The organism is Flavobacterium sp. UBA7663, assembly GCF_002483315.1.
Lineage (GTDB): Bacteria > Bacteroidota > Bacteroidia > Flavobacteriales > Flavobacteriaceae > Flavobacterium.
Map to the genome: position 1 here is coordinate 56,635 of NZ_DLHR01000010.1, position 57,671 is coordinate 114,305.

The window sequence follows — 57,671 nt, forward strand, 5'->3', positions numbered from 1 at the left end:
TTTAATTCTTGTAAAAATTCTTTGCCTTCATCCGTTAAACCGTAATATTTTCTTGGTGGTCCGGATGTTGATTCTTCCCAACGATAATTTAATAAGTTATCGTTTTTTAGCCTTGTTAGTAGTGGGTAAACGGTGCCTTCCACAACTAGTAATTTAGCATTTTTTAGCGTATCCAATATTTCAGAAGTATATGCATCTTTTTCTTTTAAGACCGATAAGATACAGAATTCCAAAACACCTTTTCGCATTTGTGCTTTAGTGTTTTCAATGTTCATAATTCCACTTGTTTTTTTAAATTAGACTGTTCATTTTTTGATTTGTTTTGCTTGCGCAATTGATTGATTTGATGATTGAAATTAAATTACCTATTAATTTCTTATACAAAGATAAGTCTAAAAGAAGGTATCTTGTTACGCATAGTACTAATATTTAACATAAAATTAACATTTAAAAAAATAGTAGGAATGCATAGTATTTTTTGTATTTTTACAGAATAAATCAATGAATTATGGAGTTTACACCTGCAAAACTAAATCTATTTACCTTTTTTAAGCTGCCTTCTGCTTTTTGGAGTGGCGTGCGCGTTAAGTCAATTTCACCAGAAGTTTGTGAAGTAACTGTAAAACACCGTTGGTTTAATCAGAATCCGTTTAACTCCATGTATTTTGCTGTGCAAGCTATGGCAGCTGAGTTTACTACGGGAGCTTTGGTCATGTTTCAAATCAAACAAAGTGGTAAAAATATCTCTATGTTAGTGGCTCAAAATAAAAGTGTATTCACAAAAAAAGCTACTGGAAGAATTACATTTACTTGTAATCAAGGAAATGCTATTAAAGAAACCATTCAAAAAGCAGTGGATACTAAAGAAGGACAAACAATTTGGTTAACTTCAATTGGTAAAAACGAAAAAGGAGAACAAGTTTCGGAAATGCAATTTGAATGGACAATTAAAGTAAGAGCTTAGAAGTATTAATCCTAAACTTTCAACTTCTTGCTTCCAACTTAAAACTAATCCTAAACATAAGTTAATTTACTTTCATTCCTTATTTATTGATAGTAAATTTGAGAAAAAGGAAAAAGAAAATGACAGTATTAATAACAGGAGCTACGGGGTTGGTTGGACAAGAATTGGTGAATTTGTTGCTTCAAAACGGATATACAATTCATTATTTATCTACATCGAAATCTAAATTAGTTTCACAAAATAACTACAAAGGATTCTTTTGGAATCCAAAAAAATCAGAAATTGATACTAACGCTTTAACAGGTGTTGAGGTAATTATTCATTTGGCAGGTGCTTCGGTAGCTAAAAAATGGACAACCGCTTATAAGGAAGAAATTATTGAAAGTCGCGTACTTTCAACTCAATTATTGTATCAAACTTTGCAAAAGAATTCTCATCAAGTAAAACAAATCATTTCGGCTTCAGCTGTTGGAATTTATCCAGATAGTTTAACCGATATATATCATGAAACCGATTTAGATATTGATGTTTCCTTCCTTGGTAATGTTGTGAAACAATGGGAAAATGAAGTTAGTCAGTTTGAAAAATTAGAAATAATAGTTTCTAAAATTAGAATCGGAATTGTACTTGCTAAAAACGGTGGCGCTTTGCAAGAAATGGCAAAACCAATTCAATATGGAGTAGGGGCAGCATTTGGTTCAGGCGAACAATATCAATCTTGGATTCATGTTCAAGATTTAGTAGCCATTTTCCAATTTGTAATGGAAAACCAATTAGCAGGTGTTTATAATGGAGTGGCGCCTTATCCGGTTACCAATTCTGAATTAACAAAAGCAATTGCAAAAACACTTGGGAAACCTTTGTTTTTACCTAATATTCCAAAATTTGTAATGAAACTTATTCTTGGAGAAATGCATCAAATCTTATTTTCGAGTCAACATGTAAGTTGTCGTAAGCTTTTAGATGAGAATTTTCAATTCAAATTCGCATCCTTAGATAAAGCTTTGAATGATTTATTAAAGAGTAAACATATAGCTTAAACTTAATTATTTAAAATGGCAACGATATAAATTGTTGCTATTTTTGTTTTCAATCAACTTTTTTCACTGACAATTTGACATTTTTAAACATTTGGCAATACATTTGCAATCCCATTTACTAAAGTAAAAATGTTTAAAAAAATATTCAAAAATATGAGTCAAGAAAGTACTGAAAACATCGAAAAGGAGAACATTAATGAAGAAAATGTTTCAGAAACTCAAGGAATTCCAACACCAGAACTATCGGTAGAAGAGCAATTGCAAGAAGAATTAAGCAATGAAAAAGATAAATTTTTACGTCTTTTTGCTGAATTTGAAAATTATAAAAGAAGAACTGCCAAAGAGCGTATCGATTTGTTTAAAACAGCAAATCAAGAAGTTTTACAAGCCATGTTGCCAGTTTTAGACGATTTTGACAGAGCGTGGGCACAAGTTTCTAAGTCTGATGATGAAGCATTAGTAACTGGTGTACAATTGATTCATGATAAATTAAGAAGTACTTTAGTTTCAAAAGGTTTGGAAGAAGTAGAAGTGAGAGCAGGTGACGCTTTTAATGCTGATTTTGCAGAAGCTATTACTCAAATTCCAGCACCAAATGATAAATTAAAAGGTAAAATTGTTGACGTAATTGAAAAAGGGTACAAGTTAGGTGACAAAATTATTCGTTTCCCTAAAGTTGTAATCGGACAATAATTTTTACCGTAGAGACAAGTTATGACTTGTCTTTTTCTACATATTATAATACAAGATGTAATGAAAAAAGATTTTTACGAAATATTAGGCATTTCAAAAAATGCTACACCAGAAGAAATTAAGAAAGCATATCGCAAGAAAGCAATCGAATTTCACCCTGATAAAAATCCAGGCAATAAAGAAGCTGAAGAAAAATTCAAAGAAGCTGCTGAAGCTTATGAAGTTTTAAGCGATGCCAATAAAAAAGCTAAATACGATCAATATGGTCATCAAGCTTTTGATGGTGGTGGATTTGGCGGTGGTCAACACATGAACATGGACGATATTTTCAGTCAGTTTGGTGATATTTTTGGTGGCGCTTTTGGTGGTGGCGGATTTTCTGGATTTGGCGGTGGCGGAGGTCAACGTAGAGTAAAAGGAAGTAATCTTCGTATCAAAGTGAAATTAACTTTGGAAGAAATTGCTAATGGAGTTGAAAAGAAAGTCAAAGTAAAACGTAAAGTTCAAGCTAAAGGTGTAACTTATAGAACTTGTCCTACTTGTAATGGTTCAGGGCAAATCATGAAAATTGCTAACACTATTTTAGGTAGAATGCAAACTGCAACTACTTGTCATATTTGTAGTGGTTCGGGTCAAATTTTAGACCAAAAACCTGCTGGTGCAGATGCGCAAGGAATGTTGTTAGAGGAAGATACAGTTTCAATCAAAATTCCTGCTGGAGTAGTTGATGGAATGCAATTAAAAGTTGCCGGAAAAGGTAATGAAGCTCCAGGAACGAATAGTATTCCAGGTGATTTAATTGTTGCCATTGAAGAAGTTGAACACGAATTCTTAAAACGTGAAGGCGAAAACTTACACTACGATTTGTACATTAGTTTTGCCGAAGCCGCTCTTGGAGTTTCTAAAGAAATTGATACTGTTTCAGGAAAAGTACGTATTAAGTTAGAAGAAGGAATTCAATCGGGTAAAATATTGAGATTAAAAGGAAAAGGTGTTCCAAGTATAAACGCCTATGGAAACGGAGATTTACTAGTTCATGTAAACGTTTGGACACCAAAAACATTAAACAAAGAACAAAAGCAATTTTTTGAGAAAATGCTTACAGATGAAAACTTTATTCCGAAACCAGAAAAGTCAGACAAATCTTTTTTTGAAAAAGTTAAAGATATGTTTTCATAATTAAATAAATATTAATACATTTGAAACTCACTTTCTTAGGAGAGTGAGTTTTTCTTTTTCATAGCAATTTTTCCCATCCTTTAGCAATAAAGGGTGGGTTTTTTTTGTAACAATTTCCTCTTTTTGCTACTAATAAATAAACAAAATCAACTCAATTTATGAGCAATATTCTCGAAGTACAAAACGTAGTAAAGCAATATGGCGATTATACCGCTCTAAACAATGTTTCTCTACAAGTTCCTAAAGGAAGTATCTACGGACTTTTAGGTCCAAATGGCGCCGGAAAAACATCACTTATTCGTATCATTAACCAAATTACCATGCCAGATAGCGGTGTGGTGCTTTTAGATGGCGAAAAGTTAAAGCCAGAACACGTACAATATATTGGTTATATGCCCGAAGAACGAGGTTTGTACAAAACCATGAAAGTAGGCGAGCAGTGTTTGTATTTGGCTCAACTGAAAGGTATGCCAGAAGCTGAGGCTAAAAAACAACTGAAATATTGGTTTGAAAAATTAGAAATTCAAGGTTGGTGGGACAAAAAAATTCAGGAACTATCAAAAGGAATGGCGCAAAAAATTCAGTTTGTGGTTACCGTTTTGCATAATCCTAAATTGTTGATTTTAGACGAACCATTTTCTGGTTTCGACCCAGTTAATGCAAATTTAATCAAGGACGAAATCATCGAATTAAATAAAAAAGGAACTTCAGTAATTTTTTCTACACACCGAATGGAATCGGTAGAAGAAATGTGCGATTACATTGCGTTAATTCACAAATCGAATAAATTAATCGAGGGGAAATTAGAAGATGTAAAACGTCAACATCGTACCAATACTTTTCAAATAGGAATTCTTACTAATAACATTGAAGGTTTAATGTTGCAACTAACACATAAATTCACTTTAAATCAAACCAATTTCAAATCACTAAACGATGATTTAAAATTAGAAGTGCATTTAGGGCAGTACAATTCAAACGAATTACTTTCAATCCTAACTCAATTTGGTCAAGTGACACATTTTGTGGAAAAAATTCCAAGTGTAAACGATATATTCATTCAAACCGTTAGTCAATAATTATGAGCGTATTATCTTTAATTATCAAAAGAGAGTTTATTGCAAAAGTGCGCAATAAATCATTTATCGTAATGACTTTTTTAGGTCCGTTATTGATTGTGGGAATGACCTTTTTTATTGCATATTTATCTAGTGTAAATAAAGGCGATGTAAAAACTATTGGAGTTCATGATAGAGCCAGTGTGTTTGTTAACGATTTTAAAAATTCAGAAGATATTAAATATGTGAACCTTTCAAGTTTGTCTTATGACAAGGCAAAAGATTCCTCAAGTAATGCATTCGAAGGATTAATTTATGTTCCAGAAGTGCAAAATATTGAAGAATTAGCGACTAAAACCACTTACATTTCGGATGATAGTCCGAAAATGGATTTTTTAATGGCGCTACAAAGAACTATCGATGCCAAGTTAAATAAAGAAAATCTGAAGAAATTAGGTTTTGATGCTGATACAATTGAAAAAGCTAAAATAAAATCAGAAGTTCAATTTGCGAAATTTTCAGGTGAAGATGGGTTAAAATTCTTAAACGAAATTAAAATTGCTATTGGTTTCGCTTTCGGATATTTAATCATGATGTTCATCATTATTTACGGAAATATGGTAATGCGAAGTGTGATTGAAGAAAAAACCAATCGTATTATTGAAATTATCATTTCTTCGGTAAAACCCTTCAAATTAATGATGGGTAAAATCATCGGAACTTCATTAGCTGGAATTTTACAATTTTTGATTTGGATTGTACTTGGTAGCGCTATCATGATTGGAGCTTCTTTCTTTATGGGAGGCAATCAAGAAGCGGTGGCTACCTCTCAAATTACAGCTGAACAAGCTGAAGTAGCAACGAATTTCATGGATCAAATTCATTTATATATGAACGAAATCCCAGTGGCTTCAATTTTAATTTCATTTGTAGTTTTCTTCATTGGAGGTTACTTTTTGTACAGTTCGTTTTATGCCGCTATTGGTGCTGCAGTAGATTCAGAAACCGATTCACAACAGTTTTTAATGCCTATCATTATGCCTTTAATGTTAGCAGTATATGTTGGGTTTTTAACGGTTATGAATGATCCTCACGGAACGGTGGCTGTTATCTTCTCTTTAATTCCATTAACCTCGCCAATTGTGATGCTAATGCGTATTCCTTTTGGAGTGCCATTATGGCAATTAGCACTTTCTGTAGTTTTATTGTACGGAACGTTTATCTTTGTAGTCTGGTTTGCGGCAAAAATCTACCGAGTAGGTATTTTAATGTACGGAAAAAAACCAACTTGGAAAGAATTATATAAATGGTTGAAATATTAAAGCCAACACATAATAATGAGTAAAATCCTTATCATAGAAGACGAAGCAGCAATTCGAAGAGTATTGACTAAAATACTTTCCGAAGAAAATGATTCGTACAAAGTTGAAGAAGCGGAAGATGGTTTACAAGGAGTTGAAAAAGTCAAAAATGAAGATTATGACTTAATTCTTTGCGATATCAAAATGCCAAAAATGGACGGTGTTGAGGTGTTAGAAGCCGTAAAAAAAATAAAACCTGAAATTCCAATGGTCATGATTTCTGGTCATGGCGATTTGGAAACAGCAATAAATACCATGCGATTAGGTGCATTTGATTACATTTCAAAACCGCCCGATTTGAATCGTTTATTGAATACGGTTCGAAATGCATTAGACAAAAAACAATTAGTAGTAGAGAACAAAATCTTGAAAAAGAAAGTTTCTAAAAACTACGAAATGATAGGAAACAGCGAAGCCATCAATCATATCAAAACTATGATTGAAAAAGTCGCTCCAACAGATGCCCGAGTTTTAATAACAGGTCCAAATGGAACTGGAAAAGAATTAGTAGCGCATCAATTACATGAAAGAAGCGAGCGTTCATCAGCTCCTATAATCGAAGTAAACTGTGCTGCTATTCCATCTGAATTGATTGAAAGTGAATTGTTTGGCCACGTAAAAGGCGCTTTTACTTCGGCTGTAAAAGATAGAGCAGGTAAGTTTGAAGCGGCTGATGGCGGAACCATTTTCTTAGATGAGATTGGCGATATGAGTTTATCAGCTCAAGCTAAAGTTTTACGTGCGTTACAAGAAAATTTAATTCAAAGAGTAGGTGCTGACAAAGACATTAAAGTCAATGTGCGTGTGGTTGCTGCAACTAATAAAGATTTAAAAAAGGAAATCGAAGAAGGAAGATTCAGAGAAGATTTATATCATCGTTTAGCAGTAATTTTAATCAAAGTTCCGGCTTTAAATGATAGAAGAGATGATATTCCAGAGTTAATAGAGCATTTCGCTGCTAAAATTGCTTCTGAGCAAGGAAATGCTATGAAAAAATTCTCAAAAGAAGCTATCAAATTATTACAAGAATACGATTGGACTGGAAATATCCGTGAGTTACGAAATGTAGTAGAACGTTTAATTATTTTAGGAGGAAGCGAAATTTCGGAACAAGACGTGCAATTATTTGCGAGTAAATAATACCAAGTGAAAAGTGATTAGTAATTAGTGAATAGTTTGCTAATTACTTTCACTCTTCACTAATTACTAAATAAAAATGCAATTAAAAAAAATAAACCCCAACCTTCAGAAGGCGTTAATTGAAAATGACTTTATTGAAGCGAATGAGTTACAACAAGAAACATTTTCAACCATTAAAAGTGGTGTTGATGCTGTTATTCAATCACCAAATGGTTCTGGAAAAACCACGACTATTTTATTGAATGTAATTCAAAGAATGGAAAAACCAGTGGGCGAAAGTACACGTGCTTTGGTTTTGGTTCAGGACAAAGAAAAAGTTTTGGATGCAGTTGAGCAATTCAAAAAGCTAAACCATTACACCAATTTACGTGTTTTTGGAGTACACGAAAAAGGCGATATGGATTACGATAAAAATCAAATTTCATTAGGAATGGATGTTTTAATTGGAACGCCAGTTCGAATTAATGAAATGTTTTCTTCTGCAGGATTTAATATGAACACCATTAAAATGTTTGTGGTTGATGATGTAGAAGAAATGTTGCGTAAACGCGAGGATTCTATTATTCAACGACTTTCTATGAGTGCTGAAAAAACACAACGTTTATTTTTCTGTACTCAAATTACCGAAAGAGTAGAAGTTTTAGCGGATAGAATAATGATAGAACCACTTTTCTTCGAATCAGAAGATTAGAAAAAGCAAAAGATATGGGAATAATGAAAGTATTTTCGGGAAGTGAAATTCTTGCTGAAGCATTGAAACAAAAAATAGAAGCTGTTGGAGTTGAAGTAGTAAAAAAAGATAACTTACAATCAGCTCGTATGGCTGGATTTGGTTCTTCTGATTTGGCTGTTGAATTATTTGTCGACGAACGCTATTATGGTAAAATTAGTCCGGTTTTAGAAGAATTTAGGATGAGTTTGTAAACTTCTTCAATATATTTAAAAAACAAAGCTCCTGAATTTTCAGGAGCTTTTTAGTATTATTTTACTTGTTCTAAACCTCTTTTTCTTAATAGCGGTTCCACACTTGGTTCGGCACCTCTAAAGCTTTTGTATAATTCCATTGGATCTTCAGTTCCTCCTTTTTCCAAAACGTTTTTTCTAAACGATTTCGCATAATCTGAATTGAATAATCCATTAATTTTAAATGCTTCAAAAGCATCGGTATCCAATACTCCAGACCAAATATAACTGTAATATCCAGCTGAATAGCCACCAGCAAAAATGTGGTTGAAATACGTACTTCTGTATCTTGGAATAATTGTACTTGGTAAATTAATTTTGTTCATTGCTTTTTTCTCAAACGTTTCAGCATCTGTAGTAATGTTTCCTTTTTGAGTGTGATATTGCATATCTAAAAGTGAAGCCGCTAAATATTCTGTAGTAACAAACCCTTGATCAAATGTTCCAGACTTTTGCATTTTTTCAATCAACGCATTTGGAATCACTTCGCCTGTTTTATAATGTTTGGCATACATTTTCATTACTTCTGGTTCGGCAGCCCAGTTTTCCATAATTTGCGATGGTAATTCTACAAAATCTCTTGGAACACTTGTTCCTGCTAAACTTTCATAAGTAACATTTGATAATAATCCGTGTAAAGCGTGTCCAAATTCATGGAAAAATGTACTCACTTCATCGAAAGTTAATAAAGCTGGAGCATTTTCTGTTGGTTTTGTGAAATTACATACAATAGAAACTACAGGAGCTACACGTTTTTCGTTTTCCATTTTTTGAGTTCGGTATGAAGTCATCCAAGCGCCACCTCTTTTTGAAGTTCTTGGGTGAAAATCCATGTATAAAATTCCAACGTGGTTTCCGTTAGCTTCTGTTACTTCCCAAACGGTAACGTCTTCGTGGTATTTTGGAACATTATTTAACTGTTTGAATTGTAATCCGTATAAATTTTTACAAACGGTAAAAACGCCTTCTCTTGTTTTTTCTAAACTGAAATAAGGTTTCATTTCTTGTTCGTCTAAATCAAAACGTTCTTTTCTGATTTTTTCGGTATAATATCTCCAGTCATAAGGTTGAACTGGTTCATTAATACCTTCTTTTTGCATCATTTTTTGAATATCAGCTGCTTCTTTATTTGCCATATTTAAAGCTGGAACCCATAAATCATTCAATAATTTATTAGCCGTTTCTGGATTTTTAGCCATCGATTTTTCCAAAACATAGTCAGCATGAGTAGCATATCCTAAAAGACGTGCTTTTTCGCCTCTTAAATTTGCAATTTTGATTGCTAATGATTTGTTGTCTTTGTCGTTTCCATTGTTAGCTCTCATTTGGTAAGCATTCCAAATTTCCTGACGTAATTTTCTATTTGAACTGTATTGTAAAAATGGCATCACACTTGAGTTTGATAATGTAAATACCCATTTTCCAGTTTTACCTTTTGCTTTTGCATCAGTAGCTGCGGTTTCAATAAGTTCGTTTGGTAATCCCGCTAAATCGTTTTTATCAGAAATTACTAATTCGTATGAATTCGTTTCGGATAAGATATTTTGTCCGTATTTTAAAGTAGCAACCGCCATTTCAGAGTTGATTTCTCTCAATCGTTTTTTGTTTTCTTCTGAAAGGTTGGCACCACTTCGTACGAAGTTTTTATACAAATTTTCTAATATTTTAGCTTGTTCTTTGTTCAATTTGAAATTCTTTTGGTTGTCCCAAACGACTTTTACTCTTTTAAATAAAGCATCATTCAAATATATATTATCATTGTGTGCTGATAATTTTGGAGCTAATTCTTTTGCAATCGCCTGAATTTCTTCATTCGTATTTGCACTATTTAAATTATAGAAGACGGTACTAACTCTAGCCAACAACTTTCCAGAATTTTCCATTGCCAAAGCCGTGTTGTCAAACGTAGGTTTTTCTTTGTTCGAAATAATCGAATTGATTTCAGCTTCTTGTTTTTTAATTCCATCTAGAATGGCAGGTTTAAAATGTTCATTTTTAATTAAATCAAATGGAGGAACTTGATAAGGTGTAGTATACGTTTCAAAAAACGGATTCATAATAGTTTTGTTTTTATCTTGTGAATGCATGGAAACAGCACCTGTTAATGCTGAAAATAAAAGTAAAGTTTTGATTTTCATTTTAGTGAATTTTAAAACGTAAAAATAGTGGATTTCTATTGGTATGACTAAAACTTAACTATATTTTATGAAATTTGACATAAAAAAACTCCTGAATTTTCAGGAGTTTTATGTTTTATTGTTTGATAATTTTTTTATTTATTATTCTGGTGTCTGTTTCAATAAATATAATGTAAATTCCAGAACTAATAAACGATAAATCTAGTTGACCTTTATTATTTTTCATTTCTTTTGAAAGAACCATTTGACCTAATTGGTTATAAATACTAATATTCTTGATTTGATTATCATCTTCAATATTTAAAATATCGATAACAGGATTAGGACTTAATTTAAAATTATCAATTATAAAAGTTTCAGAATTTAGAGTAGATTGGATATTTACTCTAGCACTAAAAGTATTCCCAATTGCAGTATTGTTTATTGGTGTAATTGTATAATCTACATAACCATTTGCGTTTACATCTATTAAAGAAAGTTGTTGTGCAATAGTATTTCCAGATCCATTTGAAGCTCCGCTAATATTGTTTGATGTAAACGTCCAAGTAAAATTTGAATTTGATACATTACTACTTGATAATACAATATTAGAAAAATCATTATTATTAATAGTTTGATTAGTTGTATTTGCAATTCCAATAGGAACTATGTCAATATTTACTGTAGCAGTAGAAAAGCTATAGCAGCCTGTATTGTCACCTGTTAATTCATATTTAAATGAACTATTTGAGGCTCCAATTTCTGGAGTATATGTTCCTCCTATAGCATCAAAACTTCCTCCTGTTCCATCTGTTCTTGTCCATGTTCCACCAGCTTCTTCTCCAGAAATTATTGAAAATAAATCAATAGGTGTAGTTGAAGTTTCACTTGCCGAAATATCACCATCTAGTCCTGTATTAGGATTAGGATTTACAAATATTTCTACTACAATAATATTTCCCTGACATCCAGCTCTAAAAGGGGTTATTTCGTAAATAACAGAACCACTTACGATACTATTAACTAATGATAAAACGTTAAGAATGGTTTGTCCTGAGCCGGATGAAGCACCCGTAATATTAGTTGAATAAGAAGTCCATGTGTAATATGTTCCAGGTACTAATAAAAGAGAAAAAAGATCAATTTCTGCATATTCATTATTGCAAATTGTGGAATTTCCAGGAGTTGCATATGCTACGGGTATAGGATTAACAGTAATATTAACCATTATAGGACTGCCATTTTCACCATTTGCTCTTGGTGTTATCATAAACGTTATATTGCCTTCTAATCGATTGTTTTCAAGATCTATTATTTGATTAATGTTTGCTTCATCTCCAAAAGTGATAAAGGAACTGTTTATATTATTGGTGGTGGCAGACCAAGTATAAGTCGTATTAGGCGTATCACTATTTAAAACAATATCAGTTACCGACCCATCGCAAATAGAAGGAGTAAAAGATACTGTTACTGTAGGCGGAATAAAAGAATTATTATTTGAAAAAATAAAATTGCTTAATAAAATTACAGAAAGTAGAATAATGTTTTTTTTCATTTGTTTGTCATTGTTTGTCAAAAATATATAAAAAATTTGATTACTAAATTTAGTTCTAAAGTTTTAATATAAAATTATCCAATTAATCTATCTTTGCACCTTCAAAAATTTCAGTAAAAAGACTTTTATCTTTTTACTTATAACTTTTTACTTTAAAAAATGATTACAGTAAACGACATAGCCGTAGAATTTGGCGGAACCACTCTTTTTAGCGAAGTAACTTTTGCCATTAATGAAAATGATAAAATTGCCTTAATGGGTAAAAATGGTGCAGGAAAATCTACGCTTTTAAAAATTGTTGCCGGAGAAAACAAACCTACTCGTGGTGTAATTTCGGCGCCAAGTGATGCTGTAATTGCTTATTTGCCTCAGCATTTGTTAACTTCAGATGATTGTACCGTAATGGAAGAAACATCAAAAGCGTTTGCTGATGTGTTGAATATGAAGAAAGAAATCGACGAAATCAATGAGCAATTAACGATTCGTACTGATTATGAAAGTGACGAATACATGAAATTGATAGAGCGTGTTTCAGAATTATCTGAGAAATTCTATTCGATTGAAGAAGTAAATTACGAAGCCGAAGTTGAAAAAGTATTAAAAGGTTTAGGTTTTGAACGTGAAGATTTTAATAGAAATACTTCCGAATTTTCAGGTGGTTGGAGAATGCGAATTGAATTAGCTAAAATCCTATTGAAAAAACCTGATTTAATTTTGTTAGATGAGCCAACGAATCACATGGATATCGAAAGTATTCAATGGTTAGAGGATTTCTTGATTAATCAGGCGAAAGCGGTTATGGTAATTTCCCACGATAAAACCTTTGTTGACAATATTACCAATCGTACTATTGAAGTTACAATGGGACGCATTTACGATTACAAAGCCGTATATTCGGAATATTTAGAATTGCGAAAAGACAGAAGAATTCACCAACAAAAAGCTTACGACGAGCAACAAAAATTCATAGCAGAAAACCAAGCTTTTATTGATCGTTTTAGAGGAACTTTCTCAAAAACAGAATCGGTGCAATCGCGTGTAAAAATGTTGGAAAAAATTGTTCCAATTGAAGTAGACGAAATTGACACTTCGGCATTGAAACTGAAATTTCCACCTTCACCACGTTCAGGGCAATATCCAGTGGTTGTAGAAGGTTTATCAAAATCGTATGGCGATCATGTGGTATTTAAAGATGCCAATATGGTAATCGAGCGTGGTCAAAAAGTAGCTTTAGTTGGTAAAAACGGAGAAGGAAAATCAACCATGATTAAAGCGATTATGGGAGAAATTGATTTTGAAGGAAAGTTAGAAGTAGGGCACAATGCTCAAATTGGCTATTTCGCACAAAATCAAGCGTCTTTATTAGATGGAGAAATGACCATTTTTGAAACGATTGACCAAATTGCTGTTGGCGATGTGCGTACAAAAATTAAAGATTTATTAGGCGCTTTCATGTTCAAAGGTGACGATATTCAAAAGAAAGTAAAAGTACTTTCTGGAGGAGAAAAAACGCGTTTGGCTATGATTAAATTATTATTAGAACCAGTGAATGTTTTGATTCTGGATGAGCCAACGAATCACTTAGATATGAAAACCAAAGACATCATCAAAGATGCTTTACGTGATTTTGATGGCACCTTAATCTTAGTATCGCACGACCGTGATTTCTTAGATGGTTTAGCAGAAAAAGTATTTGAATTTGGTCACAAACGGGTAAAAGAGCATTTCGAAGACATTAAAGGGTTCTTAGCACATAAGAAAATGGATTCTTTGAAAGAAATTGAGAAATAAGATTTCTAAATTAAAACAAAAAAAGCTCCTTAATTGGAGCTTTTTTTGTTTTAAAACGGATTTGTTTTAGTTTATCTTTTTATTAATATTATGTCATATTTCTTGGTCAATTCAATTAAAATTTTAAATTTGTATAGTTGCCAAGTATTTATTTCATTTTTAGCCTAAAATTTAACAAATCCCCCTTGATTAAAAATGTTTAAAAAAGCTGTTGTATTTTTTTTGATACTATTTTCCTTCCAGCTGTCTTTTGGACAAGGAATAGGGAATAAAGATAATTATGCAAGAGGCTTATACGATAAGGCATTAAAAGGGTTAAACGATTTAAAATGTAGCGAATCTTTATTGTACTCCCAACAACTTTTGGAGTACGCTTTGAAGAGAAATAAATATGATATGGTTGCGGCTTCCTACAATATCATTGGACTGAATTTTGAGGAATTTGGCGATTTAAAAAAATCTATTCAATATTACAATTCTGGAGTTTCTTATGCTCAATTAGCCAAAAATGATACGATAGAAAATTATTTGTATAATAATATTGGTAATTTGTATTATTTTAGACTGAAAGATTCTAAAAAAGGACTTTACTATTATCAAAAATCATATGAGTTATCTAAAAAGATAGATAAACCAAGAGATATCGCTTTTGCAGAAATTAATTTAGCGGATGTATATTTAGAGTTAAATGAACTTAGCAAAGGGAAATATTATCTGCAATTAGTAGAAAAAAAAATGGCGCCAGATGATTACGAAATGGGAATGTCGTATTATTCGTTAATGGGCTATTATTATGAAATGCAAGGCGATTTTGTTAATGCAGAAAAGAATTATTTAAAATGTATATCCGATTTTAAACATCAGGAGTTTGAATATCATAAATCACATCAAATGGATATTTATGCCATGGTTTATGGATTTTATAAAAAGAATAAGAAAATAGAACAAGCGCTTTATTATTTAGAAAAACATGATGAATTACAAGACGAACTTTTTAGTAAGGAAAGAAATATAGAAATCAAAATGGCGGGTGGCGATATTGAAGCACTTGAATATAAATATAAAGTACAACAGATTGAAACTGAGAAAAGGATTCAGGAGCAAAAAATGAAAGCTTCAAATCGTTTTAATAAAGTGGTTTTGTTTTTCTTAGGTTTTGTAATCGTGTTTTTGATTTTTATTTTCAAAGGATTTGTAAATTATAGAAGTTTAAGTAAAAAATTAGCAGATTATAATTTTCAATTGCAAGTAGCTCGCGAAAAATCAGAAGAGGCAACCCGATTAAAGACACAGTTTTTGTCTAATGTGAGTCATGAATTGCGAACACCTTTGTATGGCGTAATAGGAATGGCCGAAATTTTAGAAAGCGAACACAAAGAAATTAAAAAGAGTCCGTATTTTAATGCGTTAAAATTTTCTTCTCACTATCTTTTAACTTTAATTAATGACGTATTAAACGTGTATAAAATTGAAGATAATGATATTGAATTCAATTACGAAAACATCAATGTTAGAGAAGAGATTGGCCATATAAAAGAGTCGATGAATGTGATTGCGAAGTCGAATAAAAACGAAATTATTATTTCCATTGCAGAAGAAGTTCCACAATACATCAAAACCGATTTAACCCGATTTTCTCAAATTTTAATCAATTTGGTTAGTAATTCATTAAAGTTCACTAAAAAAGGAAAAGTTACGCTTAGTTTGTCTTTAGAAAATAAAGACAATAATTCATTTTTGAAATTAGAAGTTTTGGATACTGGAATTGGAATTCCAGAAGAATATCTAGATAAAATTTTTGAAAAATTTGTTCAGGTTGATGTTAATCTTCAAGAACAATACAAAGGAACCGGACTTGGATTATCTATCGTAAAACGTTTGGTTGAACTATTCAAAGGTAGCATTTCAGTTGAAAGTAAAATTAATGAAGGAAGTAAGTTTACAGTTATGTTTCCACATATTCCAGCTGATGAAATTGTGGATTCTGACCAACTAAAAACTCATTCACATGCTAAGTTAAAACAGTTGAATATTTTGGTGGTAGAAGACAATAAAATCAACCAAATGGTGACTAAAAAACTATTAGAGAAAAATGGTCATAATTTCCAAATGGCAGAAAATGGCTTGGAAGCTCTTTTGTTAGTAGAAGAGAACAATTTTGATGTCATTTTAATGGATATTAATATGCCAGTCATGAACGGAATTGAGGCTTCTATTAAGATGAGAAACCTTGGAATTAAAACACCAATAATTGCTCTAACCGCTTCTGATAAAGAAAATATTCTAAAAGAAATTTTAGAAAAGAAAAATGGTCTTACCGATGTCTTGGTAAAACCATTTGAATATGCCGATTTAGAAAATGTGATTTCGAGGTATATTTAATTTATTTCTTTCTCCACTTTTCAAAACCTAAAACACTAGACTTGATTTCTTTTTGCCATTGCTTTCCATAAGTTTTGTTTAGATAATTGAAGACCAATTCATTTTTAGTTTCATATTCCTTAAAATTAGTAGGAGCAATGCAACCAAAATCGTGAAATTGAATATTATATTTTTTTGCAAAAGCTAAATCTTCTTTGGTGATTACAGAAGCAATTCCGCCTAAAACATAAATGGTTTTAGTCTTTGAATTAATTTCTATTTTAATAGTATCATTTTGTTTTTTCTCTTGCGCTTGAATTGCAAAGGAGAAAAATAATGCTATGATTGTTAACTTAAAGTTCATGTTTAAATTCTTTGTAGATTTTTCGTAGTTTTCTTTTAGATATATTTTTTGTTGTTATTTTAATAACTCCAAATTTTCCTTTTTCGCCATATAATTCCATAGCTTTTTTATCTTTCCAAACCTTTACAGATTCAATATCATCCGGATTCAAGTGTTCCATAACTTCATATTTTAAAATGGAATCATTTACTACAATTAAAGGTTTTTCAGCTTTGGATGCAGTTACAGATTTTCTTGGTTTTGTTATAATGGTTTCTTGACTGTAACATAAATTTGAAGTCACAAAAAATAGAAATAAATATGTTGTTAATTGTCTTTTCATAATTAGATTTTTTACTTCTTAATCGAAATAATCACAACACCTTTTTCTCCTTTTTTACCATAAATTTTTACAGCATCTGCAGGTTGGATGACTTCAATTTTTTCAATTTTTTGTTTGCTCAATGGCGCATACGGACTCGTAGGATTTTCTCCAAATAGCGATTCTTCTGAATATTCCACTCCGTTAATGAAATAAATAGGTTCTTTTAGTTCAACAATAGACTCAATCTCATCTGGATTAAGGTTGGAAAGGGATTCTTTTGTTAATTCGCCATCTACCAAAACTAAATCATCATTTGCTGTTTTTTTATCTTTTTCTTGAGTTGTTTCTACTGAATTCATTGAAATATCATAACGTTTTCCCTTTGCTAAAACGCCCGAATTATTTATAGATGCTGAATTAGACATACTATTATTGTAACTCGGAACTAAACTCGTTTTTGCCATTTTTTGAACTTCTTCCATAGCAACAGAAGTTGGTATCGTGACTTCTTTTTTCGATTTGTAATTAATAGTATCGTTGATTACAATGTTATTCTGAATTACGATTTGTTGTTGCAAAATTTGCTCCGCTTCTTTTTTAATTTCAGGAGTGGTGTTTACAAAACCATTCGCCGATTCTGGTGTTGGAATCATGTTTTTCGATGAATCAATCGTAGTAATTGTGTTTTCTGGAACGATTATATTTTCTTTTTCTTGCAGTAAGAAAAAAGTTAATGTTCCTACTAAAACAATTGATGCTGCAACTGCTAATTTTTTCCACAAATGTTTCTCTTTTTGAAGCGTTTGTGTTTCCAGTTTATCTTCTACACGAGCCCAAATCTTCTCCATACCTGGAAAGTCTTTTTGCTCTGCTTTTTCGGCAGCTTGTTGTATTTTTTTATATAATTTTTCTTCTGTTCCCATGACTATTTTGCTTTTTGATAATAAAAAGTTCTTACCAATTCTTTTAATTTACTTTTTGCCGCATTCAATTGCGATTTTGATGTTCCTTCACTAATACCTAATTGCTCTGCGATTTCTTTGTGTGAATAACCTTCAATCACAAACAAATTAAAAATCGTTTGGCATCCATCGGGAATATAATTTAGTAAATTGAGCAAATCTTCTTCTTCTAAATCGGTGACTTCATCTGCCAAGGGTTGCGAATTATAACTCACATCTTCCAAATACAAATTAAAGTTGATGTTCTTTTTAATTTGTAAAAGACAATTATTCACTGTTATTTTTCGTGCCCAAGCTTCAAAAGCCAAGTCTTCTTTTAATTGTTCTATTTTTGTGAATATCGTAAAAAAAGCATCGGCCAATACTTCTTCTATTTCTTCCTCCTTTTTTAAATACCGTTTACATAAACGATAGAGTTTTGGAGCCATAGTTTCATACACCATGCGTTGCGCTTCGCGGTGTTGTTTTCGGCAGCCTTGTATGTGTTTTACATCCATTGGTAAACTTGCTTTTTTATATAGAGTAGAAAAGTTGGGAAAAGGTTGGGATGACTTTAAATTATTTTCAAAAAAAATCGCAAGCGATGAAACTTGCGATTATAAAAGTATGAAATAATATAGTGTTACACGGCGAAAAACGCTTCTAATTCTTTCAATGTTTCTTCCGAAGTATTGATGTCTTTAACTACTTCGCCTTTATTTAAAGCTACAATTCGGTTACAAACTTCTACAGTGTGTATTAAATCGTGACTTGAAATTAAAACGGTAACATCTGGATTTTCGGCTAATTCTTTTACAATTTTCTTTAGTCGGTTTACCGTTGTTGGATCTAAATTTGCAAATGGTTCATCTAAAATTACTACTTCTGGATTTCCAATTAAAGTAGCAATAATGCCCACTTTCTTCATGTTTCCTTTAGATAAATCGCGAAGATATTTTTTAGTGTTTAGAATTTCGTTATTAAAAAATTCTTCATGTTTTTTTAGTAAAGCATCAACATCTGCTTTGTTTTGGCCACGTAATTCACCAATAAAATAAAAATATTCTTCGGCAGTTAAATAACCAATCAAGAAACTTTCATCTAAAAAAGCGCCTGTAAAGTTTTTCCAATTTTCACTTGTGTTTACTTCTATATTGTGATTGATAATTCCTCCAGTAGTTGGTTCGATTAAGTCTAATAATAAACTAAAAAAAGTTGTTTTACCGGCACCATTATTTCCTACTAAACCAAAACTTTGTCCTTTAGGAATTTCTAATTCTTGAATATTTAAAACTGTGGTAGCGTTATATTTTTTGGTAAGATTGTTTACTTGTATCATGATAATTTATTGGATTTAAATTAATTTTTTTGTTTGTAAGCCACAATGGCATTGTATTTTTCTTTCTGAAATATTTTCTCAATAAGCAAGAAGATTCTCGATTTGAAAAGCAATCCTAATATTCCGAAGCAAGCAATTAAAGCAATTCCTAGGTGAAAATTATCAACTAAAATTCCGATTCCAAATAGTAAAATTGGAATTATCATTTGTGGTAATGAAAATAATAAGGTTTTTACATTGAATGCTTTTTTATCTCCAAAAGCTCCTTTTGCTGATTCTAAATCTATTGCAGTTCTAGTGTAAGCGCCTGTGAACAATACTAAAAACGAATTAAATCCAATATTGTAAATTCCAACAGCCAATATCGTAATGTAAATATCCCAACCAAAATAAATGTAAAATGAAGCCAAAAGCATGCTGATTGCTGTTCCAATAACCATTAGCCACCATTTAGAATTCAAATATTCTTTGTACGAAATGCTTTGTGTCATCATTAATTGATAATAAGAACTATCCCAACTTGGTACAAACTGTCCGAAGTTAATTAGAAAACCACCCGTTACAAAAACCGCTGCAAAGGCTTGCATCACCGAATTTTTATAAATATCTTGAGTGAAGAATATCAAACCATAAAACAAGAAAAAGAAACTCATGTATAAAGTTGTCTTTGCTCGTTTATTTCGCATTAATAGTTTGATGTCGTTTTTTAAGAAAGTTCCTAAAGTTCCAAATTGATTCAACCAAGTTAAGTCGTTTGATGTAGCTAAGTTCTTTTTAATATGTAATCTTTCATCTAACGTTAAATCTTTTTTGAAGAAATTAAACGTTAAATAATAAATGACTATTAAGGCAAAAATTGGAAGTAAAACCATCCAAGCATGCTCATACAAGCCTTGAAAGAAAGGTTGTGTGTAAATAGTAATATCAAATAATTTATAATATTGAGAAGCAATTAATCCGATAACAATTGTAGCTACAATTCCGAAGATAACATCCTTATTATTGATTAAAATGTTTAAGAAATTGATGAATAATATTACAGTCAAAATTCCTAAATGCCACGTAATTACGCCCAATATGCTATAGCCGTTTATTAGTAAAATAATGCTAAATGGAATAAAAAAGAAAGCATGTGTAGTATTAAAATAGTTTAAAACAGTTTTGCCTAAAGAAAAATGTACAATTGTATTTTTCTTTATTGGTAAAACTAGTAACGGTCTAATCGTTAATGTTGGAATTTTTTGGAAAAAATAGCGCATCATCATATCTGCAAAAAGATAATAAATCATAAACTTATTTACCGTTTGTAAAGGTTCTAAACCAGCTTTTTTTATTCCGTAAAAGGCTCCAATTCCCATAAAAACAAACATCGCAGCAAAATATAAGAATATTAGTGCCATGAAAATTTTAAAAGCCAAATTGGTTTTAAACGATGCCGACCGAACAAAAGATTTCCATTCGAGAGTAAGAAAATGTTTAATCATAATTTTTTTGGTTTCTTATTTGTAGTATTTTCTTCTCAAACGTTACGAATTTATTTCTGAAAGTTCAATTTATAAATCGTAGCTTCTAAAACTTCATTATCATTGTCTTCGCAAAGTAAGAACTCCAATTCGGTTTCTGTTTCATTATAAAGTGTGATACCTTCAAATTTTTGATGTTCCGATAATAATTGAACATCTATAATTTCAAATGTTGGTGCGTGCATGATGCCTAAAATGGTTCCTAAAACTTCACCATCTTCATAAGTAGATGTTGTGTTTTCGGCGCAAGCCAAGAAATAAATTTTATCGCCAACCAATATTGCATCGGTAAAAGTGGTTTCTATATTATCTAGTGTTGGAAGCGAAATCGGTACAAATCGAATACCGTCTTCTTGATGATTTGGAATAATAAAAATTCCATTTTGACTATTTTTTGAATTTCCTCTTTGAAACAACAACATCGTTTGATGCGCATAAATAGAGCCTTCAATGTTTAATTGGTCATCAGTAAACGAGCCAACATCTTTTAATTTCTGGTATAGAGCTGATAAATCTTGTGATTGCAAAGCATCCGAACCTAAATCTAAAGTAAACATCGAATTTCTTTTTTCGGTAGAACCAGAACCCAACATAATTAGCTGATTTCCATATTGTGTGATGCTTTCTAAATCGGGTTTTTCAGCTTTTTCTATGTTTTCTTTGGCGTCCTTTACTAATGGAAATTTTAGTAAAAGTTTTTTTGCGATGTCATATTGGTATAAAAAATTACTCGAATCTGAAATAACAAATAAAACATTTTGTGAGTACAACAAGCCAGATGGCGCTGCAATACCTTTTATAGTAAATAGATTACTAAGTTCAAATTTTTCCATATTTTTACCGATAACTTTATGAAGTTTTTAAGTCAGAAATTGCCCATAAAAGTACTATTTTTACACTTATTAAAAAGCGATTGAAAATGAAAAACATAAATATTGAAGATTTTAAAGTAAAAACAACTATTAAATTAGCCGATTTTGCTACGAAATTAAACATAGATACCGATAAAGATCAAGAAGAATTAGCCTTAGATAAAATTCAGAAAAAGCTTTCTAAAAAACAAGATGCTATGTATGCGCACAACCGTCATGCTTTCTTGATTTGCCTACAAGGCGTGGACACCAGTGGAAAAGATAGCTTAATTCGTGAGGTTTTTAAAGAATTTAATCCACGTGGAGTCGTAGTGCATAGTTTTAAAACACCAAATTCAACCGAATTAGAACACGATTATTTATGGCGTCATTATTTAGCTTTGCCCGAAAAAGGAAAATTCGCCGTTTTCAATCGTACCCATTATGAAAATGTATTGGTAACGCGAGTGCATCCCGAATATATTTTGTTTGAAAACTTGCCAGGAATTGAAAAAGTGGGGGATATTACACCTCAATTTTGGGAAAACCGCATGGAACAAATGGTAAATTTTGAAAAGCATATTTCGCAAAACGGAACCAAAATTTTGAAGTTCTATTTTCACATGAGTAAAGAGGAGCAACGTGAACGATTACTAAAACGATTAGAAAATCCAGAAGATAATTGGAAATTCAGCACCGGCGATTTAAAAGAGCGCGCACTTTGGGATGAATATATGAAATATTACGAAGAAGCAATCAACAAAACATCAACTGATTTTGCACCTTGGTACATAGTTCCTGCTGATGACAAAGGTGTTGCAAGATACATTGTGGCAAAAATTATTTGGGAAGAATTGGAAAAGCTCACCGATATTGCCGAACCCGAATTGGATCCAAAAGTCAAAGCAAACATTGAAGAATATAGAACACAATTGAAGAAATAGTTTCAAAAAAAAAACTACTAATGAAAGTATATACCAAAACAGGCGACACTGGAACCACAGCATTATTTGGAGGAACACGTGTACCAAAACACCATATCCGTATCGAAAGTTATGGAACTGTTGATGAATTAAATTCACACATTGGATTAATTCGCGACCAAGACATGAGCGATTTATACAAAAAAGTATTAATCGAAGTACAAGATAGATTATTCACAGTCGGAGCTATTTTAGCAACTCCACCAGAAAAAGAAACTTTGAAAAACGGTCAACCACGTTTGCAAAATCTTGGAATTGTGGAATCGGATATTGAATTTTTGGAAAACGAAATTGACACAATGGAAGAATCTTTGCCACCTATGACGCATTTTGTTTTGCCAGGCGGACATACAACTGTGTCATATTGTCATATTGCACGCTGTGTATGCCGTAGAGCCGAGCGTTTAGCAGTACATTTAAATGACATAGAACCGACAGATGAACGTGTAATTAAGTACCTAAACCGACTTTCTGACTATCTTTTTGTGTTGGCACGAAAGTTGTCTCATGATTTGAACGCTGATGAAGTACAATGGATTCCTAGAAAATAGTGTTCAGTAATCAGTTTTAAGTGTTCATTATGCCTGAAAACAGTGATGGAAAGCCATGTTTTGAGTACTAAAAAAAAAACGTTCTTAAATTTTAATAAAAAAAGTAAAAAAAAACTTGCCTTATTGGGTAATAAATTTATTTTTGCATAAACTTAAATCGATAAAAGATGTATTGGACATTAGAATTAGCGTCATACTTAAGTGATGCGCCTTGGCCAGCAACCAAAGATGAACTTATCGACTATGCTATCAGAACTGGAGCTCCATTAGAAGTAGTGGAAAACTTGCAATCTATAGAAGACGAAGGAGAAATCTATGAATCAATGGAAGAGATTTGGCCTGATTATCCTACTGACGAAGATTATCTTTGGAATGAGGATGAATATTAAAAATAAATAAACACAACAGAAACAAGTCTCTTTACTGAGGCTTTTTTTTTGGTTATATTTGCAAACCTATTTAGAAAATAAAAAATTATGAGTATCATAAATTCCATATTGAAGGCTTTTGTGGGTGATAAATCGGAGAAAGATGTAAAAGCGATTCAACCACTTATTACCAAAGTAAAATCTTTTGAGAGTGCTTTACAAGCATTGTCTCATGACGAGTTACGTGCTAAAACAGCCGAATTCAAAGCTAAAATTAAAAACGCTCGTGCTGAAAAAGACGCTAAAATTGCTTCTTTAAAACAAGATGCAGAGCAAACTCAAGATATTGATGCTCGTGAAGATATTTACGCTGAAATCGATAAAATCGAGAAAGAAGCTTATGAAATTTCTGAGAAAGTATTAAACGAAATTCTTCCAGAAGCGTTTGCAGTAGTAAAAGAAACGGCTCGTCGTTTTAAAGAAAATACGTCGCTTACAGTAACGGCTACTCCAAAAGACAGAGAGTTGTCAGCAACTAAATCATATATTGCGATTGAAGGTGATAACGCAACTTGGGCAAATTCATGGAATGCAGCTGGAAAAGCTATCACTTGGGACATGATTCACTATGACGTTCAGTTGATTGGTGGAGTTGTTTTGCACCAAGGTAAAATTGCCGAAATGCAAACAGGGGAAGGAAAAACATTAGTAGCAACATTACCATTATACTTGAATGCTTTAACTGGAAACGGTGTGCATTTAGTAACGGTGAATGACTACTTAGCAAAACGTGATAGCACGTGGAAAGCACCTTTATTCGAGTTTCATGGATTAACAGTTGATTGTATTGACAATCACCAACCAAACTCTCCAGAAAGAAGAAAAGCTTACGAAGCCGATATTACTTATGGAACAAATAACGAATTTGGTTTCGATTATTTGAGAGATAATATGGCGCATGCACCAGAAGATTTGGTGCAACGTAAACACAATTATGCTATTGTCGATGAGGTCGATTCAGTTTTAGTGGATGATGCAAGAACACCATTAATTATTTCTGGACCAGTTCCTCAAGGTGATCGTCATGAATTTAATGAATTGAAACCAAAAGTTGAAAACTTAGTAACTTTACAACGTAAATTAGCTACGGATTGTTTAACAGAAGCAAAACGTTTATTCAAAGAAGGAAACAATAAAGATGCTGGATTTAACTTATTACGTTCTTACAGAGCGTTACCAAAAAGTAAAGCCTTAATTAAATTCTTATCGGAAGAAGGAGTAAAGCAATTACTTCAAAAAACCGAAAACCAATACATGCAAGATAACAACAGAGAAATGCCAAAAATTGATGAGGCATTGTACTTTGTTATCGAAGAAAAAAATAATCAAGTTGAGTTGACTGATAACGGAATTCAGTTCTTATCACAAGATACAGATGCACAATTCTTCGTTTTACCAGATATTGGAACAGGAATTGCTCAAATTGAAAAAGAAAACCTTGCTGCTGAAGAAATGGCAGAGCGTAAAGAAGAATTATTCCGTGATTTCTCAGTAAAATCAGAACGTATTCACACATTAACGCAGTTATTAAAAGCATACACTTTATTTGAAAAAGATACCGAATACGTTATCATGGACAATAAAGTTATGATTGTAGATGAGCAAACAGGACGTATCATGGATGGTCGTCGTTATTCAGATGGTTTACATCAAGCAATCGAAGCGAAAGAAAACGTAAAAATCGAAGCCGCTACTCAAACATTTGCAACCGTTACTTTACAGAATTATTTCCGTATGTACAGCAAATTAGGAGGAATGACAGGAACTGCTTCAACAGAAGCTGGTGAATTTTGGGAAATTTACAAATTAGACGTTGTGGAAATTCCAACTAACCGTCCAATGGCTCGTAAAGACAAAGATGATTTAATTTACAGAACGGTTCGTGAAAAATTCAATGCAGTTATTGAAGATGTAGTACAATTGTCAAATGCAGGAAGACCTGTGTTAATTGGAACAACATCAGTAGAGATTTCGGAATTATTAAGCCGAATGTTAAAAATTAGAGGTATTCAACACAATGTATTGAATGCTAAAATGCACAAAAGTGAAGCAGAAATTGTAGCTGAAGCAGGAAAACCTGGAGTAGTTACGATTGCAACTAACATGGCAGGTCGTGGTACCGATATTAAATTATCTGACGAAGTTAAAAAAGCAGGTGGTTTAGCGATTATTGGAACAGAGCGTCACGATTCACGTCGTGTTGACCGTCAGTTACGTGGTCGTGCTGGTCGTCAAGGAGATGTGGGTAGTTCACAATTCTATGTGTCTTTGGAAGATAATTTAATGCGTTTATTTGGTTCAGAAAGAGTAGCGAAAGTTATGGATAGAATTGGTCTAAAAGAAGGTGAAGTAATTCAACATTCTATGATGACAAAATCTATCGAAAGAGCACAGAAAAAAGTAGAAGAAAATAACTTTGGAGTTCGTAAACGTTTGTTAGAATATGATGACGTAATGAATGCACAAAGAGAAGTAGTTTACAAAAGAAGACGTCACGCATTACATGGCGAGCGTTTGAAAGTGGATATTGCGAACATGATGTACGACACTTGCGAATTAGTGGTGGAACAAAACAAATTGGCAGAAGATTTCAAAAATTTTGAATTTGAATTGATTCGTTATTTTTCAATCAGTGCGCCAGTTTCACAATCAGAATTTGCAAAACTATCAGCAAGAGAGATTACTGGAAAAACATACAAAGCAGTTTTAGCTCATTACGAAGAAAAAATTGCTAGAGATGCTCGCGAAGCGTATCCAATCATTAAGAATGTATACGAAAACAATAATGGTCAGTACCAAAGAATTATTGTGCCATTCTCTGACGGAATCAAATCATTAAATGTGGTTACCGATTTAGAAAAAGCATATACTTCAGAAGGACGTTCGTTAGTGGCAGATTTCGAGAAAAACATCACTTTAGCTATTGTGGATGAAGCTTGGAAAAAACACTTACGTAAAATGGACGAATTGAAACAATCGGTTCAGTTAGCTGTTCACGAACAAAAAGATCCATTATTGATTTACAAATTTGAAGCTTTCAACTTGTTCAAAAAAATGATTGATGATGTAAATAAAGAAGTAATTTCGTTCTTGTTTAAAGGTGATTTGCCTTCTCATAATACATCGGAAATTCAAGAAGCTAAGCAAGTGCAACAAAAAGAAAACTATACTGAAACTAAAGAAGATTTAGATAGCGAAGATACAGCGGCACAAGCGAGAAGAACTGGAGAAATGGCAACTCAAAGACCTCAAGTAACGGAAACGATTACAAGAGAAATGCCAAAAATTAATCGTAATGACACCGTTACTATTAAACACGTAATGAGTGGAAAAAGCGAAACCATGAAATATAAAAAGGCAGAAAGTATGATTGCTTCTGGCGAATGGGTTTTGGTTAACGAATAATTAAAACACATAAATAAACTAATCCTCAATTGCTAAAAGTAGTTGGGGATTTTTTTTATTTAATCAAAAGAAATAGTTAGTCATCCAAATTCTCATTAAAAGCAGAAGGTAATAATTGCGGGATAAATTTTATCAAAATTGGCAACAATAAGCCACCACCAGGAAGTAAAAAGATGGTTAGCGATGGAACTGTTTTACAGATATCTAGTAGTTGTTTTTTTACTTTCTTTTTTTCTTCTTTACTCAAATCTTTTCGGGTTGATTTGGCTAAAAGTTGCATTAATTCGCCACTTTCTTTGATTTCTTTAGTTAATCTGTCCTTGTTGCGAATAATCAGTTTGGTTACATTTTTATTGGCTTGATCGTAAAAATGTTTAATTGGATTTGAAAAATTAAAAAACGGAATTTCAGCTTTATACTGATTGATGAAAAAGTTAATATCGTTAATGCTTTTGTCAAGAATTGTTGCTTCTAAACCTAAATCAGCATTGATGTTTTTCAAAAATTCAGCTTCGTTTTCTTCTAATTTTTCATCGCTCCACAATGCCATTTGCGCCATATCCAACAAGTATAATTTCTCTAATATTTCGGTATATTTTAGCAATTTAATATCCGAAAATTCAATTGAATCAATGGTTGAAAATTTGGTATAACGAATGGAATTTTCAAATAATTTTACCAATAATTCATCGTATTTCGATTTGTTTTGTTTGGTTTTTAGCGCCAATGAAACAATTTTAATACAATCCGATTCTATGTTTTTTAGATAATCTGAATCTAATTCGTTGTTTTTTAGATAGTAATGAAATGCTAAAACATCAATAAACAATAATGCATTAGTTATGATGTGCGAAAAGTTTTTACTAATTGTGTTTTGATTGGTTTGAATTCTGTCGTCAATCACTTTTTCCAATCGTGAACTGTGAGAGCCTTCAGGCAACATTTTCTTAATGAAATTCAGATTTTCTGGCTGAATGATGTTGTAAAATCGGTAAACAGAACTAATAAAATCTTTTGAATTAACGTTTTTATTTTCAAGTGAATAAACCGAAAATAAGGTGTTTAAAAATCCAACTTTTGTAATTTCATCATACGACCATTTTGTAGTGTTTAGATTTTCTTTCAATTGAAAATTAACCACATAACCATAAATAAAACCTGTTTTCCTACAACTTTCATAAAAAGACAAATAATCGCCTTCAAAATCAATGAAATTTTCACGATTTTCAGCAAAAAACTTGTCAATCCATCCATTTGCAGAAGGGTTTATCATTATTTTAGTTTCTCTTTTAAATATTTTCCAGTAATCGAATTCTTATTTTTAGCCACTTCTTCTGGTGTTCCAAAAGCCATTAATTTTCCGCCATTTTCACCACCTTCTGGACCAATATCCAAAATGTAATCGGCACACTTGATTAAGTCTAAATTGTGTTCAATTACGATAATCGAATGTCCTTTTTCAAGCAACGCATCAAACGAAGCTAACAATTTTTTGATATCGTGAAAATGCAAACCTGTTGTAGGTTCATCAAATACAAACAACGCTTTATCTTTTATTGTTCCTTTGACTAAAAATGAAGCCAATTTGATACGTTGCGCTTCACCACCAGAAAGCGTAGAAGAAGATTGTCCTAATTGTACATAACCTAAACCAACATCTTGTAAAGGTTGTAATTTTTGCGTGATTTTTGTCTGTTTTTGTTCGGTAAAGAAATTCAAAGCTTCATCAATGGTCATTTTTAAAATGTCATCAATGTTTTTTCCTTCGAAAGTAACTTCTAACACTTCTTTTTTGAAACGTTTCCCGTTGCAAGCTTCACATTCTAAATGAACATCAGCCATAAATTGCATTTCGATAGTAACTTCTCCATCACCTTTACAAACTTCACATCTTCCGCCATCTACGTTGAAAGAGAAGTGTTTGGCTTGATAGTTTCTAAGTTTTGAAACATTCTGTTTTGCAAATAATTCACGAATGTCATCGTAAGCTTTAATATAAGTAACTGGATTCGAACGCGAACTTCTTCCAATCGGATTTTGGTCTACATATTCGATATGCTTGATGTGCGAAAAACTTCCCGCTAATTCGGTAAATTGGCCTGCTTTTTCACCAACACCTTCTAATTTTTTTTGAATGGCAGGAAATAAAATTTTCTTTACCAATGTACTTTTTCCACTTCCCGAAACACCTGTAATCACGGTTAAACATTCCAACGGAAAAGTGAAGTTTTCATTCTTTAAGTTATTTTCTCTCGCACCAATAACTTCGATGTGATTTTTGAATTTTCTTCTTGTTTTTGGTACCGAAATTTCTTCTTGACCATTCAAATATTTCGCAGTTAACGAATCAAATTTCAGTATTTCAGCATACGTTCCTTGTGCAACTAATTCACCTCCATGTGTTCCAGCTTCTGGACCAATATCGATAATCATATCAGCAGCTTTCATGATGTCTTCGTCGTGTTCAACTACAATAACAGTGTTGCCTAAATCACGAAGTTCTTTCAATACTTCGATTAATCTTTCTGTATCTTTTGGGTGTAAACCAATACTTGGTTCGTCTAAAATGTACATCGAGCCTACTAAACTACTTCCTAACGAAGTGGCCAAGTTAATACGTTGCGATTCGCCTCCAGAAAGTGAGTTAGAATTACGATTTAATGTCAAATAACTCAATCCTACATTGAATAAAAAGTCTAAACGATTGTTGATTTCGATTAACAAACGTTTGGCTACTTTAGTATCGTATTCGTTTAATTCTAATTTTTTAAAGAAATCAATCAAGTTTACGATTGGTAAATCTACCAAACCTGAAACCGTTTTTCCGCCAACTGTAATGTAATTGGCCTCTGGGCGAAGTCTCTTACCCTTACACGTATGGCATTTTGTTTTTCCTCGGTATCTCGAAAGTAAAACACGATTTTGAATTTTATAATTTTTCTCTTCTAATTCCGAAAAGAAATCGTTTAATCCGGTGAAATATTTATTTCCGTCCCAAATCAGTTGTTTTTGTTCATCTGAAAGTTCGAAAAATGGTTTGTGAATTGGAAAATCAAATTTATAAGCGTTGTTTACCAATTGATCTCGGTACCAACTCATACTTTCACCACGCCAAGGAAACACAGCATTTTCATAAATAGATAAAGCCGTATTAGGAATTACTAAATCGGTATCAATTCCAATAACACTTCCGTAGCCTTCACATGTTGGACAAGCTCCGTAAGGATTATTAAAACTGAATAAGTGAATATTCGGTTCTAAAAACGTAATACCATCCAATTCAAAATTAGCACTGTATTCTATACGTTTTTTGGTGTCCACTTCTTGCAAATAACAAACACCTTTACCTTCATAAAAGGCGGTTTGCACAGCATCAGCTAAACGATTGAAGAATTCTTCCTCGGTTTTAACCACTATTCGGTCAATGATTAGTAGAATATCTTTGTTGTCCAATTGGTGTTGGTCTAACGTATCCAGACGCACCATTTCGTTATCCACTAAAATACGTGCAAAACCTTGTTGTAATAAAACTTTTAGCTTGTCTTCCAAAGCTCTTCCTTCTTCCAAATGAATAGGAGAAAGCAGTAGCCATTTGCTATCTACAGGAAATTCTTTGATGTCATTGATTACATCGGACACAGTATCTTTTTTAACTTCTTTTCCAGAGATAGGAGAGTAGGTTTTACCAATTCGTGCAAAAAGAAGCTTTAAATAATCATAAATTTCGGTTGATGTTCCTACAGTAGAACGCGCATTGCTGGTGTTTACCTTTTGTTCAATGGCAATAGCTGGCGCAATTCCTTTTATGTATTCAACTTTTGGTTTATCTAATCTTCCTAAAAATTGTCGTGCATAAGGGGATAAACTTTCAACATATCTACGTTGTCCTTCAGCATAAAGTGTGTCGAATGCCAAACTTGATTTTCCAGAGCCCGAAAGCCCAGTAATTACTACCAATTTGTTTCGTGGAATGGCTACATCTAAATTTTTAAGATTATGCAATTGAGCACCTTTAATTAAGATATTTTTTTTTGGTTCTAACGTTGAAAAATCGGGTTGTATCATTGTTGATTTTAATAGAATTGCAAAGATAATTAATCTATTTTAAGTTATAGTATATCTTTCATTTCAATATTGGTTTTTAACTTAAAGTAGACATTGTTATATCGTTATGGTAATCAAAAAAACATAATTTTTAAACTATACATCAACTATACATTTTACTTATTAGACAAATCATTTAATTTTTAAATTACTGAAAATCAATATTTTATATTTTTAAATAATCGCCTTAAAAAATATAATATAAAAAACGCAATGTATAGTTTGTATATATGGATTGTGAATTGTTTAAAAATTTTATGGATTAAATTTACAATCGATAAGTTTTAACTAAATAAAATACATAATTATGAAAAAAATTACTTTCTTTCTATCATTAATTTTTTGTGCACTGGGTTATTCTCAGAATTTGGTGACCAATGGTGATTTTCAAACGGGTACAGCAGCGCCTTGGTATAATAACGCTGCAAATGTTGTTGATCTTGGAGCTTCAAATTTTGTAAACCAAGCTAATGTATTAGCAGCAGGTAATCCTTATGATGTAAACTTGAGTCAAAATATTAATTTGACTAATGGTTTAACTTATGAATTAACTTTTACTGCATTTACAGATGCAACAACAAATTCAAGAACAATGATTGTAGGTTTAGGTCAAAATAATGCTCCTTGGGCAGCTTTAACTGCAACTACAACTTTAACAGCTTCGCCACAAACTTTTTCATATCAATTCACAATTAATTACGGTGATGCTGTTGCTGATAGAGTAATTTTTGATTTAGGTGCTGCTACTGGTTTCGTATTTATTGATAATGTTTCTGTTGTTCAGGTTGTAAATACATGTGCAAACGGAATTCAGGATGGAACTGAAACAGGAATTGATTGTGGAGGTACATGTGCTCCATGTATTGTTTCTCCTACTGTTGCTGCTCCAACACCTCCTGCTAGACCAACAGCAGATGTTGTTTCTATTTACAGTGATGCTTATACTAATATTGGATTTGATAATTTTGACGCTGGATGGTGTGGTGGCGCTGCAACAACCCAAGTTCAAATAGCAGGTAATAATACGTTAAGAAAGAATACAGGTGTTGTTTGTCAAGGTATAGATTTTCAATCTAACAGACAAAATCTAACCGATTTTACTCACATTCACTTTGATTTTTATATTACTGATACAAATTTAACAGGTGATGTTTTTAATGTAAAATTAGTTCATTTTGGAGGAACTGGTGCTGAAGTATCAGCTTTAGAGGTTAACATTAATGGAGGTACTACTCCTCAATTAGTAGCTAATCAATGGGTTTCAGTTGATGTGCCAATTACTGCTTTAGGTGGTGTAGTTGCAGGTAACTTAAATAGAAGTGATATTGCTCAAATAGGTATTACAACTGCTATGGTTGATAATGTTTGGTATGATAACATCTATTTACATAAAAACACTGTTTTATCTTCAGAAAGTTTCAATGTATCTAAAGTTAAATTATATCCAAATCCAACATCAAATATTTTAAATCTTGAATCAGTTGGAAATATTCAAAATATCGCAGTTTACAATGTTTTAGGACAAGAAGTTTTAAATAGAGAAATTAATGCTACTTCTTTCCAACTAGATGTTGCTAGTCTTAATGCAGGTGTTTATGTTATTAAAACAAACATTGATGGAAATGTTTCATCAACAAAATTTATAAAAGAATAGTTTTTCAATTCTAGTAAACTAAGACTGTCAGAAATGGCAGTCTTTTTTTTAAATCATTTTTTTATAAAATTTATATTACATATCTTTATTTTTTAATATCATAGAAAATGCAATTTCATAAAATTCAATTTCAACTTTTATTCATTTTATTTTCTTTACTAGGTGTAGCACAACAATTGCCTCCAATTGTTAAGTATTCTAAAGATGTATATGGTGCTGGAATTCAAAATTGGATGATTTCTCAAGATAATCATCGATTTATGTATTTTGCAAATAATGAAGGCTTACTTGAATTTAACGGTTCAAAATGGATTTTAAATCCTTCTCCTAATGAGACAATCATTCGTTCGGTTAAGTGTATAAATGATAAAATTTATACAGGTTCTTTTATGGAATTCGGCTATTGGCAACGTGCCATAAATGGACAATTATCATACATTTCACTTAGTCATTCAATTAAAGATAAAATTAATGATGATGAACAATTTTGGGGTATCTTTCCATTCGATAATTGGATACTTTTTCAATCATTAGAAAAAATTTATGCTTACAATACAAAAACAAAAGCGTTCACTATAATTAACCCAAATAGTACCATTAATAAAGCATTCAAGACTGCTAATGGTATTTATTTCCAGACTACAAAAGGGTTGTATGAGATTGATCAAGGTAAAAGTAAATTGTTTTTAAGCAACGATATTATCAATCAAAATAAACTAATCAACATTTTTGATACAAATGATGGATTAATCTTAGTCACTCAAAAGCAAGGAATTTTCAATTATAAGAATGGTGTTTTAAGTAAATTCTCAACTAATGTTGATGCCGAAATTCAGCAAAGTAATATTTACAGTAGTCAGATGTTGTCTGACGAAAGTATAGCTTTAGGTTCCATCTCAAACGGAATATTTATTCTGTCTAAAGAAGGCAAACTAATCTATCATATAACGCAAAATTCAGGATTAAGTAATAACACAGCACTTTCTCTTTTTGAGGATATAGATAAAAATCTTTGGATTGGGCTCGATAACGGAATTAACTGTATCAATCTTAAATCGCCAATAAAAAGTTATTTAGATAATACGGGAATTTTAGGAACTACTTATGCTTCAATAACTCACAACAATAAATTATACATTGGAACTAATCAAGGCTTGTTCTGTAAAGACTTAAATTCAACCTCTAAATTTGAATTTGTTCAAAATACAAAAGGACAAGTTTGGAATTTATTTTCTTATCAAAGCACACTCTTTTGCGGACATGATTCAGGGACATTTATTATTAATGATAAAAATGCAATTCCTATTTTTGCAGCTTCTGGAACCTGGAAATTTGTACCTTTTGGAAATACCAATTACATTTTACAAGGAAATTATAATGGAATTACTGTTTTAGAGAAAAAGAATAATACTTGGGTTTATAAAAATAAGATTAAAGGATTTAATTATTCTTCTAAACATTTTGAGATTTTAAATACAAATGAAATTTATGTAAGTCACGAATATAAAGGGGTTTATAAATTTAAAGTAGATAATTCCCTACTAAATGCTTCTGATATTATTAAATTTGATAACCTTACAAAAAGTAAAAACGCAACCTTAGCCAAGTACAATAATCAAATTTATTATGCTTCTAAGGATGGTATTTTTAAAATGAATAATACAACAAAGGTTTTTGAGAAGGACAAATCACTGAGTGTAATATTTCAAAATGACGAATATGTAACTGGAAAAATGATTGTAGATAAATCAAACAAATTATGGTTTTTTACTAAAAATTACATTCACTACTATTCCTCTGGAAAATTATCTCCTGAATTGAAGAAAAGCAGTTTGCCAATTCCTTCGTCTTTAACCAATTCAATGCCTGGATACGAAAATATTCTGCAGTTAAGTGATGAAACATATTTAATTGGTACAACAGATGGTTATTATGTCTTAAAAAACAATGAGTTCAAATTTAGTAATCACAAAGTTTCGCTTTTCGGAGTTTCCAATAATGTCATCAATTCAAAATCAACAAGTATTTCATTAACTGAAAAAGGAACGTTCGATCATGATGAAAATAATTTAGCTTTTAATTACACCGTTCCAGAATACGATAAATACATTAATGCAGAATACCAGTATAAATTAGAAGGACTTCATGACGAATGGAGTGAGTGGTCGTTTAATTCTCAAGTTGTTTTTGAAAATTTGCCAGCAGGCGATTATGTTTTTAGTGTTAGAGCCAAAGTAGCAAATTCTGTAACAGACAATATCGCTACCTATTCTTTTGTGATAAAAAAACCTTGGTATGCTAACAACTGGGCTATGATGTTCTATTTTATTTTATTGATAGTTTTAGGATATTACATCAATAAATTTTACACTATTTATCACGAAAAAAGACATCAACGTATTATTGCAGAAAATAATATTCTTTTAGAATTGAAGGAATTAGAGAATGAACAGCAAATAATGAAAATTAAAAACGAACAGCTTACTCAAGATGTTGATAAAAAGAACAAAGAACTTGCTGTTTCTACAATGAATCTTATCAAGAAAACAGAACTTTTAAACATTATTAAAGGCGATTTAAAAAACTCAACAGATAGTACAACAAATAGAAGTATTAAATCGGTTATTTCTACGATAAATAAAAATGTGAAAGAAGAAAATACTTGGAATATTTTCAAAGAAGCATTTGATAGTGCCGATAATAATTTCTTGAAGAAAGTTAAAGAAAATCATCCTAGTCTAACTCCAAACGATTTACGTTTGTGTGCCTATTTGCGACTTAATTTATCTTCAAAAGAAATAGCGCCTTTACTTAATATTTCAGTTCGTAGTATCGAAATTAAGCGATATCGTTTGCGAAAGAAAATGAATCTTCCTCATGAAATGGGACTAGTGGAATACTTATTAGCTATATAATGTTCTAAAAGCGCATTTTTCTTACCTATACATTACCTATACAAACATTCTTTAACGGAAATTTTAAGATATTATAAAAATCTTTTTTTATCCAGTTAAAATGATGTTTTATTGGCATTTTTCAATACTTCCAGCGTTTTTTTTACGATGTATATTTTTTGTTGAGGTTAATTTTGTCAAAAATGTAATATTTACTCGCTATTTTTATGAAATCATTAACAAAACCAATTTTTAATACGATTATTAATTATTTAAATCCAAACAGCAAATGAAAAAAATTATTCTGATACTAATTTTTTGTTATTCATTTACTACCTATTCACAATCTGAAAGAGTAGTAGTTGAAAATAATAATTCGGAATTGAAACTTAAAGTCGACGGTAAAGATTTTATGGTAAATGGAATGAATTGGGATTATTTTCCAATCGGTACAAATTACTCATACAGTCTTTGGAATCAATCAGACGATTTTATTCGTCAGGCTTTAGATGATGAAATGGGATTACTTCAAAATATGGGTGTGAATACTATACGTGTTTACTCGGGTATTCCAAAAAAATGGATTGAATACATCTATACAAATTATGGTATTTACACCATGTTAAATCATTCTTTCGGTCGATATGGTTTAACAATTGATGGTGTATGGAAGCCAAATACAGAATATTCTGATGCTAAAACCCGCGAGCTTCTTCTTAAAGAAGTAACTCAAATGGCTTCAGAATATAAAGATACTAAAGGGCTTCTTTTATTTCTTTTAGGAAATGAGAATAACTACGGTTTATTTTGGGATGGAGCCGAAACAGAAAATATTCCAATAGAGGATAGAAAGTCAACAGCGAGAGCACGTTCAATGTATAAGCTATTTAACGAAGCTGTTGTAGCAATGAAAGCGATAGACGCAAATCATCCAATGGCAATTTGTAATGGTGATTTACTTTTTCTTGACATAATTGCTCAAGAATGTAAAGATGTAGATGTCTTTGGAACAAATGTATACCGTGGTGTTTCTTTTGGTGATTTATTTGAAAGAGTTAAGAAAGAATATGGTAAACCAGTTCTGTTTACTGAGTTTGGAGCTGATGCTTTCAATGTTTTAACGAATCAAGAAGATCAAAATGCACAAGCTTTTTACTTAAAAGGAAATTGGAAAGAAATCTACGAAAATGCTGCAGGATTAGGTAAATCTGGTAACTCAATTGGAGGATTTACATTTCAATTTAGTGATGGTTGGTGGAAATACGGACAAACTAAAAACTTAGACGTTCATGATTCAAATGCTTCTTGGTCAAATGGTGGTTATCAAAAAGATTTCACTGAAGGTCAAAATAATATGAATGAAGAATGGTTTGGAATCTGTGCAAAAGGTCCAACAGATGAAAAAGGGCATTATCAATTATATCCAAGAGCAGCTTACTATGTTTTAAAAGACATTCACAAATTAAATCCATTTAAAGAAGGAATTAATACGCAAGTTGTAAATACTCATTTTGGTGAAGCTAATTTAATGGATGCCGCTTTAAGAGCTAGAGGAGATAAAGCAGCTTTATCAAGTAATGATGGAGGAATGATTAAATTAAGCAATCTTAGAGCAGAATTTACGACATTCAATACAGGTGGAAGTTTAATTACTACTCCAAAAGCTGATGATCCTGATACAAATGGTTATCCAAATAGATTAGGTTTTGATCACATGCAATCGTATTTTATTGGTGTTGAAGGAAATCCATCAGCAAACATGAAAGCTAACGTGAATTTCAATATTTTAGGTCACGTAGCTGAAAATCCAATTAATGAGATTTTCTATGAAAATAGAGGTAGAGCACAAACTGTCTTAACAAATGAAGGCGAAGTTTTATCTACAGATGTAAATAGAGTTCAAATTTACAATGCATCCTACAAATGGACAGCTAAAGATTTTGAATTAAGAGGATTCTATAGAACTGGTCACTATCACTGGGGCTATGAAGGCGATTTCTTCGGACTATATCCAGAAGCAAATTATGGACCAAACTTAGATATTTATAATGGAGAAACTCTTGGTTTCGAAATAGACGGAAGAGGAGACTTAGACGGATTAAAAGCGGCATTTGGACCTCAACTATGGTGGGGAGCCAATCCAGCTTATTTATTAAAATATAATACAAAATTCGGAAAATTTAATTTTGCTACTGTTTATCATGAAGACATTAATCAAGCAGAAGTTTCTGAATCGGTTTCATCAATTGCATTTCCAATACCAAAAACAAGAAGAGCTACAGTTTATCTTCAAACTAAATTAGGAAATTTAGGAATTGAATTAGGAGGTATTTGGGCTGGTCAACCATTAAATGGTAGAGAATTCCAAATGATGGATGGAGATGTTGTAAAAGTTGATAAAATAAACAATAAAGATAATTGGGGAGGAAAAGCAAAGCTTACCTTTTCTAAAGGAAGATTCAACGCATACACGCAAGGAGCAATTCATGGTTTAGTTGCAAACGGAGGTGCAGATAATACCCAAACGTTTACAGGTTGGAGATTGAAAGATACAGGAAGCGGAAACCAAATGAACTTTTTAGCGGGTTTTACTTATAATGTAAATTCTAATTTACAAATTGCACCAAACTTCCTATGGCAAAAACCTTTAGTAGAAGCTATGCCAAATGGTGTTGATGCTCCAGGAAGATTAAGAAATATTTTAGATGATCCATTTATCGTAAGAGCTAATCGTGAAACTGTTGGTGGAGAGTTATTATTGACTTACGACCCAACACCAGGAACATGGATGTATGAATGGAACAATGACATGGTAGAAGATGCAAAATTTGCATTCAGTACAGGATTTGTTTACCGTCATTTACCAACAACTATGGATGCTGCCATCGGGTTTTTATCCAATAGATCTTCTTTTGCATTTGAGCGCTCAGCTCCAGCAAAAGATTTATGGGAATCAAATACACGAATTGTTTCAAAAATTTCACCTGATTTAGGAATCATAGCTAACCTATACTTTGGTAATGGTCAAGCAAATGGCGATTCAGAAAGAACAATCAACAGAGCAGGTGGAGATGTAAGAATGATTTACAAAAAAGTAAAGGTAGTTTCTTCACTTAAATTTAATGATTGGGGACCTTTTGATTACCACAGAGATTTTAACTTAACTTACCCAGTTCAAAGTTCTATCGATATTTCAACTTCTGTTGGAAAACCAAGTTGGTTCATTTTACCAGATACAAGAATTGGAATCATGGGAATTTGGCGCTCATTAGACCAATATTCACCAAGATATTCACCAACAGCAGTTCCAGAAAACACATTTCCGCCAGAACCAGTTATAAGTCCAGTTGGTTTTGGAAACGGTTCAGAATGGGAAATTAGAACATACATTCACATTAATATTGGAAAATAATAAAAAAAAATTGAAGATATGAAAAACTTAAAGTTTAATTGTTTAGCAGGCTTTTTGCTTCTAAGTACGATAGTAATTATCAATACTAGTTGTGAGAGAGAATTATCCGATGACGCTACAGAAGCAACTTTTCCTAAAGTTGCAGAAATCTTTATAGAAGATTTTGTAGGTATGGGATCTAATTTTTACTTTCCATACGGAGGTTCTAAACCTACTGCATGGTCAGTAGATCGCGAAGAAGGATACAATAGTAACGCTTCAATGCGATTTGATGTTCCTAATGCAAACGATGCAGAAGGTAATTATGCAGGAGCCATTTTCAGAGTAGATGGTGCTGGTAGAAATTTAACAGAATTTGATGCCTTAACTTTTTACGTGAAAGCAACCCAAGGTGTAACCATTTCTGAGTTTGGTTTTGGAGAAGATTTTGACCAAAATAAATATATGGCTACGATTACAAATGTTAGCGTTGGTACCAATTGGTCTAAAGTAATTATTCCAATTCCAGATGCATCAAAACTTTTGCAAGAAAAAGGTATGTTTCGATATGCTGCTGGAACACAAGGTACTAACGGAATGGCTTATACCTTTTGGATTGATGATTTAAAATTTGAAAAACTAGGTACAATAAGAACAATTGGTGCAGCTATTATGAACGGAAATAATGCATCGGTAAATACATTTGTTGGCGTAAACTCAAATATAACTGGAATTATTTCAACTTTTAATTTACCAAATGGACAAAATCAAATTGTTAATTTAAGTACTGCTTATTTTGAATTTACCTCTTCTAATCCAGCTGTAGCTTCAGTTGATTCTAATGGTTTAGTTACTTCTTTAAGCGCAGGAACAACTGTAATTACGGCAACTATAAATGGTGTTCAAGCAAGTGGAAGTTTAACTATAAATTGTTCGGGTAATTTTACTCATGCGCCAACACCTACAAGAAATCAAGCGAATGTTATTTCTATATTTTCTGATGCCTATAACAATGTACCAGTAAATTATTATAATGGATATTGGGCTCCTTGGCAAACCACAGTTTCAAGTGATTTCACAGTGGCTAATGATAATATCTTGAATTACACCATTTTTAATTTTGTTGGAATCGAATTTAGTGCGCCAACTGTAAATGCAAATTCAATGACGCATTTCCATTTGGATGCTTTTATTCCAGGTTCAATTGCTCCTGGTAGACAATTAAGAGTAATTGTTGTTGATTTTGGTGCAGATGGTGCTTTTGGAGGTGGAGATGATACAAGACATTCTACAACATTTACCGCTCCATTTTTAGTGTCTCAAAATTGGATGTCAATTGATATTCCTTTTTCTGCGATGCCAGGTTTAGCAAGTAGATCTAATCTAGCACAAATAATCCTTGAAGGTGGTGATGGTTCTGTAATTTATGTAGACAACGTTTACTTCTACAACTAAGAGCATCTATTAACTAAATTTAAAAAGTAACAATCATGATTTTAAAATATAATACGATCAAATATTTAACTCTAACAACTTCAATGTTTGTAATTATGGGATGTTCTTCAGATGAAAAACAAACGGTTACCACTATGAATCAATTAGTAATGCAAGATGAATTTGATGAAGATGGTGCGCCAAATAGTACTTATTGGAGTTATAATATCGGAACAGGAAGCAACGGTTGGGGAAATAACGAATTGCAATATTACACAGACCGACCTGAAAATGTTGTAGTAGAAGATGGAATGCTAAAAATTACAGCTCGTAGAGAATTGTATATGGGTTCTAATTACACTTCTGCAAGAATTTTGACAAAAGGAAAAGTTGAACAAAAATACGGTAGAATAGAAGCCAGAATAAAGCTCCCATTAGGACAAGGTTTATGGCCAGCTTTTTGGATGTTAGGTTCAGACATAGACGAAGTGGGGTGGCCTGCTTGTGGTGAGATTGATATCATGGAATACTTAGGGAATAATCCAACAACAGTTTTGGGCACTGTTCACGGTCCGGGTTATTCTGCTGGTGAATCAATCTCAAAAAGTTATACATTACCTAATAGCCGATTTGATACAGATTTTCACATTTTTGGAATTGAATGGGGAGAAGATTACATCAATTATTACATCGATGATGTGTTGTATAATCAAATAACACCAGAGGATGTTCCTGGAGAATGGGTTTTCGACCAACCTTTTTACATTATTTTAAATATGGCTGTAGGAGGAAATTTACCAGGTTCACCAAATACAGAAACAGCTTTCCCACAAACTATGCTTGTTGATTACATAAGAATATATCAATAATAGAATTAAATAAATTAAAGTTAAAACCAATTCAGAATTAAATATTAGACTTTTCGCTTGAGAAGTCTAATATTGATTTTGTTATGGATTTAAAAATGCAACAACCAAATCATGAGTAAAAGCACTGAAACTTTTGTTGATACTGAAACGAAAACCGAAAACAAATCGGTTTCAATGGATATTGTTACCATCGAAGGAGAAAAATTTTATAAAATAAATAATAACGATGCGATGCGTCCATTTTTTATGAGCATCGTTTCCGATTCTAATCATTGGATGTTTATTTCCAGTAATGGAGGACTTTCTGCAGGTAGAAAAAATGCTGAATTTGCATTGTTCCCATATTATACCGATGATAAAATTACCGAATCGGCTGATATTACAGGAAGTAAATCTATTTTTCAAATTTCGTTCAACAATCAAACTTTAGTTTGGGAACCATTTTCAGAGCGTTTTACCAATAAATACAATATCAGTAGAAATTTGTATAAAAATTTCTATGGAAATAAAATTATTTTCGAAGAAGTAAATCATGACTTAGGTCTTACATTTAGTTACGAATGGAATTCAAGTAATAAATTCGGATTTGTTAAAAAATCGAAACTTCAAAATAATTCGAATAACCACTACCAAATTTCAGTTTTAGACGGTTTACAAAATATTATGCCACATGGTGTAAGTAGCGATTTGCAAGCGTCAACAAGTAATTTAGTCGATGCCTACAAACGAAGCGAATTACATCAAAACAGCGGATTAGGAATTTTTGCATTAAGTGCCATAATTGTTGATAAAGCCGAACCAAGTGAAGCTTTAAAAGCCAATGTAGCTTATGCTTTAGGTTTCGAAAATCCTTCTTATTTAGTGTCTTCTCTTCAAGTAAATAATTTCCGAAGAGGAAATTCAATTCTGCAAGAAGATGATATTAAAGGCGAAAAAGGCGCTTATTTTATCAATAGCCAAATTTCTTTATCAGCAAATTCAGATAAAAACTGGATGATTGTTGCCAACGTAAATCAAAATCATGCCGATATTGTTCAAATCATTCAAACAATTTCAAATGATACTGATTTAGTAAGTCGTATCAAAGAGGATATCGAATTAGGAACAAAAAAATTAATTGAAATCAACGCTTCTTCCGATGCACTTCAAGCTACCGAAGATAATTTAAGAGATACAAGACACTTTTCAAACACGCTTTTTAATATTATGCGTGGTGGAATTTTTGATTACAATTACCAAATTGAAAAACACGATTTTTCATTATACATTAAAAAAGCAAATAAGAAGGTTTTTGACAAATTAGAACAAAAAATCAACCAATTACCAGATGCATTTTCACTTCAATCATTAAAAGAATTTGCTTTAAAACAAAATGACGCTGATTTTGAGCGTTTGTGTTTTGAATATTTACCACTAAAATTCAGTAGAAGACACGGAGATCCAAGTCGTCCTTGGAACAAATTTTCTATCAACACAACCAATGAAATTGATGGTTCAAAAATATTAGATTACGAAGGAAACTGGCGTGATATTTTCCAAAATTGGGAAGCACTAGCACATTCTTTTCCAGAGTTTATTGATAGTATGATTCATAAATTCTTAAACGCTTCCACTTTTGAGGGTTACAATCCGTATCGTGTTACCAAAGATGGTTTCGATTGGGAAGCGATTGAACCAGACAACCCTTGGTCATACATTGGGTATTGGGGCGATCATCAAATTATCTATTTGTTGAAGTTTTTAGAATTCTGTGAAAAATACGCTCCAGGAAAACTAAACAATTATTTTGAAACCGATTGTTTCGTTTATGCAGCCGTTCCATATATCATCAAACCTTATGACGAAATTTTAAAAAATCCAAAAGATACAATTGAATACAGCCATTCTTGGGAAAAATTAATTAACGAAAGAAAACAGCAAATTGGTGCAGATGGTGCATTATTACATAGTAATGATAAAAGCATTTATCACGTTAATTTCATCGAAAAAATACTAGCAACGGTTTTATCTAAAATGTCCAATTTTATTCCAGAAGCCGGCATTTGGATGAACACACAACGACCAGAATGGAACGATGCCAACAACGCTTTGGTTGGTAACGGTGTTTCGATGGTTACGTTGTATTATTTGAGAAGATTTTTGAAGTTTTTCGAACAATTATTAGAGAATTCGAACTTAGAAAACATCAAAATTTCTAATGAAATGGTCGAGTTCTATCATGAAGTTAGAGAATGTTTATTAGAAAACGAACACTTACTTTCAGGAAAAATTGATGATGTTACAAGAAAAGCCATTTTAGACCGATTAGGAAAAGCTGCTTCAGATTATCGTTACCAAATCTATAATAGTGGATTTTGGGGTAAAAAACGAACGCATTCGATGCAAGGTTTGAAAAACTTTACTAAAGTAAGTTTGAAATTTATCGAACATTCGATTGAAGCCAACAAACGTTCAGATGCTTTGTATCACGCTTACAATTTAATGACGATTCAAAACAACAACTCGATTTCAATTTCTTATTTAAGTGAAATGTTAGAAGGTCAAGTAGCTGTTTTAAGCTCTGGCTATTTGTCATCAAAAGAAAATCTAAAAGTTTTAGATGCCTTAAAAGCAAGCAAACTGTTCAGACACGATCAATACAGTTATTTGTTGTATCCAAATAAAGAATTACCAAAGTTCATCGAGAAAAACACCATTTCAAAAGAGGCAATTACCAAATCAGAACTATTGCAAAACTTATTAGCGAATAAAAATGCACAAATTATCAACAAAGACATTTTAGGAAATTACCATTTTAATGGAAACTTTCACAATGCCAACGATTTGAAAAAAGCGTTAGAAGAAGTAAAACAAAATGCCACTTTTAAAGCATTAGCTGAAAAAGAAGAAAATATTGTTTTAGAAATCTTTGAAGAAGTGTTTAATCATAAAGCGTTCACTGGTCGCTCAGGAACTTTTTATGGTTATGAAGGTTTAGGTTCGATTTATTGGCACATGGTTTCAAAACTGCAATTAGCGGTTCAAGAATGTTGCCTAAAAGCCATTGAAGAAAAGGAATCGCCAGAAGTTATCGGACGTTTGTTAGAACATTATTACGAAATAAACGAAGGAATTGGTGTTCACAAATCACCAACACTTTACGGTGCTTTCCCAACAGATGCTTATTCGCACACACCAGCTGGAAAAGGTGCTCAACAACCTGGAATGACAGGCCAAGTGAAAGAAGATATTTTAAGTCGTTTCGGAGAACTGGGAGTATTCATCAAAAACGGAGTATTGCATTTTAATCCATGTTTGTTGCGAAAAGATGAGTTTTTAACTAAATCAAAAACGTTTAATTATGTAAACGTTCATTTCGAACACAAAACGATTGAATTAAATGAAAATTCATTAGCGTTTACATTCTGCCAAATTCCAGTTGTGTATCAATTGTCAGATGTATCCAATATCGAAATTTTTAATGACCAAGGAAACTCAAAAACTATCAATCAATTAACATTAGATGCTAAAACAAGTCAAGACGTATTTAGTCGAAATGGAGTTATTGAGAAACTAATTGTAAATGTGGTTGCTATCAACCTAAAATAAGAAGGATTCAGATATGAAAATTAAAACAAGCATAGCATTTTTCCAACTTTCAAAAGTTTTTCTTTTGATGGGAAGTTTTTGTTTGCTGTTTTCATGTAATTCCAAATCAGAAAGCCAAAAAATGAATGCAAAATATACAGAAATAACGGCAAAAGAGCTATTAGGAAATCCAAATTACCAAGCCATTTGTTATGGAGGTTATCGCAAAAATACTAGAGCTATTGAGCCAACTATTGCTGAAATTAAAGAGGATTTAAAAATTTTAGACGTTTTAAACATCAAAATAGTAAGAACATATAATGTCCATTTTAAAGAAGTTTCTAATTTATTAGAAGCTATTACCCAACTAAAAAAGGAAGATTCCAATTTCGAAATGTATGTTATGCTTGGCGCTTGGATTGATTGCAAAAACGCTTGGACAGAATTAGAACCTATTCACAACGAAGAAAGTGACAGAAACGCTATTGAAATTGCAGAAGCGGTTCGTTTAACAAATGCTTATCCAGAAATCATAAAAATTATTGCTGTTGGTAATGAAGCAATGGTCAATTGGGCAACCAGTTATTATGTAACGCCAAATATTATTCTGAAATGGGTCAATCATTTACAAGACCTGAAAAAACAGAATAAATTATCAAATCAAGTTTGGATTACAAGTTCAGACGATTTTGCTTCTTGGGGTGGAGGAGATACAAGTTATCACACTAAAGATTTAGAGGATATCATCAAAGCTGTTGATTACGTTTCAATGCATACGTATCCATATCATAACACGCATTACAATCCCGATTTTTGGCAAACTTCCAGTAATGAAAATCATTTTGATGAATTACAAAAAGTTGAAACCGCAATGGTTCGCGCGCAATTATTCGCTCAAAAACAGTTTGAAAATGTAAAAGCTTACGTGCATTCCATTAGTCCAAATAAACAGATTCATATTGGTGAAACAGGTTGGGCTTCTAGTTCTGATGGACATTATGGTATTCACGGTTCAAAAGCTTCAGACGAATATAAACAAGCTTTGTTTTATCAAAGTATGAGGGCTTGGACAAACAAAGAAAATATCACTTGTTTCTACTTCGAAGCTTTTGACGAACCTTGGAAAGACAGTCACAATAAGAATGGTTCCGAAAATCATTTCGGAATTTTTACCGTAGATGGAAAAGCAAAATTTGCCTTATGGGATCAAGTAGATGCCAATGTATTTTCTTCTTTAAAAAGAGATGGAAACGCAATAGTTAAAACGTTTTCAGGAAATAAAACAGAACTGATGGAAACAGTTTTAGCACCACCAAGTAAAAATTAGTATCATGAAACAATCAAAATATATACTTTTTATACTATTACTGATAACGATGATAAATTGTAAAGGAATAAATAATGCTATCGAATTAGAAGTATATGAAACTTCTGAAAGTGGAAATGCATTGAAAAAGATAGACCAATTTTCTTCTACCGAAAATAAGGTTCTAATTAACATTAATCCTGAGAAAAAATTTCAAACGATAACAGGTTTTGGTGGTTCTTTTACAGAAGCTTCAGCTCATTTACTGACTAAAATTAGTAAAGCAAATCGTGAAAAAATTCTGAATGCGTACTTCAGTGAGAATGGTGCTAATTATTCACTAACTCGAACAACTATAGCTTCTTGCGATTTTTCACTTAAGAATTATACCTATGCGAAAGTTGAAAATGATTTAGCTTTAGAACATTTTACTATTGAAGACGACAAAGACGATATTATTCCTATGATTTTAGAAGCGAAAGCGATTTCAAAAGAAGGATTTAACATCATTGCTTCGCCTTGGTCTTGTCCACCTTGGATGAAAGACAATAAAAGTTATATAGGCGGAAAATTATTACCTGAATTTAACGACACTTTTGCCTTGTATTTTTCAAAATATTTAGAAGCTTACAAAAATGAAGGAATTGATATTTGGGGTCTTACAGTAATAAATGAACCTCATGGCAATGGAAACAACTGGGAAAGCACACTTTTTTCACCAGAAGAAATGACCTTATTTGTTCAAAATCATCTGGGACCAAAATTAGAAAGAGATGGTTGGCAAGACATTAAAATTTTAGGTTACGACCAAAATAGAGCAGGTTTGCAAGAATGGGTTGATGCCATGTACAAAGATGAGAAGACATCAAAATATTTTGCAGGAACTGCTATTCATTGGTACGAAAGCACATATGAAGTTTTTCCAGAAGCCTTACAATATGCTCACAATAAAGCACCCAATAAATATTTAATCCAAACCGAAGCTTGTATAGATTCTGAAGTTCCACACTGGCAAGACGATGCTTGGTATTGGAAAAAAGAAGCTACTGATTGGGGTTGGGATTGGGCTAGTGAGAAAGACAAATATTTGCATCCAAAATATGCTCCTGTTAATCGTTATGCAGAAGATATTATCGGTTGTTTGAATAACCAAGTCGACGGTTGGGTCGATTGGAATATGGTTTTAGATAGACAAGGGGGGCCAAATTGGTTCAAAAACTGGTGTGTAGCACCTGTAATTGTAGACGTTGAAAATGACGAAGTATACTTTACACCATTGTATTATGTAATGGCACATTTTAGCAAATTCATGCGACCAGGAGCAATTAAAATTGGATGCGAAGTAAATAATAAAGACCTTAAAGTAACCGCAGTTCAAAATCCAGATAAGTCAATTGCTCTAGTGATATTTAATCCAACTGCAGCAAAACATACAGTCGAAATTCAAATTAATAATCAAAATACAGTCATTTCTATTGATGCAAAAGCATTGCAAACAGTGATGATTAAATCTTAAAATAAATTCATTATGGCTTTTAATTCTGAAAGTTCAAGAGAAAGAGTTCCATTAGTGCAAAAAGCGGCTTTTGGCGCAGGACATTTGGTTAATAATTTATTACCTGGTGCACTTGGTGTATTTTCATTTTTCTTAATTACAGCATTTGGTATAGAACCCGCAATTGCTGGATTATTGTCAGCAATTCCACGTTTTTTTGATGCGCTTTCAGATCCAATTATGGGTTTTGTTTCAGATAATACTACTTCTAAATGGGGAAGAAGAAGACCTTATATATTTTCGGGTGCTATTTTAGCTTCTATTTTGTTTGTAGTGCAATGGCAAATGTGGGAAGACAATGGTGCAACTTACAATTTTTGGTATTTTCTATTGTTCTCCATTTTATTCATTTTTGCCAATACTGTTTTTTCAACACCATTAATTGGAATGGGTTATGAAATGACTACTGATACAAAAGAACGAACTAGATTAATGGGCATTGCAAATAGTGTTGGGCAAATATCTTGGATGATTGTGCCTTTGTTTTGGGTGTTAATTGCTAATAAAGATTTATTTGATAATCAGGCAGATGGAGTTAGAACTTTGTCAATTTTTGTTGGGTTTGCTTGTCTGTTTTTTGGAATTATGCCTGCTATATTTTGTAAAGAAATGGATGTTTCTGACGCAGATAGTAAAGCCAATTTAACATTTAAAGATTTAACAAAAAACATGAAAATTTTGTGGGATACTATGAAAAACATGACTAAAAATAATCCTTTCATGCGTTTGTGTGGGGCTACTTTTTTAGTATTTAACGGCTTTCAAATGGTGGCTTCGTTTAGCTACTTCATTATTGTTTTTTATATGTATAATGGCAGTTATGAAATGGCAGGTACTGTTCCAGCAATATTTTCTATTTTAGGAGCATTCTTAACTGCCGTTTTAATTATTCCAATAGTTTCATGGTTAGCTAATAAATATGGTAAACGAAACGCCTTTATCATTTCAACAATATTATCAATTTTTGGTTATGCTTTAAAATGGTGGGGTTTTGTGGTCGTTGATGAAAATACTGCTGTACTTTTTAATGATGTTGTTTTACAAATTGGCGTCGTAAAATTTTCTATTGAAATGCCATTAATTTTATTGTTACCCATTCCATTTATGGCATTTGGTTTAGGTGGATTGTTCACCTTAATGATGAGTATGACTGCCGATGTGTGTGATTTAGATGAGCTTAGAAATGGATTACCTAGAAGAGAAGGTACTTTTGGAGCAATCTATTGGTGGATGGTTAAAATTGGTCAATCAATTGCATTGGCCTTAGGAGGTTTAGTTTTGTCGATGGTAGGTTTTGATGCAGGTAACACAACACAATCTTTTGAAACAATGAATCAATTGCGAATTGCTGATATTATTATTCCTTGTTTAACGGCAGCTTTGGCTGTTTGGGTGATGTGGAATTATGATCTTAATGAAGATAAAGTTGCTGAAGTTAAAAGAGAATTAGAGAAAAAACGATTAGAGAAAAAGATAGTAAATTAAGTCAATTAAAAACAACACAGCATTTACTAATAATAAATACAATTATGTCATTCAGAACCGATTATATTCAGTATTCTAAAAAATTTGATTCTGCAACTGCTGATTTCAAAAACGGATTGGATTTTTCAACAAAATATCCAGAAGATATTACACTTTTATATTCACAAGTTTTGCAAAGTGGCATGCACGGACTTTGCTTTAGCATGTATGAAGACGGTCAAAAACCAGGTGATACTATTTCTGAGGAACAAGTACGAAGAAGACTTGAAATCATGGCGCCTTATACAAAATGGGTTCGATCTTTCTCTTGCATTGAAGGAAACGAATTTATTCCTAAAATTGCTCGCGAGTTAGGCTTAAAAACACTCGTAGGAGCTTGGTTAGGAGACGATGCCGAAAAGAACGAAAAAGAGATTGAAGCTTTAATTCAGTTGGCAAAAGAGGGTTTTGTTGATATAGCTGCTGTAGGAAACGAAGTAATGTATCGTAAAGACTTATCGGAAGATGAATTATTATCCTTTATTAATAAAGTAAGAAAAGAAATTCCATCAAATATTCCGGTAGGTTATGTGGATGCTTATTATGAATTTACCATTAAGCCACGAATAACAGAAGCATGTGATGTTATTTTAACTAATTGCTATCCGTATTGGGAAGGAACAAATCAAGAATATGCTTTGTCTCACATGAAAAGTATGTTCCATCAAGCAAAAAGTGTGGCTAATGGTAAACAAGTTATCATCACCGAAACTGGTTGGCCAAGTCAAGGAGAGAGCTTCAAAGATTCACATCCTTCGGCTGAAAATGCAATGAAGTATTTTATCAATACCCAACTTTGGTCCAAAGATGAAAACATCCAAATTTTCTATTTTTCTTCATTTGATGAATCATGGAAAGTAGGTCCTGAAGGCGAAGTGGGTGCACATTGGGGAATTTGGGATAAAAACGAAAAACTAAAATTTTAAAATTTTCTTTTTGAAATAGTAAAAACAATATAATGAAAAAAAATACTCTATTTCAGATTATTCTAACGCTTCTTCTTTATTCACAATTTGGTTTTTCACAAGTTGATGTCGTTTATAATGATTTAGTTTGGTCGGATGAATTTGATGTAAACGGTGCTGTAAATTCTACAAAATGGCATCATCAAACACAATTGCCTGCTGGCGGAAGTTGGTTCAATGGCGAAGTCCAACATTATACAGATGAAATAACTAACTCGTTTGTAAATGGCGGATTTTTGAATATTGTTGCCAAAAAAGAACCATATACTTCTCAAGGTTATACAAAACAATATACTTCGGCACGATTGAATTCGAAATTTGCTTTTAAATATGGTCGCGTTGATGTTAGGGCAAAATTACCAATAGAAGTAGGAACTTGGCCCGCCATTTGGATGCTTGGCAAAAATGTAAATGAAGATGGTGGCTTTTTTGATGCCGCTTTTGGAACTACAAATTGGCCTGCATGTGGTGAAATCGATATTATGGAGCACGGAATTACGCCTTCGCAGCCAGCAAACTATGTACAAAGTGCACTTCATACACCATCATCTTTTGGAAATACAATGAATATTGGTGGTACAATTGCTAATAATTTGGGTACAGATTATCATGTTTATTCAATGAATTGGTCGCCTTTTCAAATTACTTTTTTGCTTGATGGAGTTGCTTTTTATACCTACAATCCTGCTATTAAAACACCAAGTAATTGGCCTTTCGATTTAGAACAATATCTTTTACTCAACATTGCTATGGGAGGAATTGCTGGAACAATTGATCCAAGTTATACTCAAAGTTCAATGGTAATTGATTATGTAAGAGTGTATCAAAATGTTGTAGTGGATACCCAAATTCCAACAAATTTTACCGCAACTATAGGAAATGTTACAAGTTCTTCGGTTGAGTTATTGTTGAATGCAAATGATGATTCTGGAACAATAGTTTATGATGTTGCTTATGGAAGTTTAACAAATACTTCTGCAGGAACTTCTGGTATTCAAAAATCGTTAATAATTTCAGGCTTAAGCCCAAATACAAATTATACTTTTTCTGTTGCTGCAAGCGATGTAACAGGAAATGATGCGGCAAACAATTCAATCGTATTAAATGCCACAACTTTAGGTGTAATAGGTTGTTCTGGAACTGATACGGTGGCACAACAAGGCTCTTTTTCAATGGGATATAATTATGCATTTGAAACTATTGGAACCGATGTAAAAATAACGTTTGAGTTATTAGATACAGATAGAGTAGGTGTTGTAGCTTATTTATGGAAACAAGCACCATTTACAGAAACGCCAATGAGTAATGTATCAGGTAGAATTTTTACCCACACACTTACTGGACAAACTATGGGTGCAACTATTAATTATGCCGTTAAATTTGCTTATGCAAATGGATTATCGGTAACGCATTATATTTCTTATGTAGTGGGAAGTAATTGTTCATTAGATCAAGAAAGCTTCGATGCATTTACCGAATTTAATTTTAGTAATCCTGCACATAATTATATTTCGATAACTTCTGGTTCAAGTATTGATAAAGTAGAGATTTACAATCTAATAGGAAATAAAGTTTTAAGTACAACACTTAATACAAATGAGATTGAAGTTTCTAATTTTTCAAACGGAATGTATTTACTTGTTGTTTATTCTGGAAGTAAAAGAGGAATTAAAAAAGTAATAATTAACTAGTACAAGTTTCAACTGCTATTCTTAGTAGAAATTATTTTTAAACAAATCAACTAAAACACCTTCAATTTTGCTAAGGATTGAAAGTGTTTTATATATTTATTGCCCTATAAGTGTTAAATTTTTAATTAAAATTTGTTTTTTAAATATTAATTATGTTAAATTTGACATAATTAATTTCAAAAACAAAATTGCCTATACAATAAAAATACTTTTTAGACCCCGAACTTTAATTAACTAAAAGGTATTGTTATGGCTAATCTTGTACTTCCAGATGCGGTGTTGGTAAAAAATTATATAAGCGGAGATGAATCTGCTTTGTCTTTATTAATCAACAGACATCAATCTAAAATCTACGGATTTATTTATTCTAAAATTGGTGATAGAGATTTATCAGATGATATTTTTCAAGATACTTTTATTAAAGTAATTAAAACTTTAAAGACAAGTTCGTATAATGAAGAAGGAAAATTCTTGCCTTGGGTAATGCGTATTGCCCATAATTTAGTAGTTGACCATTTCAGAAAAGCAAAGAAAATGCCTTTTCAACGTGAAACAGAAGAATATTCCATCTTCAATTACATGACAGATAACAGTTTGAATATCGAGGGACAAATTATATCAGAACAAGTAGAATCGGATTTAGCAAAACTCTTAGAAGAACTTCCAGCCGATCAAAAAGAAGTTTTGGTAATGCGTATGTATCAAGATTTAAGTTTTAAGGAAATTGCTGATTTAACAGGAGTTAGTATTAATACAGCACTTGGAAGAATGCGTTATGCATTATTAAACTTGAGAAAAATTATTGAAAAGAATCAAATTATTTTGACCAACTAATACTAAAAGTAAAATAATGTCGTTATAGATTTATAAACCAAATCATAATTAATGGCAAAACTTTACTCTAAGAAAAAATTAGTGACTCAAAAAATGAAACCTAAAAAAGAAACGATTTCGTTTTTACTCAATTATTCAAAAGCATTGAGTATACATAAAGTGGGAAATTCAACTTTTGAAATCATCGCTAATTAAAGGAAATGCCTCAAAGAGATTTGAGGCATTTTTTATATTATTGAATGAGTTTAATTAAAATAGGTTTTAAGTTTTAAAAATTGTTTTTCAAATAGATGATAAGACAAAACACTAACAAATACGGTTAACGTAAAACTTATTATTGAAATTAAAAACCAATTGATCTCTAATGTTTTATTCAGTTTAATAAATAAATTTATGATTATGGTATGATACAAATAGAGCCCATAGGTATAAATTCCTAATTTACTAATCCATAATGTGTCTTTTATTTTAAGAGAATTTTTTTCTGTAATTACAAATGACAATATTGTAGCAAATAAAATTCCATAAATGATTGGTTTCACAAATTTAAGCCATTCAAAATTTAAATTGGAAAATCCAAAAACAGCAACAATTGTAAGTAAACATATTCCTATTTTAAACGAGTATGACAGTTTTTCAATTGTGATTAATTGTTCCTTTTTAAAGCTTAAGATATAAGCTGGAATTGCGCCAAATGCAAAATAATCAATATTAGTAAATAAGTCTAAAAAAGGTAAATTAAAATAAGAATAGAAAACTCTGCAAACACTTGCTAGAACTATCGAAATGATAATTAAATACTTAATTTTATTTAAAGGAATGATGCTAAATAAAAATCCCCAAATAATATAAAAGTGTTCCTCAATACATAATGACCACATAACTCGTAATGGAGAAACATTTGGGAAATTGTTGGTCAACATCATATTGTAATTTTCTAAGAAAAGCACCGATAGTAACCAATTTGGTTGGTAACCTTCATTTGAAAATGATAGTTGAAATAGTTTTAAGATAAAAGGAGTTAAAAACGCAAAAAGTAATATCGCGTAAAACAAAGGCCAAATTTTTAAAATTCTTTTGGCAAGAAAATTTTTCAGATTGATAGTTTTATTTGCTTTTTTCTCAAAAATTAAAATGTACGATATGAGAAAACCACTTAAAACAAAAAAGAAGGAAACCCCAACATCACCGCTTTTTGAAAATACTGAAAACCAAGAGTTTTCTGGAACAGGTATATGATGAAAGAAAACAATTAGAAATGAAAAAAAGCGTAAAGCATCTAGTGTATGAAAATGTTTTTTTGAAGAATCCATTTTGTATACCTTATTTTCTTAAGATTTTCTCCATTGTTTTTCCTTTGGCTAATTCGTCAATTAACTTATCCAAATAACGCACTTTTTTCAATAATGGGTCTTCAATTTCTTCAATGCGATAGCCACAAATAACACCAGTAATTTTTGAAACGTTTTCGTTTAATTGAGGCGCTTGCTCAAAAAAGGTTTCGAAATCTACTTTTGTGTCAATTTGGTTTTGAAGGCTTTCCAATGTGTAACCTGTTAACCAACAAATAATTTCGTCAACTTCGACTTTAGTGCGATTTTTTTTCTCCGCTTTGGTTATATAATGTGGGTAAACACCCGCAAAAATCATATGATTTATACTTCTTGATGCCATTTATTTTTTAATTTCATTAATAACACTCTTTCTCCCAATCGTCTTCGTAATAATATCTTTTTCTAAATTCCAACCACGAGCAGGAGAGTATTCACGTCCGTACCAAATGATCTGCAAGTGTAAATCGTTCCAACACGCTTCTGGGAAAATACGTTTGGCATCTTTCTCTGTTTGTTGTACGTTTTTGCCATTGGTTAAACCCCAGCGGTACATTAATCTATGAATGTGTGTATCTACAGGAAAAGCAGGGACTCCAAACGCTTGACTCATCACAACACTTGCTGTTTTGTGTCCTACAGCAGGTAAAGCTTCTAAAGCTTCAAAACTTTGTGGGACTTCTCCGTTGTATTTGTCAATTAAAATCTCTGACAAACCATGAATACCTTTCGATTTCATAGGCGATAAACCACACGGACGAATGATTTCCTTAATTTCTTCTACAGACATTTTTATCATGTCATATGGATTATCTGCTTTGGCAAATAGGAGTGGTGTAATTTGATTCACGCGAACATCCGTACATTGTGCCGAAAGCAACACAGCAATCAATAAAGTATACGGGTCTTTATGGTCTAACGGAATCGGAATTTCAGGATATAATTCATTTAACGTATTTATAACAAATGTTACCTTCTCGCTTTTGGTCATTTTTAACTAAATTTGAAAGTAAAAATAATATAAATTAACTTCAAACGCAAAAGAGAAAAGATCAAGATTTTAAATACATAGGCACATAGAATTTCTTTATGAATTGTTTTAGTCCGAAGCTTCGGACGTTTCACTTAAGATAGAAAGCATAGAAACCGAACTAATATGAACTTATCAAGACAAAGAAATCTTACATTTGCTTATATGACTTATATGTTTTAAAAATAAATAGTAAACAATAAAAATATGACAACATTAAAAGCAGGAGATAAAGCTCCTAATTTTTCAGGTTTAGACCAAAATGGAACTTCACACACATTAGTAGATTATAAAGGAAAAAAATTAGTGGTTTTCTTTTATCCAAAAGCAAGTACGCCAGGTTGCACGGCAGAAGCTTGTGATTTGAGAGACAATTACGCTCGTTTTCAAGCTAATAATTATGCATTGATAGGTGTAAGTGCCGATAGCGCTAAAGCGCAAGCGAAGTTTATTGAAAAATATGATTTGCCTTTTCCATTGTTAGCAGATGAAGATAAATCAGTAATTCAAGCGTTTGGTGTTTGGGGACCAAAGAAATTCATGGGTAAAGAATACGATGGTATTCACCGAACAACTTTTGTAATTGATGAAAAAGGAATTATTGAAGAGGTTATTTCGGATGTAAAAACGAAAGCACATGCGGCTCAGATTTTAAAATAAATAAAAAAGCTCGAAGTTATTCTTCGAGCTTTTTTACTTTAGATTCTAAAAATTCCACCAACGGTTAAGATTCTTTGTAGAAACCAAAAATTTTGTTCGGCTGAATCTGCTTTGTCTTGAGTGGTTCTTATGTTGTTCATTTCGATATATCCTCCTTTTAATTCGGTTTGGATAAAGAAATATTTAAAGAAAGTTACATTTAAACCCACTTTTGCAGATAAACCATATCCTGCAATATTAAATTCGTCGTATCTATCTTTTCCTAAAAGCGTTGTATTTGTTTTTGGATATAAAAATCCACCACCAATACCTTCTGTAACATTTACTTGAATTTTATCGGTATTGTTTATTTTGAAAAGTTTTGAAATATCATCTACACGAGAAATTTCAGTGTTTACATAGTTTAAACCATCCGTATGTTCAAATAATAAGAAATCTTCGTCTAACGTTAACTCTCCATTAGCTGGATTTTCATTATAAGTTCCAGGATTTGGATAATAACCAGAGTAACTTACTCTTCTGTCGTTATACATTACATATTTCATGTGGTCAAATCCAATCGAAATATTGTAATGATCAGAAATAAAATACCCAATTCGTAAGTTGGTTTGTGGAATAGTCATTCGAGCCGGGTTGAAATAATCAATATGAAAACCTTTTGGCTTGTCGTGAGCGGATACATTATGAAGTGTAAAATCATAATCGGCACCTTTAAATCGGATGTCAGATTTTGAAAATGATTCGCGGTTTCCACCCCAAAAAATATAGAATTTACCTTTGTTATGCGCTGTGTATTTTTCAGGATTTTCGACTGTTTCTTGCGAAAAGGTGTACTGTGAAAACACACAAAAAGTTAGTACAACCATTAAAAATGGATGTTTCATTTGAAGTTAAAAAATAAAAAATTAAAATTGATTAATTGTTTTTCGGATGGCAACAAGTTTTGTCATTAAACCTTCAAAATAGTCTAAATGTAACATGTTAGCACCATCACTTTTTGCATTAGCTGGATCAAAATGAGTTTCAATGAAAATTCCATCAACACCTACAACAATTCCTGCTTTTGCGATAGTTTCAATCATATCTGGACGACCACCTGTAACTCCTGTCATCTGATTAGGTTGTTGTAACGAATGCGTCACATCTAAAACCGTAGTGGCATATTGTTGCATGGTTGGAATACCTCTGAAATCTACAATCATATCTTGGTAACCAAACATTGTTCCTCTATCGGTAACCATAACGTTTTGGTTGTTGCTATCTAAAACTTTTTGAACCGCATGTTTCATGCTTTCTGGACTCATGAATTGTCCTTTTTTCAAGTTTACAGTTTTACCAGTATTAGCTGCCGCCACTACTAAATCCGTTTGACGAACTAAAAATGCAGGAATTTGTAATATATCAACATATTCAGCTGCCATTACTGCATCTTCGTTTGTGTGAATATCGGTAACTGTTGGTACACCAAATTCTTTTGATACTTTTTGAAGAATTTTTAAGGCTTTTTCATCTCCAATTCCAGTAAAACTATCTACTCTAGAACGGTTAGCTTTTTTGAAAGAACCTTTAAAAACGTAAGGAATTTGTAATTTATCGGTAACTGAAACAATTTTCTCTGCAATACGCATTGCCATTTCTTCACCTTCAATGGCACAAGGTCCTGCTAATAAGAAAAAGTTCCCGCTATCAGTATGCTTTATTTGTGGAATGTTTTGTAAATTCATTTGTGTTGATTTTGAAGTTGCAAAGATAAAAAGAAAAACCTTTCAAACAGCGGTTCAAAAGGTTACAAATGTTACTAATAACTAAAAAAGTTTTAATTATTGCTTGAAACTGGTTTTTTGATTGCGAATCCTTTAGGGCATAGAATTTTCCCTTTTTCAAAAATATTAAAATACAACATCACTTTTTTGTTACTACCTTCAAAGGTTACTTCGTATATTCCCACAGT

At 32.0% G+C, this 57,671-nt stretch carries 47 protein-coding genes (2 of these 47 only partly in view); 29 read left to right on the forward strand and 18 right to left on the reverse strand.

What is annotated here, in order from left to right:
- Positions 1-275, reverse strand: partial view of a PadR family transcriptional regulator gene (locus B2741_RS02290; protein ID WP_153200888.1) — the 5' portion only. 55 nt of this gene lie to the left of the window's left edge; 275 of the gene's 330 nt are visible here — the first part of the coding sequence; it begins with the start codon at positions 273-275; the stop codon falls past the left edge of the window.
- A 233-nt stretch (positions 276-508) separates the two neighbouring features.
- Here B2741_RS02290 and B2741_RS02295 point away from each other — a divergent pair, with 233 nt between their 5' ends.
- The 9 genes from B2741_RS02295 (at position 509) to B2741_RS02335 (ending at position 8,359) form a co-directional block, all read left to right on the forward strand.
- The gene (locus B2741_RS02295) at positions 509-964 is read left to right on the forward strand and encodes a DUF4442 domain-containing protein (protein WP_291135053.1); all 456 of its coding nucleotides are present in this window, start codon (positions 509-511) and stop codon (positions 962-964) included.
- Positions 965-1,083: 119 nt separating this feature from the next.
- Positions 1,084-2,004, forward strand: coding sequence for a TIGR01777 family oxidoreductase (locus B2741_RS02300; RefSeq protein ID WP_291135055.1), 921 nt, complete (start codon positions 1,084-1,086; stop codon positions 2,002-2,004).
- 129 nt (positions 2,005-2,133) lie between these two features.
- Positions 2,134-2,697: a nucleotide exchange factor GrpE gene (locus B2741_RS02305; RefSeq protein ID WP_291135057.1), complete on the forward strand. Its 564-nt coding sequence runs from the start codon at positions 2,134-2,136 to the stop codon at positions 2,695-2,697.
- Positions 2,698-2,757: 60 nt separating this feature from the next.
- On the forward strand, positions 2,758-3,876 hold the full coding sequence (gene dnaJ, locus B2741_RS02310; protein ID WP_153200892.1) for a molecular chaperone DnaJ: 1,119 nt from the start codon (positions 2,758-2,760) through the stop codon (positions 3,874-3,876).
- Between the two features lie 158 nt (positions 3,877-4,034).
- Positions 4,035-4,955 carry an ABC transporter ATP-binding protein gene (locus B2741_RS02315; protein ID WP_291135060.1) on the forward strand — a complete coding sequence of 307 codons (921 nt, stop codon included), beginning with the start codon at positions 4,035-4,037 and terminating at the stop codon, positions 4,953-4,955.
- A 2-nt stretch (positions 4,956-4,957) separates the two neighbouring features.
- Positions 4,958-6,256 carry an ABC transporter permease gene (locus B2741_RS02320; RefSeq protein WP_291135062.1) on the forward strand — a complete coding sequence of 433 codons (1,299 nt, stop codon included), beginning with the start codon at positions 4,958-4,960 and terminating at the stop codon, positions 6,254-6,256.
- Between the two features lie 15 nt (positions 6,257-6,271).
- A complete protein-coding gene (locus tag B2741_RS02325; RefSeq protein ID WP_291135064.1) occupies positions 6,272-7,435 on the forward strand; it encodes a sigma-54-dependent transcriptional regulator in 1,164 nt (387 codons plus the stop codon).
- A 76-nt stretch (positions 7,436-7,511) separates the two neighbouring features.
- Complete coding sequence (locus B2741_RS02330) at positions 7,512-8,126, forward strand: DEAD/DEAH box helicase (protein WP_291135066.1); 615 nt, start codon at positions 7,512-7,514, stop codon at positions 8,124-8,126.
- Between the two features lie 14 nt (positions 8,127-8,140).
- Complete coding sequence (locus B2741_RS02335) at positions 8,141-8,359, forward strand: putative signal transducing protein (RefSeq protein ID WP_133607893.1); 219 nt, start codon at positions 8,141-8,143, stop codon at positions 8,357-8,359.
- A gap of 56 nt (positions 8,360-8,415) precedes the next feature.
- Here B2741_RS02335 and B2741_RS02340 read toward each other — a convergent pair whose 3' ends face one another.
- The gene (locus B2741_RS02340; protein WP_291135069.1) at positions 8,416-10,536 is read right to left on the reverse strand and encodes a M3 family metallopeptidase; all 2,121 of its coding nucleotides are present in this window, start codon (positions 10,534-10,536) and stop codon (positions 8,416-8,418) included.
- Positions 10,537-10,651: 115 nt separating this feature from the next.
- Positions 10,652-12,070, reverse strand: coding sequence for a PKD-like domain-containing protein (locus B2741_RS02345; protein ID WP_291135071.1), 1,419 nt, complete (start codon positions 12,068-12,070; stop codon positions 10,652-10,654).
- Positions 12,071-12,229: 159 nt separating this feature from the next.
- Here B2741_RS02345 and B2741_RS02350 point away from each other — a divergent pair, with 159 nt between their 5' ends.
- Entirely contained in the window at positions 12,230-13,861 is a 1,632-nt protein-coding gene (locus tag B2741_RS02350; protein ID WP_291135073.1) for an ABC-F family ATP-binding cassette domain-containing protein, read from the forward strand.
- A 195-nt stretch (positions 13,862-14,056) separates the two neighbouring features.
- Positions 14,057-16,243: a tetratricopeptide repeat-containing hybrid sensor histidine kinase/response regulator gene (locus B2741_RS02355; RefSeq protein ID WP_291135075.1), complete on the forward strand. Its 2,187-nt coding sequence runs from the start codon at positions 14,057-14,059 to the stop codon at positions 16,241-16,243.
- A gap of 1 nt (position 16,244) precedes the next feature.
- Here the strand turns inward: B2741_RS02355 and B2741_RS02360 are convergent, their stop codons facing one another.
- The 7 genes from B2741_RS02360 to B2741_RS02390 form a co-directional block, all read right to left on the reverse strand.
- Positions 16,245-16,586 carry a hypothetical protein gene (locus B2741_RS02360; protein ID WP_291135077.1) on the reverse strand — a complete coding sequence of 114 codons (342 nt, stop codon included), beginning with the start codon at positions 16,584-16,586 and terminating at the stop codon, positions 16,245-16,247.
- The gene (locus B2741_RS02365) at positions 16,576-16,908 is read right to left on the reverse strand and encodes a hypothetical protein (protein ID WP_291135079.1); all 333 of its coding nucleotides are present in this window, start codon (positions 16,906-16,908) and stop codon (positions 16,576-16,578) included. The genes B2741_RS02360 and B2741_RS02365 overlap by 11 nt, the downstream gene beginning before the upstream one ends.
- 11 nt (positions 16,909-16,919) lie before the next feature.
- A complete protein-coding gene (locus tag B2741_RS02370) occupies positions 16,920-17,813 on the reverse strand; it encodes a hypothetical protein (protein ID WP_291135081.1) in 894 nt (297 codons plus the stop codon).
- A 2-nt stretch (positions 17,814-17,815) separates the two neighbouring features.
- Complete coding sequence (locus B2741_RS02375) at positions 17,816-18,349, reverse strand: RNA polymerase sigma factor (protein ID WP_264549325.1); 534 nt, start codon at positions 18,347-18,349, stop codon at positions 17,816-17,818.
- Positions 18,350-18,474: 125 nt separating this feature from the next.
- On the reverse strand, positions 18,475-19,170 hold the full coding sequence (locus B2741_RS02380) for an ABC transporter ATP-binding protein (protein ID WP_291135084.1): 696 nt from the start codon (positions 19,168-19,170) through the stop codon (positions 18,475-18,477).
- 20 nt (positions 19,171-19,190) lie between these two features.
- On the reverse strand, positions 19,191-20,654 hold the full coding sequence (locus B2741_RS02385; RefSeq protein WP_291135086.1) for a DUF5687 family protein: 1,464 nt from the start codon (positions 20,652-20,654) through the stop codon (positions 19,191-19,193).
- A 50-nt stretch (positions 20,655-20,704) separates the two neighbouring features.
- Positions 20,705-21,526, reverse strand: a complete 822-nt coding sequence (locus tag B2741_RS02390) for a DUF6929 family protein (RefSeq protein ID WP_291135088.1) — start codon at positions 21,524-21,526, stop codon at positions 20,705-20,707.
- A gap of 86 nt (positions 21,527-21,612) precedes the next feature.
- Here B2741_RS02390 and B2741_RS02395 point away from each other — a divergent pair, with 86 nt between their 5' ends.
- The 4 genes from B2741_RS02395 to secA all read left to right on the forward strand — a co-directional run bounded on the left by B2741_RS02395 (position 21,613) and on the right by secA (position 26,911).
- Positions 21,613-22,488, forward strand: coding sequence for a PPK2 family polyphosphate kinase (locus B2741_RS02395; RefSeq protein ID WP_291135090.1), 876 nt, complete (start codon positions 21,613-21,615; stop codon positions 22,486-22,488).
- A gap of 20 nt (positions 22,489-22,508) precedes the next feature.
- Positions 22,509-23,078 (forward strand): cob(I)yrinic acid a,c-diamide adenosyltransferase, encoded by a 570-nt coding sequence (locus B2741_RS02400; RefSeq protein WP_291135092.1) that lies wholly within the window; start codon positions 22,509-22,511, stop codon positions 23,076-23,078.
- Between the two features lie 167 nt (positions 23,079-23,245).
- Positions 23,246-23,467 (forward strand): DUF2795 domain-containing protein, encoded by a 222-nt coding sequence (locus B2741_RS02405; RefSeq protein ID WP_002986941.1) that lies wholly within the window; start codon positions 23,246-23,248, stop codon positions 23,465-23,467.
- 87 nt (positions 23,468-23,554) lie between these two features.
- Positions 23,555-26,911 (forward strand): preprotein translocase subunit SecA, encoded by a 3,357-nt coding sequence (gene secA, locus B2741_RS02410; RefSeq protein WP_291135094.1) that lies wholly within the window; start codon positions 23,555-23,557, stop codon positions 26,909-26,911.
- A gap of 76 nt (positions 26,912-26,987) precedes the next feature.
- Here the strand turns inward: secA and B2741_RS02415 are convergent, their stop codons facing one another.
- Positions 26,988-28,184, reverse strand: coding sequence for an LETM1-related biofilm-associated protein (locus B2741_RS02415; RefSeq protein WP_291135096.1), 1,197 nt, complete (start codon positions 28,182-28,184; stop codon positions 26,988-26,990).
- The gene (uvrA, locus tag B2741_RS02420) at positions 28,184-30,976 is read right to left on the reverse strand and encodes an excinuclease ABC subunit UvrA (protein ID WP_291135098.1); all 2,793 of its coding nucleotides are present in this window, start codon (positions 30,974-30,976) and stop codon (positions 28,184-28,186) included. The genes B2741_RS02415 and uvrA overlap by 1 nt, the downstream gene beginning before the upstream one ends.
- 346 nt (positions 30,977-31,322) lie before the next feature.
- On the opposite strand from uvrA, the gene B2741_RS02425 reads away from it, so the two are divergent.
- The 13 genes from B2741_RS02425 (at position 31,323) to B2741_RS02485 (ending at position 52,894) form a co-directional block, all read left to right on the forward strand.
- On the forward strand, positions 31,323-32,669 hold the full coding sequence (locus B2741_RS02425; protein WP_291135100.1) for a T9SS type A sorting domain-containing protein: 1,347 nt from the start codon (positions 31,323-31,325) through the stop codon (positions 32,667-32,669).
- 107 nt (positions 32,670-32,776) lie between these two features.
- A complete protein-coding gene (locus tag B2741_RS02430; protein ID WP_291135102.1) occupies positions 32,777-35,584 on the forward strand; it encodes a helix-turn-helix and ligand-binding sensor domain-containing protein in 2,808 nt (935 codons plus the stop codon).
- 268 nt (positions 35,585-35,852) lie between these two features.
- Complete coding sequence (locus tag B2741_RS02435) at positions 35,853-38,975, forward strand: glycosidase (protein WP_291135105.1); 3,123 nt, start codon at positions 35,853-35,855, stop codon at positions 38,973-38,975.
- 18 nt (positions 38,976-38,993) lie between these two features.
- Complete coding sequence (locus B2741_RS02440; RefSeq protein ID WP_291135107.1) at positions 38,994-40,409, forward strand: Ig-like domain-containing protein; 1,416 nt, start codon at positions 38,994-38,996, stop codon at positions 40,407-40,409.
- Positions 40,410-40,444: 35 nt separating this feature from the next.
- Entirely contained in the window at positions 40,445-41,257 is an 813-nt protein-coding gene (locus B2741_RS02445) for a glycoside hydrolase family 16 protein (protein WP_291135109.1), read from the forward strand.
- Positions 41,258-41,368: 111 nt separating this feature from the next.
- Positions 41,369-44,845 carry a hypothetical protein gene (locus B2741_RS02450; RefSeq protein ID WP_291135111.1) on the forward strand — a complete coding sequence of 1,159 codons (3,477 nt, stop codon included), beginning with the start codon at positions 41,369-41,371 and terminating at the stop codon, positions 44,843-44,845.
- Between the two features lie 121 nt (positions 44,846-44,966).
- Positions 44,967-46,151 carry a glycosyl hydrolase family 17 protein gene (locus B2741_RS02455; RefSeq protein ID WP_349680380.1) on the forward strand — a complete coding sequence of 395 codons (1,185 nt, stop codon included), beginning with the start codon at positions 44,967-44,969 and terminating at the stop codon, positions 46,149-46,151.
- Between the two features lie 4 nt (positions 46,152-46,155).
- On the forward strand, positions 46,156-47,646 hold the full coding sequence (locus tag B2741_RS02460) for a glycoside hydrolase family 30 protein (RefSeq protein WP_291135113.1): 1,491 nt from the start codon (positions 46,156-46,158) through the stop codon (positions 47,644-47,646).
- A 12-nt stretch (positions 47,647-47,658) separates the two neighbouring features.
- The gene (locus tag B2741_RS02465; RefSeq protein ID WP_291135115.1) at positions 47,659-49,170 is read left to right on the forward strand and encodes an MFS transporter; all 1,512 of its coding nucleotides are present in this window, start codon (positions 47,659-47,661) and stop codon (positions 49,168-49,170) included.
- Between the two features lie 44 nt (positions 49,171-49,214).
- Positions 49,215-50,135, forward strand: coding sequence for a glycosyl hydrolase family 17 protein (locus B2741_RS02470; RefSeq protein ID WP_291135117.1), 921 nt, complete (start codon positions 49,215-49,217; stop codon positions 50,133-50,135).
- A 32-nt stretch (positions 50,136-50,167) separates the two neighbouring features.
- Complete coding sequence (locus B2741_RS02475; protein ID WP_291135119.1) at positions 50,168-51,865, forward strand: family 16 glycosylhydrolase; 1,698 nt, start codon at positions 50,168-50,170, stop codon at positions 51,863-51,865.
- Between the two features lie 249 nt (positions 51,866-52,114).
- Complete coding sequence (locus B2741_RS02480; protein WP_291135121.1) at positions 52,115-52,699, forward strand: RNA polymerase sigma factor; 585 nt, start codon at positions 52,115-52,117, stop codon at positions 52,697-52,699.
- 51 nt (positions 52,700-52,750) lie between these two features.
- A complete protein-coding gene (locus B2741_RS02485; RefSeq protein ID WP_290822780.1) occupies positions 52,751-52,894 on the forward strand; it encodes a hypothetical protein in 144 nt (47 codons plus the stop codon).
- A gap of 50 nt (positions 52,895-52,944) precedes the next feature.
- Here the strand turns inward: B2741_RS02485 and B2741_RS02490 are convergent, their stop codons facing one another.
- The 3 genes from B2741_RS02490 to B2741_RS02500 are packed head-to-tail and all read right to left on the reverse strand — an operon-like array spanning position 52,945 to position 55,021.
- Positions 52,945-54,012 (reverse strand): acyltransferase family protein, encoded by a 1,068-nt coding sequence (locus tag B2741_RS02490; RefSeq protein ID WP_291135123.1) that lies wholly within the window; start codon positions 54,010-54,012, stop codon positions 52,945-52,947.
- 10 nt (positions 54,013-54,022) lie between these two features.
- The gene (locus B2741_RS02495; RefSeq protein WP_291135125.1) at positions 54,023-54,373 is read right to left on the reverse strand and encodes a DUF2200 domain-containing protein; all 351 of its coding nucleotides are present in this window, start codon (positions 54,371-54,373) and stop codon (positions 54,023-54,025) included.
- Positions 54,374-55,021, reverse strand: a complete 648-nt coding sequence (locus tag B2741_RS02500; protein WP_291135127.1) for an endonuclease III domain-containing protein — start codon at positions 55,019-55,021, stop codon at positions 54,374-54,376.
- A 246-nt stretch (positions 55,022-55,267) separates the two neighbouring features.
- Between B2741_RS02500 and bcp the strand changes: the two genes are divergently transcribed.
- On the forward strand, positions 55,268-55,720 hold the full coding sequence (bcp, locus tag B2741_RS02505) for a thioredoxin-dependent thiol peroxidase (protein WP_291135129.1): 453 nt from the start codon (positions 55,268-55,270) through the stop codon (positions 55,718-55,720).
- Between the two features lie 38 nt (positions 55,721-55,758).
- Here the strand turns inward: bcp and B2741_RS02510 are convergent, their stop codons facing one another.
- The 3 genes from B2741_RS02510 to B2741_RS02520 form a co-directional block, all read right to left on the reverse strand.
- Positions 55,759-56,604, reverse strand: a complete 846-nt coding sequence (locus B2741_RS02510) for a hypothetical protein (protein ID WP_291135131.1) — start codon at positions 56,602-56,604, stop codon at positions 55,759-55,761.
- A gap of 21 nt (positions 56,605-56,625) precedes the next feature.
- Complete coding sequence (gene kdsA, locus B2741_RS02515) at positions 56,626-57,444, reverse strand: 3-deoxy-8-phosphooctulonate synthase (protein ID WP_133607426.1); 819 nt, start codon at positions 57,442-57,444, stop codon at positions 56,626-56,628.
- Between the two features lie 92 nt (positions 57,445-57,536).
- Positions 57,537-57,671: the 3' portion of a 2-dehydro-3-deoxyphosphooctonate aldolase gene (locus B2741_RS02520; protein ID WP_291135133.1), read on the reverse strand. 327 nt of this gene lie beyond the right edge of the window; the window shows 135 of its 462 coding nt (coding positions 328-462); the start codon falls outside the window, past its right edge; it ends in the stop codon at positions 57,537-57,539.

Bases quoted from the DNA above. Each gene is read 5' to 3' on its own strand.
- B2741_RS02295 (WP_291135053.1), top strand. From the start codon at position 509: ATGGAGTTTACACCTGCAAAACTAAATCTATTTACCTTTTTTAAGCTG.
- B2741_RS02300 (WP_291135055.1), top strand. From the start codon at position 1,084: ATGACAGTATTAATAACAGGAGCTACGGGGTTGGTTGGACAAGAATTG.
- B2741_RS02305 (WP_291135057.1), top strand. From the start codon at position 2,134: ATGTTTAAAAAAATATTCAAAAATATGAGTCAAGAAAGTACTGAAAAC.
- dnaJ (WP_153200892.1), top strand. From the start codon at position 2,758: ATGAAAAAAGATTTTTACGAAATATTAGGCATTTCAAAAAATGCTACA.
- B2741_RS02315 (WP_291135060.1), top strand. From the start codon at position 4,035: ATGAGCAATATTCTCGAAGTACAAAACGTAGTAAAGCAATATGGCGAT.
- B2741_RS02320 (WP_291135062.1), top strand. From the start codon at position 4,958: ATGAGCGTATTATCTTTAATTATCAAAAGAGAGTTTATTGCAAAAGTG.
- B2741_RS02325 (WP_291135064.1), top strand. From the start codon at position 6,272: ATGAGTAAAATCCTTATCATAGAAGACGAAGCAGCAATTCGAAGAGTA.
- B2741_RS02330 (WP_291135066.1), top strand. From the start codon at position 7,512: ATGCAATTAAAAAAAATAAACCCCAACCTTCAGAAGGCGTTAATTGAA.
- B2741_RS02335 (WP_133607893.1), top strand. From the start codon at position 8,141: ATGGGAATAATGAAAGTATTTTCGGGAAGTGAAATTCTTGCTGAAGCA.
- B2741_RS02340 (WP_291135069.1), bottom strand. From the start codon at position 10,536: ATGAAAATCAAAACTTTACTTTTATTTTCAGCATTAACAGGTGCTGTT.
- B2741_RS02345 (WP_291135071.1), bottom strand. From the start codon at position 12,070: ATGAAAAAAAACATTATTCTACTTTCTGTAATTTTATTAAGCAATTTT.
- B2741_RS02350 (WP_291135073.1), top strand. From the start codon at position 12,230: ATGATTACAGTAAACGACATAGCCGTAGAATTTGGCGGAACCACTCTT.
- B2741_RS02355 (WP_291135075.1), top strand. From the start codon at position 14,057: ATGTTTAAAAAAGCTGTTGTATTTTTTTTGATACTATTTTCCTTCCAG.
- B2741_RS02360 (WP_291135077.1), bottom strand. From the start codon at position 16,586: ATGAACTTTAAGTTAACAATCATAGCATTATTTTTCTCCTTTGCAATT.
- B2741_RS02365 (WP_291135079.1), bottom strand. From the start codon at position 16,908: ATGAAAAGACAATTAACAACATATTTATTTCTATTTTTTGTGACTTCA.
- B2741_RS02370 (WP_291135081.1), bottom strand. From the start codon at position 17,813: ATGGGAACAGAAGAAAAATTATATAAAAAAATACAACAAGCTGCCGAA.
- B2741_RS02375 (WP_264549325.1), bottom strand. From the start codon at position 18,349: ATGGATGTAAAACACATACAAGGCTGCCGAAAACAACACCGCGAAGCG.
- B2741_RS02380 (WP_291135084.1), bottom strand. From the start codon at position 19,170: ATGATACAAGTAAACAATCTTACCAAAAAATATAACGCTACCACAGTT.
- B2741_RS02385 (WP_291135086.1), bottom strand. From the start codon at position 20,654: ATGATTAAACATTTTCTTACTCTCGAATGGAAATCTTTTGTTCGGTCG.
- B2741_RS02390 (WP_291135088.1), bottom strand. From the start codon at position 21,526: ATGGAAAAATTTGAACTTAGTAATCTATTTACTATAAAAGGTATTGCA.
- B2741_RS02395 (WP_291135090.1), top strand. From the start codon at position 21,613: ATGAAAAACATAAATATTGAAGATTTTAAAGTAAAAACAACTATTAAA.
- B2741_RS02400 (WP_291135092.1), top strand. From the start codon at position 22,509: ATGAAAGTATATACCAAAACAGGCGACACTGGAACCACAGCATTATTT.
- B2741_RS02405 (WP_002986941.1), top strand. From the start codon at position 23,246: ATGTATTGGACATTAGAATTAGCGTCATACTTAAGTGATGCGCCTTGG.
- secA (WP_291135094.1), top strand. From the start codon at position 23,555: ATGAGTATCATAAATTCCATATTGAAGGCTTTTGTGGGTGATAAATCG.
- B2741_RS02415 (WP_291135096.1), bottom strand. From the start codon at position 28,184: ATGATAAACCCTTCTGCAAATGGATGGATTGACAAGTTTTTTGCTGAA.
- uvrA (WP_291135098.1), bottom strand. From the start codon at position 30,976: ATGATACAACCCGATTTTTCAACGTTAGAACCAAAAAAAAATATCTTA.
- B2741_RS02425 (WP_291135100.1), top strand. From the start codon at position 31,323: ATGAAAAAAATTACTTTCTTTCTATCATTAATTTTTTGTGCACTGGGT.
- B2741_RS02430 (WP_291135102.1), top strand. From the start codon at position 32,777: ATGCAATTTCATAAAATTCAATTTCAACTTTTATTCATTTTATTTTCT.
- B2741_RS02435 (WP_291135105.1), top strand. From the start codon at position 35,853: ATGAAAAAAATTATTCTGATACTAATTTTTTGTTATTCATTTACTACC.
- B2741_RS02440 (WP_291135107.1), top strand. From the start codon at position 38,994: ATGAAAAACTTAAAGTTTAATTGTTTAGCAGGCTTTTTGCTTCTAAGT.
- B2741_RS02445 (WP_291135109.1), top strand. From the start codon at position 40,445: ATGATTTTAAAATATAATACGATCAAATATTTAACTCTAACAACTTCA.
- B2741_RS02450 (WP_291135111.1), top strand. From the start codon at position 41,369: ATGAGTAAAAGCACTGAAACTTTTGTTGATACTGAAACGAAAACCGAA.
- B2741_RS02455 (WP_349680380.1), top strand. From the start codon at position 44,967: ATGAATGCAAAATATACAGAAATAACGGCAAAAGAGCTATTAGGAAAT.
- B2741_RS02460 (WP_291135113.1), top strand. From the start codon at position 46,156: ATGAAACAATCAAAATATATACTTTTTATACTATTACTGATAACGATG.
- B2741_RS02465 (WP_291135115.1), top strand. From the start codon at position 47,659: ATGGCTTTTAATTCTGAAAGTTCAAGAGAAAGAGTTCCATTAGTGCAA.
- B2741_RS02470 (WP_291135117.1), top strand. From the start codon at position 49,215: ATGTCATTCAGAACCGATTATATTCAGTATTCTAAAAAATTTGATTCT.
- B2741_RS02475 (WP_291135119.1), top strand. From the start codon at position 50,168: ATGAAAAAAAATACTCTATTTCAGATTATTCTAACGCTTCTTCTTTAT.
- B2741_RS02480 (WP_291135121.1), top strand. From the start codon at position 52,115: ATGGCTAATCTTGTACTTCCAGATGCGGTGTTGGTAAAAAATTATATA.
- B2741_RS02485 (WP_290822780.1), top strand. From the start codon at position 52,751: ATGGCAAAACTTTACTCTAAGAAAAAATTAGTGACTCAAAAAATGAAA.
- B2741_RS02490 (WP_291135123.1), bottom strand. From the start codon at position 54,012: ATGGATTCTTCAAAAAAACATTTTCATACACTAGATGCTTTACGCTTT.
- B2741_RS02495 (WP_291135125.1), bottom strand. From the start codon at position 54,373: ATGGCATCAAGAAGTATAAATCATATGATTTTTGCGGGTGTTTACCCA.
- B2741_RS02500 (WP_291135127.1), bottom strand. From the start codon at position 55,021: ATGACCAAAAGCGAGAAGGTAACATTTGTTATAAATACGTTAAATGAA.
- bcp (WP_291135129.1), top strand. From the start codon at position 55,268: ATGACAACATTAAAAGCAGGAGATAAAGCTCCTAATTTTTCAGGTTTA.
- B2741_RS02510 (WP_291135131.1), bottom strand. From the start codon at position 56,604: ATGAAACATCCATTTTTAATGGTTGTACTAACTTTTTGTGTGTTTTCA.
- kdsA (WP_133607426.1), bottom strand. From the start codon at position 57,444: ATGAATTTACAAAACATTCCACAAATAAAGCATACTGATAGCGGGAAC.